General features: G+C 48.8%; 34 protein-coding genes (2 of these 34 only partly in view). 19 read left to right on the top strand and 15 right to left on the bottom strand.

Going from position 1 to position 57671, the window contains the following annotated elements; all coding sequences use genetic code 11:
* From GO003_RS18180 to GO003_RS18150, 7 genes are all read left to right on the top strand, one after another.
* A protein-coding gene (locus GO003_RS18180; protein WP_159656878.1) for an LEPR-XLL domain-containing protein crosses the window boundary here: on the top strand, nt 1–16477 show its 3' portion. Its footprint begins 12836 nt before the window's first position; the window shows 16477 of its 29313 coding nt (coding positions 12837–29313); its start codon lies beyond the left edge, outside the window; its stop codon occupies nt 16475–16477.
* Nucleotides 16478–16490: 13 nt separating this feature from the next.
* A complete protein-coding gene (locus GO003_RS18175; protein WP_159656880.1) occupies nt 16491–17168 on the top strand; it encodes a hypothetical protein in 678 nt (225 codons plus the stop codon).
* A 207-nt stretch (nt 17169–17375) separates the two neighbouring features.
* Nucleotides 17376–18170 carry a SapC family protein gene (locus tag GO003_RS18170; protein WP_159656882.1) on the top strand — a complete coding sequence of 265 codons (795 nt, stop codon included), beginning with the start codon at nt 17376–17378 and terminating at the stop codon, nt 18168–18170.
* Between the two features lie 440 nt (nt 18171–18610).
* Nucleotides 18611–20764 carry an HlyD family efflux transporter periplasmic adaptor subunit gene (locus tag GO003_RS18165; protein WP_159656884.1) on the top strand — a complete coding sequence of 718 codons (2154 nt, stop codon included), beginning with the start codon at nt 18611–18613 and terminating at the stop codon, nt 20762–20764.
* Between the two features lie 12 nt (nt 20765–20776).
* On the top strand, nt 20777–22924 hold the full coding sequence (locus GO003_RS18160) for a biotin/lipoyl-binding protein (RefSeq protein WP_231089069.1): 2148 nt from the start codon (nt 20777–20779) through the stop codon (nt 22922–22924).
* Between the two features lie 35 nt (nt 22925–22959).
* The gene (locus GO003_RS18155) at nt 22960–24957 is read left to right on the top strand and encodes a preprotein translocase subunit SecA (RefSeq protein WP_159658780.1); all 1998 of its coding nucleotides are present in this window, start codon (nt 22960–22962) and stop codon (nt 24955–24957) included.
* 19 nt (nt 24958–24976) lie between these two features.
* The gene (locus GO003_RS18150; RefSeq protein WP_159658779.1) at nt 24977–25807 is read left to right on the top strand and encodes an efflux RND transporter periplasmic adaptor subunit; all 831 of its coding nucleotides are present in this window, start codon (nt 24977–24979) and stop codon (nt 25805–25807) included.
* 247 nt (nt 25808–26054) lie between these two features.
* On the opposite strand, the gene ltrA is transcribed toward GO003_RS18150, so the two are convergent.
* The 9 genes from ltrA to atpD form a co-directional block, all read right to left on the bottom strand.
* Nucleotides 26055–27383, bottom strand: a complete 1329-nt coding sequence (gene ltrA, locus GO003_RS18145) for a group II intron reverse transcriptase/maturase (protein WP_231089068.1) — start codon at nt 27381–27383, stop codon at nt 26055–26057.
* 630 nt (nt 27384–28013) lie between these two features.
* Entirely contained in the window at nt 28014–28865 is an 852-nt protein-coding gene (locus GO003_RS18140; RefSeq protein WP_159654953.1) for a F0F1 ATP synthase subunit gamma, read from the bottom strand.
* Nucleotides 28862–30343 carry a F0F1 ATP synthase subunit alpha gene (locus GO003_RS18135; protein WP_159654951.1) on the bottom strand — a complete coding sequence of 494 codons (1482 nt, stop codon included), beginning with the start codon at nt 30341–30343 and terminating at the stop codon, nt 28862–28864. The genes GO003_RS18140 and GO003_RS18135 overlap by 4 nt, the downstream gene beginning before the upstream one ends.
* A 21-nt stretch (nt 30344–30364) precedes the next feature.
* Entirely contained in the window at nt 30365–31114 is a 750-nt protein-coding gene (locus GO003_RS18130; RefSeq protein WP_159654949.1) for a F0F1 ATP synthase subunit delta, read from the bottom strand.
* A 72-nt stretch (nt 31115–31186) separates the two neighbouring features.
* Nucleotides 31187–31456 carry an ATP synthase subunit c family protein gene (locus GO003_RS18125; protein WP_159654947.1) on the bottom strand — a complete coding sequence of 90 codons (270 nt, stop codon included), beginning with the start codon at nt 31454–31456 and terminating at the stop codon, nt 31187–31189.
* Nucleotides 31457–31465: 9 nt separating this feature from the next.
* Nucleotides 31466–32125, bottom strand: coding sequence for a F0F1 ATP synthase subunit A (locus GO003_RS18120; protein WP_159654945.1), 660 nt, complete (start codon nt 32123–32125; stop codon nt 31466–31468).
* Between the two features lie 8 nt (nt 32126–32133).
* Nucleotides 32134–32406 (bottom strand): AtpZ/AtpI family protein, encoded by a 273-nt coding sequence (locus GO003_RS18115; protein ID WP_159654943.1) that lies wholly within the window; start codon nt 32404–32406, stop codon nt 32134–32136.
* Complete coding sequence (locus GO003_RS18110) at nt 32403–32813, bottom strand: F0F1 ATP synthase subunit epsilon (RefSeq protein ID WP_159654941.1); 411 nt, start codon at nt 32811–32813, stop codon at nt 32403–32405. The genes GO003_RS18115 and GO003_RS18110 overlap by 4 nt, the downstream gene beginning before the upstream one ends.
* On the bottom strand, nt 32806–34191 hold the full coding sequence (gene atpD / locus GO003_RS18105; protein WP_159654939.1) for a F0F1 ATP synthase subunit beta: 1386 nt from the start codon (nt 34189–34191) through the stop codon (nt 32806–32808). Before atpD ends, GO003_RS18110 begins: the two co-directional genes overlap by 8 nt.
* An 866-nt stretch (nt 34192–35057) precedes the next feature.
* Here atpD and GO003_RS18100 point away from each other — a divergent pair.
* The gene (locus tag GO003_RS18100; protein ID WP_159654937.1) at nt 35058–36395 is read left to right on the top strand and encodes a glycoside hydrolase family 5 protein; all 1338 of its coding nucleotides are present in this window, start codon (nt 35058–35060) and stop codon (nt 36393–36395) included.
* A 134-nt stretch (nt 36396–36529) separates the two neighbouring features.
* Here GO003_RS18100 and GO003_RS18095 read toward each other — a convergent pair whose 3' ends face one another.
* The 4 genes from GO003_RS18095 to GO003_RS18080 all read right to left on the bottom strand — a co-directional run bounded on the left by GO003_RS18095 (nt 36530) and on the right by GO003_RS18080 (nt 41283).
* The gene (locus GO003_RS18095) at nt 36530–37780 is read right to left on the bottom strand and encodes a chloride channel protein (protein ID WP_231089067.1); all 1251 of its coding nucleotides are present in this window, start codon (nt 37778–37780) and stop codon (nt 36530–36532) included.
* 96 nt (nt 37781–37876) lie between these two features.
* Nucleotides 37877–39052: a cation:proton antiporter gene (locus tag GO003_RS18090; protein WP_159654935.1), complete on the bottom strand. Its 1176-nt coding sequence runs from the start codon at nt 39050–39052 to the stop codon at nt 37877–37879.
* Nucleotides 39053–39187: 135 nt separating this feature from the next.
* The gene (locus tag GO003_RS18085) at nt 39188–40477 is read right to left on the bottom strand and encodes an ISNCY family transposase (protein WP_407942112.1); all 1290 of its coding nucleotides are present in this window, start codon (nt 40475–40477) and stop codon (nt 39188–39190) included.
* Nucleotides 40478–40998: 521 nt separating this feature from the next.
* Complete coding sequence (locus GO003_RS18080) at nt 40999–41283, bottom strand: hypothetical protein (RefSeq protein ID WP_159658355.1); 285 nt, start codon at nt 41281–41283, stop codon at nt 40999–41001.
* A gap of 332 nt (nt 41284–41615) precedes the next feature.
* Between GO003_RS18080 and GO003_RS18075 the strand changes: the two genes are divergently transcribed.
* A complete protein-coding gene (locus GO003_RS18075) occupies nt 41616–43151 on the top strand; it encodes a hypothetical protein (RefSeq protein WP_159658354.1) in 1536 nt (511 codons plus the stop codon).
* An 85-nt stretch (nt 43152–43236) separates the two neighbouring features.
* On the opposite strand, the gene GO003_RS18070 is transcribed toward GO003_RS18075, so the two are convergent.
* A complete protein-coding gene (locus tag GO003_RS18070; protein WP_159658353.1) occupies nt 43237–44157 on the bottom strand; it encodes a PilZ domain-containing protein in 921 nt (306 codons plus the stop codon).
* A gap of 358 nt (nt 44158–44515) precedes the next feature.
* On the opposite strand from GO003_RS18070, the gene GO003_RS18065 reads away from it, so the two are divergent.
* From GO003_RS18065 to GO003_RS18020, 10 genes are all read left to right on the top strand, one after another.
* The gene (locus GO003_RS18065; protein WP_159658352.1) at nt 44516–45937 is read left to right on the top strand and encodes an undecaprenyl-phosphate glucose phosphotransferase; all 1422 of its coding nucleotides are present in this window, start codon (nt 44516–44518) and stop codon (nt 45935–45937) included.
* Nucleotides 45938–45949: 12 nt separating this feature from the next.
* Complete coding sequence (locus GO003_RS18060; protein ID WP_159658351.1) at nt 45950–47050, top strand: polysaccharide biosynthesis/export family protein; 1101 nt, start codon at nt 45950–45952, stop codon at nt 47048–47050.
* A 110-nt stretch (nt 47051–47160) separates the two neighbouring features.
* A complete protein-coding gene (locus GO003_RS18055) occupies nt 47161–49533 on the top strand; it encodes a polysaccharide biosynthesis tyrosine autokinase (protein WP_159658350.1) in 2373 nt (790 codons plus the stop codon).
* A 3-nt stretch (nt 49534–49536) separates the two neighbouring features.
* The gene (locus GO003_RS18050) at nt 49537–50778 is read left to right on the top strand and encodes an O-antigen ligase family protein (RefSeq protein ID WP_159658349.1); all 1242 of its coding nucleotides are present in this window, start codon (nt 49537–49539) and stop codon (nt 50776–50778) included.
* Between the two features lie 17 nt (nt 50779–50795).
* Nucleotides 50796–52133 (top strand): lipopolysaccharide biosynthesis protein, encoded by a 1338-nt coding sequence (locus tag GO003_RS18045; RefSeq protein ID WP_231089066.1) that lies wholly within the window; start codon nt 50796–50798, stop codon nt 52131–52133.
* A gap of 116 nt (nt 52134–52249) precedes the next feature.
* A complete protein-coding gene (locus tag GO003_RS18040; RefSeq protein ID WP_159658348.1) occupies nt 52250–53194 on the top strand; it encodes a class I SAM-dependent methyltransferase in 945 nt (314 codons plus the stop codon).
* A gap of 4 nt (nt 53195–53198) precedes the next feature.
* Entirely contained in the window at nt 53199–53981 is a 783-nt protein-coding gene (locus tag GO003_RS18035; protein WP_159658347.1) for a glycosyltransferase family 2 protein, read from the top strand.
* A 5-nt stretch (nt 53982–53986) separates the two neighbouring features.
* Entirely contained in the window at nt 53987–54841 is an 855-nt protein-coding gene (locus tag GO003_RS18030; protein ID WP_159658346.1) for a glycosyltransferase family 2 protein, read from the top strand.
* 225 nt (nt 54842–55066) lie between these two features.
* Nucleotides 55067–56269: a glycosyltransferase family 4 protein gene (locus tag GO003_RS18025; RefSeq protein WP_159658345.1), complete on the top strand. Its 1203-nt coding sequence runs from the start codon at nt 55067–55069 to the stop codon at nt 56267–56269.
* Nucleotides 56262–57185: a glycosyltransferase family 2 protein gene (locus GO003_RS18020; protein ID WP_159658344.1), complete on the top strand. Its 924-nt coding sequence runs from the start codon at nt 56262–56264 to the stop codon at nt 57183–57185. The genes GO003_RS18025 and GO003_RS18020 overlap by 8 nt, the downstream gene beginning before the upstream one ends.
* A 37-nt stretch (nt 57186–57222) precedes the next feature.
* Here GO003_RS18020 and GO003_RS18015 read toward each other — a convergent pair whose 3' ends face one another.
* A protein-coding gene (locus tag GO003_RS18015) for a SulP family inorganic anion transporter (RefSeq protein WP_159658343.1) crosses the window boundary here: on the bottom strand, nt 57223–57671 show its final stretch. It continues 1216 nt past the right edge of the window; the window shows 449 of its 1665 coding nt (coding positions 1217–1665); its start codon lies off the right edge, out of view — the gene reads right to left on this strand; it ends in the stop codon at nt 57223–57225.

Here is a 57671-nt window from a genome sequence, read left to right as displayed (position 1 = left end):
CGGTACCAATGCCAATCCGGGTGTGTTCCGTGTTGGCGCAGCAACTGACATACGCGCTGTGGATCGAAGCAAGTTGGAAAGTGTCTCCGGCTTCAACATATCGGCGATCGAGTCCAGAGTCGATACCGTCGCCAATGCTACGATCAACGTAACCGGGGCTACCCTGGAGAACAAATCTGGCGATCTGCAACTGACGACCCGTTCGGCCGGAGACGTCTCGGCTGGCGCCAATCTGATGATTATTTCGTTGGTCAGCGGCGCCGGTGCCGGTGCCTACAGTACCCAAAACGTCAATAACAGCATTAATGTCACCGACTCCACGCTGAAAGGGTCAGATGTGCAGCTTTACGCCGGTCGTAACAATATTGGTGTGCCAAATGTATTGTTGGGCTATGCCAATTCGCAAGTGCTTGCCATCTCGCTGGGCAGCATTGCGGTGCCGGTGGTAGCCGCCGACATTTATGAGAACAACACCATCAATCTGGCCGGCACCACGCAGCTGAAAGCGCTGGAGGATGTCAGTCTGTTGGCAGTCGAAGGCGTGGGTGAAGATAATCGCGCCAAAACCGATGCTGATGTATTGTCGTTGTCCTTCATTCCCTATGCGGTTAGCGTGCCCGATGGCGGTAATGTCACCAGCACCAATAAAGTGATTGTCGGTTCCGATGTATCGATTGAAGCCGGTATCAACAGTAGTGCGGTGATGCTGATTCGCGCGGTAAACGACACCCAAGCCAGCGCGCCGTTTGATGTCAGCCGGATAGGCACCTTACTGACGGCACAGGAAAAAACCGATCTAAATTTGCCAAACGACGTGACCTACGAGTATGGCGCCGTCAATCTGGATGAAATTCGCTTTACCGTGACTACCGGCACCATCGTCAAGGTCTTGACCGGCCATACCGCCGGTGGCGTGGTGGACAACTACTATCAATTCAAAAAGCAAACCAGCGGCGAAAACATCTTACTGGAGAAGGAAAACTACGCCGATACCAGCCGTTGGGAGGTGTTGACTACCGTTAAGCGCGATGCCAATTTGTTAACCGGTGCGCCCTACCGGCCAACCATCGCCGAAGTTGAAGCGAATGGATCGCCGTATTTCTTCTACACCACGGAAACGACTACTGCCTTGGCAGATCAGTTGGCAAATCAACTGTATGTCATCAAGCCAGTAACTGTAGATGCACCGCGCTTGTCCTATCGCAACCTGGGCACACTGTTATTCCAACAACGCGAAACCATTTTGGGCTGGATTGCCAGCCACTCCAGCAATGCAGAGGCCGTCGCCCGCTATGAAGTGCAACTGGCGGCATTGGATGACACGCTGAGAGATTTGGGTTTGCTTGAGGATGCCACCAACCCGGATAACGGGGTTACCCAACAAGTGGTAAACAAAAACCTAGATGCGCTGTTCATTGATTTGCCGTCCATCTATGCCGCGCCCGGCTCGGTATTTGTGGAAGGTGACGGCGTATACCGGACCGCGACCGACACAGTTGCGCTGCTGCCTTCGACGTTGATCGGCAGTCAAATCAAAGCTAACGGTGGAGCCAAAATCGAGATTGACAACCGTACCCCGTTTGCAATGACTTTGGCCGATACGGTGATTCGTGATAACAAACGTGTCGCCGTTGTCGATGGTGAGTACGTCACTCAACAAGCCGGCAATGTCTATCTCAATAATGTCTCGTTGACCACTGTCAACAATGCCAGCGCTAAAACCATTGAAATCAAGCAGAAAGCGCTCGATCCGTTGTCACGATATGACTTTAACGGTTTAGCCGTGCCCGATGTCGATCGCGGCCTGTATGTGGTCGGCGATGTGATCAACGAAGCGGGTAATGTCTCTATCAAGAATTTTGATGGCAGTATTAGCGTGTCAGGCGAAATTCGTGCGGCGTCGGTCACGATCGATGCCAAAACCGATTTTGCCTTGAATACCGAAGACTGGCTGCATACTAATCGCGACCCGCGCCAGTATATTGATTACGACAAGTTGGTTGCCGATACACAGACTCTGGGCAGTGGTTCCAAACTCCAATTTGCAAGCAGTGCTAACGTCACTTATCTGAATGATGCGTTTATTCCTGTCAATTTGAATCTGGATGATGCCATCAACGTCAATGAGTCGCGAATATTGGCCCAAGGCCGGATCAGCATCACCGCCCGTTATCTGAATGTCAATGGCCTGATTCAAAGCGGCGTGCAGACAGTCACGCTGCATGTTGCCGACACTTTTACCGCCAACCGAACCCAGTCCTTCCTGGACGATGACGGCAATGTGCTGGCGGGGATTAGCTTTGGCACCGACCGTGTGCCGGTCGACGGTTATTTTGACTACGAAAAACAAGCCATCGTGGTCGACGACATCATACCTACCGGCGGCGAAATCACTATCGCCGGCAAAATTCTCAGCACCGGGAACGGTCAGTTGAAGGTCGCCCACGGCTACACCAGCGTCGATATCGATAACGACAGCAAATACAAACTGATTCTTAACCGTATCGATACCTCCAAACCCCGCGATGGCATTATCACCATCATCGATTCGGTGGCGCAGACCAAAACCGAATACAAGATTGACGCTAATAAACTGGTCACCGAACGCGTCTATGAAGGCGAGTTGACGACAACACCTGATGATAATCAGGTATCACGCATCGTCTATACCTTGCAGGCCACGGCGACTTATAACCTGGGCGACAGCAATACTGCCGATGACTTGATTCAATATGGCAATCCTGCCAGCCCGGTTGCTTATGCCTTGGTCAATGGTGCAACCATGCCGGCTTTACTTTATAAGGGGCAGTTGTATGTCTGGGTAGAAGGCCAGGAATCTACCCGCACCGAGGTACGGGTTTATGAACAAAAAAGCTTCAACTTATTGGGCTTTGATTGGGACGGTTTGGTCAAGGACGACAGCTGGATTGATAGGGATATTTTCTACACCGACAAAACCCGGCTGTTGGAATCTGAAGTGGTTGGTGGTGCTAGCGGTTTGGCGCAAGTGCCTGGCTACGCAGTCGGTGACGCTTACACCCTGGCGTATGTGCAGGTCAACGACGAAGCGGTTAAAGTCACCCCTGGAATAACCACCGTAAAATATGTGGGTACAGATACTACTAAGGGCGTAACCGGAAATCGCTATCAACTGGATGCAACCAAGGTAACCGGCACCTTGGATTTGAAATTACCGGATCAGAATTTCCTGGATACCAATCTTTGGAAGAATGTAACCAGTGATACTTCAGCTGCTGATGTTGATTTTGACAGTGACTTTTTAAATTACACCTACACCTCCAACACCGAAACTTTTGGCGGCGGCTGGCTACGGGAAAAAACCGTCCGTACCACAACTACTACCGTGCAAGGCATCAAGGATTACTATACGCATACCTTGAAGGCCGATTATCCGATCAACATCGTGTTTGCCGAAGGCCCGGCCGAACCGTCTATCGTGATTCACAGTGTCAACGATGTGTTCATGCAGGGCAACATCATTTCACCCGATATAGACGATGTGCAAAACAGCATCAGCATCACGTCGGATAAAGGCTCCGTGTCCTCGGTGCCGGAAGTGGCAATTTTGGGTGTCAGCCCGACGATTCGCGCCGGTGACTTCGTGAATGTCAACATCGAAGGTAACAAGGGTGCGCTGGATGTGATAGCGGGTCTCGATACTGCCGATACCAAATCCGGCAAGTACATTGTTCTGAATGCGGTCAAGGACGCGTTCGAAGCCGATAGCATCAGCAGTTTTGTAATCAAGCAGGTGCTGACCGAAAAAGGCGATGTGCTGATCAATGCGCCGGAGGGTATCCGTGCCCAAAATGCCAGTGCGCTGGTCAAAGGCAATCTGGTGGAATTGAAAGCCAGCAAAGGCGCAATCGGCGCCGCCAACCTGGCGTTGACCATCGATTCCGATGTCTTGAAAAAAGGCGGCTTGGCGGCACTGGCCGAAGACAATATCCATATCAGCGAGAAAACCGGCGATCTGAAACTGGCACTTGCCAAGTCCTGGGAAGCCCAGGGCGCCGTGCATTCCACCACGGGCGATGTCAAACTCAGTACCCAAAGCGGTTCCATTCTCGATGCGGTGTACGAGCAGTTAAAACCCAAAACCGCTGAAGAAGTGGCAGCGTTAGCCGCAGCTGCGGATGCGACAGGTGCGGAAGCCTTGGCTGCAGCCGAAGCTGCGATCCGCTCGGAAGAATACGCCATTACCCAAAATTACCACAATTATTGGCTGTACTACCGTGGCGCCGTTCCTGGTGCTACACCCAGTGCCACGCTATCCATCGCCAGTATCGACGCGCAAACCAACCAAATTAATTTAGCCAGCGCTCACGGTCTGCAAACTGGCGACCGGGTGATCTTTAAAATGGGCCAAAATCCGACCATCACCAACTTGCTGGATGATTTTGCCTACTACGTGATCGTGGTGGATGCCAATACGATTCGATTGGCTGATAACCGCTACGATGCGGCGATTGCAGCGACGCCTAAGGCGTTTGATATAACCGTCAACAGCTTGAATGGGGTGGGCTCTGTATCGGTCACTGATCTGCAATTATTGCAATTCAGCTACACCGCAACCCGGCCTTATTCACCGGCGACTGTCGACGAGGCAGCGCGCTTCGATGAAATCGATGATGCCTACGGCAGCGGCAATTATGATGCGGATTTTGTCTATAAATATAGTCAGACCGAACGTGATGCCAAAATCGCTGCGCGTACTTTCAATGCGGCATCGCTGCAATACCCGCTGTCGGTGTCATTGATCAAATATCTGTATCCCGACCTGGAAATTCCAGCCGGTGTCAGCAGCGCGCCAATTACCACGGAGAGCGCCAATATCATCGGTCACCGAGTGACACTGTCTACCGTGGGTAGCAATACCCAAGTGGGCCGAATTTCAGGTGTCGTCACCATAGACATTCCAGTTAACGGTTTTGCCGGTATGACTACCGAACACCAAGAACTGTTGTCGCGGGCGACAGTGAGCGACATTATCTCGGTGCAACGAGATACCAACGGTCAGCCTGTCAAAGTTGTCGTGCGCTTGGTTGACGACATTGATATCGCCGCAGATGCCGATGTGAACAGCAACACCGCCGTGACGGTTGAAATCGACGCAGTTGCCGGCGTGGCTTTGCAAACCGATGCGGATTTGGATATTGATCATATCCGTTCCGGCGTCGGTGGTGATGTGCTGTTGCAGGTGGGTGGTGCGGTTACCGACATCAACACCTCAGCGGTTGCGGCGATTACCAGCTTCGGCGATTTAGGCATCCGGAGCGGTGGCAACGTCAGCGGACAGGGCACGCCAAAAAGTACGCTGCGTGTGCAAATTGCAGCGGATAAAGAGGTTAGTGCCGATGTCGGCGGCGAGTTGCGCTTGCGGCAAGTCGATGGCAGCGTCACTTTGTACGGTGTCACCAAAAACATCAGCGACTTGAATATCGACAATGTCCTGACCAGCACCGACGCCTTTATCGAAGTCATCCAGGGCAATCTGAATGTCGGATTGATCGAAGCTGGCGACGATATCGTGTTACAAGCCTATGTCGGTTCGATTCTGGACCGTGATACCGATGCGGCTGACTTGATAGCCGCAGGTGACGCGCTGCTTAAAGCCAGCTTGAATGTCGGTGCATCCGACAATTTCCTGGATGTGGACATTGCTGGCGTATTCAGTGCTCAAGTCGGTGGCAGCGTTTATCTGCATAGCTTGGATAAACATGATCTGACCATCGGCACCATCACCGCGGGCACGCTGGTGCATATCAATGCCGAACTGGCGATTGTCGACCAGCCTGAAGTGGGCGTACCGGATACCGACATTACTGCGGCAGATGCCATTGTGAATGCAGTTAATTCGGTCGGTAGCGCGGTCAATCCATTGGAAACCCAAATCAACCGTCTGGAAGCCGAGATCAGTGCCGGCGGTATCTGGCTGGATAACACTGGCAACCTGCAAATCGGCGGAATCAGTAGCCAAGTGGGTATTAAAGCCCTCACTACTGTCGACATTTCTGCCCTAGGTTCGATTACGGTAGCTGAAGCGATCGACACCGCCAATGGACCGGTGTTTTTGGATGCGTCTATTGATATTCTGGTCAATTCGGCAATCACCAGCGGCGGCGGTGCAGTGACACTCAAAGCCAAAGGCAACATCACGTTTAATGCCAGCGGTTCGATCGACACCGAAACCGGTTCGGCAACGGTAAGATTGCTGGCCGACTGGGATGGTAGCTCCGCCGATGGCAAAGCTAATGATGGCGGTGCCATCGCGATGACCGACGGCTCCTTTGTTGATGCCACCGACGGCCTGATCGATGTGGACGCAACCGGCAATATTGAGATCAGTTTGTTACGCACCACTACCGATGTGGCGGTTGATTCCAGCGCGGGTGCCATTTTGGATGCCTTCGAAGCGGTCAGCAATACGGACATCATGGCCAAAAACGCCTTCTTGAATGCTGCGCAGGGCATTGGAACAGACAGCAATCCGCTGGAAACCCTCCTGGCCCATTTGGAAGGAGATGGCGGGGCAGGCGGCATCTTTATTGAGAATGCCCAAGGGTTGGTGATCGGCGCCATCGTCAGTCAAGCCTTGCCTGGTGCCAGCACAAACAATGGTCTGCGTGCCAACCGCATGATTCGCGTCAGATCGGCTGGTTTCATGACGGTTGTTGAAAATATCGCTTCCGTCAATGATGACGTAATTCTGCAAGCCATCGATTCGGCGATTGTGACCGAATTGACGGCGCCGGATTTAAGCAAATATGTCACAGCTCTTGACGGTTCCCTTGAAGACGAAGACCTGATCGTCACCGACGGTGCGGATATCAGTGCCGGCCAAGTGGTTCGTTTGCTGGCTGGTGACGATATGCTGATTGATAGCAACAGCGTCGTCAGCGCCGGTATTCGTATCGAATTAAGCAGTGATTTTGAGGATGCCGATCCCGGTGTTGGCAGCCGTATCGATGTCTTGGGCAGTCTGGATTCTGTTACCAACGTGATCAGTGGTGGTCGGGATAACGATACCGTGTACCTGCAGCCGCTTGCTTTGCGTGGGCATACCCAGGTTTTGGGTGACCGCGATGGTTTGGCCGGTGGTGAAGATACCTTCATTCTTGACCAATTGCCTTCTATTGATACTACCCATGATCGCCCCAATCATGTCAAAGCCGACGGCAGTGATGGCGCGGTGCGCGACACCGTGGATCTCGATGGTCGTGGCGGCACCGACGTGTATGTCGTCAATATCACCAACGCGTTGAGCAGTTATCTGGTCAATGTGCACGATAGCGGTGCACCTGATGATGGTGTCGATACCCTGACCATCAACGGCACCGTGAATGGCGATGTGTTCTTGTTGCGTGAACGTTTCGTAGCGCTGCTCAGCAAAGACGGCAGTTTCGATAACGATGGCCGTCCTGGTTTCAAATCCGAACTGCAACGCATCAACTATGATCGCACCGTTAACGGACGCTTGACCGTCAACGGCGGCTTGGGTGATGACGAATTCTACATGGACGACAACAGCGCGATTACCACGTTGGATGGCGGCCAAGGCAAGGATTTGTTCCAGATTGGCCAGGTGTTCGGTACCAATCCGAACGGCTATGACTATGCCGATCCGAACCGCATCGATGATGTGCGCGTTGTGGCCAACGATGTGGACAACATCGACTTGACCGCAAATAGCGACGACATTGCCTTGACTCAAATCACTCGCGGCTGGTTGTCTCGCGGCGCCAGTTATGCGACGACAGTGTTTGGCGGCGAGCAGGGTGATACGTTCAACGTTTACAGCAACAAAGCCGTGTTGCGGCTGGAAGGCGAGGCCGGCAACGACAACTTCGTCATCCGCGCCTTCATCGCCGAGGACGACATCATCGCCAATGGCGGCAACGACGACGACCATTTTGAGTACAACATCAATGCCCCGCTCAGCATCAACGGCGGTGCCGGGTTTGATACAGTGACCGTACTGGGTACCGAACGCGACGACAGCTTCATTGTCACCGCTGACGGCATCTTCGGTGCCGGTTTGTCGGTGCGTCTGGATGGGGTGGAAGAGTCGGTGGAAGTCGATGGCCTGGAAGGCAACGATCAATTCTTCATCCTCAGCACCCGCGACAATGTGGTCACTACGGTGATTGGCGGTTTGGGAAGTGATACCTTCAATGTTGCTGGCGATGTTACCGCTCAGGTGATCAGTCAGGATTTGAACGGTCGCAGCTCTGTGATTAATCATGGCGCGGCCAGTGTTGATAACAACTACAACCAGTTGTTGGTGGATGGTATTGCGGTGACCATCGCCGATCAGACCCAGGGTAAAGTGGTCATCGACGAAACTGGCGGTGCGACTTCCGGCTATACCGAGTTGCTGGAAGATGTCGCCGGCTTTATTGATAGCTACAGTATTTCGCTGATTGCGCCTCTTACTGGCTTGGATAACAGCACTATCGGTTATTTGACCGTATCGGCGGCGTTGTCTTCATCGGCCGATCGCCGTTTGAACACACGTAATGCAATTAACGATCCGTTGCCTGCTGATGCACCGCATGAAGCTGAATCGGTGTTGATTTCGCTGGACGGCGTCAATTACAGCAGTGCTGCAGTGATCAAGTTTACCCAGGCTGATTGGGAATCGGCCCGGACTGTGTTCGTCAAAGCCGCGCATGACGACGCCATCGAAGGCGAGCGCAAAGTCATGATCAGCCATAGCCTACAAATCGTCAGCAACAACGCCGGCGATATTGCCGCTTACGATAACGTGGCGATACGCAATGTCGAAGCCAAGGTGGTGGATGACGATCTGGGCAGTTTGATCGTACTGGAAAGCGGCGGTTCGACGCGCGTATTGGAAGGCGGTAACGTCACCGATACCTCGGGTAATAGCATTGGCAACAGCGCCATCGATGACACCTATACCGTGCAGTTATCGGTTCAGCCGCAACCCGGCGAACTGGTGACGGTCAGTTTGGCGTTCGACAGCAACCAAATCCAGGTTTTCGAGGGCAATACCCAGGTTACCAGTCTGACCTTCGATGCGAATAACTGGAACAGCTCACGCACACTGACAGTGAAAGCGGTCAATGACGCGGTACGCGAGAACAGTATCATAACCCGCATCACTCATGGTTTTAGCAGCACTGATGTTAACTCGGTCTATGCCAATGCGCCCAGTGCTGAAGTCGCGGTCAGCGTGGTCGATAACGACACGGCCAAAGTGCTGGTCACCGAAACCGACGGCAGTACTCGTCTGGTGCAAGGCCAAGCCGGCGACAGTTACAGCTTGCGGTTGGTCAGTCAACCGGCAGGCGAAGTGACTGTGAACTTGTATGGCGACGGCCAAACCCGATTTGTCAGTAACCCGCGCGTATTCCTTAACAATTTGGGTGGCGCGCAAAGGCTGGCTGTCTATTTTGTGGACGGCGGCACGGCTGCGGACAGCATCCAACGCAGCGATGGCGGCAGTTGGTTAGCCGACGGATTCCGGGTAGGCAGTTTGTTCCAAATCAATGGCGCAGGGGATGTATATAAAGTCAATTCACTGACGGCGTCGACTTTGACTTTAACCACCAACGCGCAATTAAGTACTGGCAATCAAGCTAGCGTCAGCATTCAACGCAAAACACCGGCCGTCAATTTCGACGCCAGCAATTGGTTCCATGAATTATCCATTGGCGTTGAAATTGACGACTACTTCGTCCCCGATCCTGAACAGCAGTTCGTAAGACAGGAGCCGGTGCGCGAGCACACCGTGAACAGCATCGCAGGTCCGTTGATCATTGAAGGCGGCGTAACCGAAGGTAAAGACCGTTCTATCAAGCCGGCGGTCATGTTACCGACAGAATCAACCGCAATGCCTAAAACGATTGAATTGGATATTGATGAAACCAAGCAGGCCGATCGTTTGAATGTGTTCAACGATTCCAGTCGGGCTGACGACATCGGTAAAATGCAGGCGGTGACTTTGGATGCGAACGCCCAAACCATCGTCAAGCTGGGCAATGCCATTAATATTTCCGGGCTGGGCATGCGTCCGGGTAGCGATGGCTACAGCACCTCATTGACTCTGGATATCAGCGAAGCGCAAGACGGTTCGCAGCCAGCGGAGTTTTTCGGCGGTATTACCTTCGACGATATTGAAGTCACCGACATTATGCTCGGCCAAGGTAATGATACGTTCAATATATCCGCAACCAGTGCCGGCACACCGGGCGCCAGCGACAAGGTGGTGACTGTTGTGCATGGCGGCGGCAATACCTTGCTGGCCAACAATGGCCAAATGGGTGGCGATAACATCGTTATCACGGGCGGTGGCGGTGTCAATTCACCGCTGGTGATCTTCGGCGATACCAGCCAGGACGGCACTCGTTACGATTCGCGTCCCGATCTGGGCGCCTTTACCGGTAACGCCGTATCCTTCCTCAATGCCGGTCACGACATCATCGATGCACGTGCCGCACAGGGCGGGGTAACCATCTACGGCGGCGCGGGCGACGACGTGATTTGGGGCAGCCAGGGTGATGATCATCTGGCCGGTGGCTCAGGTGATGACGAAATTCACGGCCAAGGCGGCCTGGATCATATCTACGGGGACTCCGGCTTCAATCTGGATTATGCCGTGGTCGGTGAGAGCAACGGACCGCACACCGTGGCGCGTCTGTTGACGGTACCGACTGTCGATATCAGCCGCAATTACACTCGAGACAGTTTGCTGGCTGGCAGCGATACTTTGTATGGCGATGACGGCGATGACATCATCTTCGGCGATCACGGCGTGATCGAACAAACCGCTGGTACCTTGCGTCTTCTAACCACCGGAAATGTCACCCGCATCGCTACAGATCAACCCAAAAATGGCCAAGCCGACATCATCGGCGGCGGTAGCGGTTATAACCGTATCCTCGGCGGTTTGGGGGGCGACATCATTTCAGGCGGTAACGACGGCAACCTGATCTTTGGCGATCATGGCTTCATCGATTACATCGAATTCGACGGTGATTTGACCGATATCGATGTCATCGAAAGTATCGATTTCGATAACGGCGGCATTGATAGCATTACGACCGGAAGCGGTAACGATATTATTTTGGGTGGAACTTCCGGTGATCTGATCGATGCAGGCCAAGGACATAACATCGTCTTCGGCGACCACGGTCGAATTCTGTCCGCTTTTGCGGTCAATGGCTCGGATGATTTAGATGATTTAGTGGCGAGACTGGACAATCATCCGGTTTCATTGGGCAGAATCGAAACGATTGCACCAATAATGGGTGGCGATGACACGATCATCACCAGCCAAGGCCGCGACATCATTCTCGGCGGTTTCGGCGACGATTTGATCTTTGCTTATGGCGCAGTAATGAGCGCAGTCGGTTTGAGCCCGAATTCGTCTGCAAAAGACTTGGATAAGAATAATCTGGTCATTGGCGACAACGGTTACATCGATTATGTCAAAGCAGACAATGATGCTCGCGACATCGATGAAATCGCTTCGACCGAAGTCGATAAAGGCGGCCAGGATACGATCTACGTCGGCGATGCCAACGACATCGTGATCGGCGGTGCCGATGCCGATGAGATAGACGACGGCAACGGTTTTGCGGTCATCATCGCCGATAGCGGTATCTTGACTTCGATGGATGGCTACGATGCCGCTTCGGCATTCTCCGCGCATCCTTTCATGTTGGGCTGTTTCAAAACCCTCGTTTCGCTGAACGACGGCAGTGACACCATCGTCTCCGGTGCCGGCGGCTCTGTGATCTTCGGAGGCTTGGGCAATGATGTCATCTATGCAGGTGAAGGTAACGATCTGGTCTTCGGTGAATACGGTGAGGTGTGTACGGACCTAGTCAAAGAAGGCTGTGCATGTGAGCCGTTCGTGTTTACCGATCAAAATGACAATTCTTATGGCGCTTTCGGATTCAGAACGATCGATACGAATGTAACCGGTGAGTTCAACGATACGATATTTGGCGAAGGCGGTAACGATATCATTCTCGGCCAACAAGGCGACGATCTGGTCTACGGCGGTCACGGTGATGACATCTTGATCGGCGGTCACAATGTGGCGGGCGGTTTGGATGGCAACGACCGCATCGACGGCGGAGCCGGCAATGACGCAATCGCGGGTGACAATGCCGAAATCTGTTACCGTGAAGATCATCTGGATCCCCGTATGCGCGCGCTGTTGGGTACCGCGATGTATAGCATCACCGGCCAAAACGACGGACGGGCGCTGGTCGTCCCTCTGGAAACCGGACATAACGGCGCACCGATACCGCTTTATGCCGATCCACGCAGCACCAGTCAATACAAAATCGTGTTGCTCGATCATGCCGATACGACGTCGAATCTGTTTTACGGAAATGACTACATCGCCGGCGGAGCAGGCGAGGACGAGATATTCGGTCAACTCGGCAATGACGTGATTCAGGGCGATGGCACCATCGGCATGGCGGTGGACAGCAGCGCAGAGCAGCTCGCGGCGGCACAGTTGAGCCTGGTGCGCAGCAACGGCAGCTTCTATGAGCTGCCCGAGGACTTCACTAATTTCGGCGGCGGACGTTCCGCGCCGCTCGGCCTCGATGGCATCGGCGAGCTGAGCGTGCGCGCCAGCTTCGAGGGCTTGTACGACGGTGATGACTACATCGAAGGCAACGGCGGAAACGACGTGATCTTCGGCAACCGGGGTCAGGATGACCTGATTGGCGGAAGTTCCAATTTATTCGGTTTGTTTGACGCGTCACAACGTTCCGACGGCAGCGATCTGATATTCGGCGGTGCCGGAACCCGGATCGATCGAAACGACATTGGTGATGCGACCAGCGCGAAAACACCAGGGCTGCCTTCCGCTTATGCGAATGACCTGATCGTGACCAATGCCGGAGCCCATGCTCATGACGCGGATGTAATCATCGGCGACAACGGTCTGATCTTCCGTTTGGTGGGTATCAACGGCGCTCAACGCGGTAACGGCAATGTCTTTGAATCCGGCGTGCGCAGCACCGGCGGTTATCTCAACTTCAACTACGACTCTTACGGTTCTGCCGCACAGGGTTATGGCAGCGACGGAAATAATGCCACCTATGACTACATTGTGGTCAGAACGGTCGAGTTCCTGGACTACCATGAAGGCGGTATCGATATTCACTCAGATGCCGTCAATGACCGCGGCGCCGGTGACGAAATTCACGGTGAAGCCGGAGATGACACGATTTACGGCATGAAAGGCAATGACCTGTTGTACGGCCATGGTCAGGACGATGATCTGATCGGTGGCTACGGTAACGATTGGATCTCGGGCGGAACCGGTGACGATGGCGTGATCGGCGACGACGGTCGTTTCATCGTGAGCCGCAACGCCACGACTTATGGGGAACCCTTGTACGGTGTCGTTGCTTTGTTGCCCGATAACGGCGACACCAGGACCTTCAACGGCAATATGATGAACGAAGCCATTGCGACGCCGGGAAGCATTCAACAGGCAGTCGTCAATGTCGCTGGCGAACTGAAAAAGGCCGTCAATTTAACTCCGTTCAGTTTCGATCCCAACTTTAACGGTGATTGGGACGAGTTTACGACCGTCAATCGCAAAACCGTCGATGACCAGGGACTTCCCGGAGCTCCTAATGCCAACGACATCATTTTTGGCGGATTGGGTAATGATTGGCTGCATGGCGGTTCGGGCGATGATGCGATTCTGGGGGGGGAGGCGTTAAGTCTGGCCTACACGCAAGTTTATAATGAACAGGGGCAACTGACAGGCGTCACGCGCAGTGATTTCTTCCGTCCTTATAATCAGGGTGATGTTTTGGCTTACAATCCAGAGGATCCGGATGGCTGGCACTTCGATAGTACCCGCCGCGCCGGCGAGTTCGCCCTGTACGACGAGTATGATCCGTTGCGTAAAATTACGCTCAATGCGGACGGCACCGCCAATAAAACCAACCAAGGCGGATTGGAATGGTTCCTTAACTTCTCCGCCACCGAAGGTAGCTATGTTCCAGCCGGTACGATCAATACCAACGGCAATCAGGCGACCAGCTATGTGCAAGCTTGGAATGACGGAAACGACAAGATCTTCGGCGACACCGGTAATGATTGGTTGGTCGGCGGCACCGGCAAAGACAATCTGTATGGCGGTTTCGGCAACGATCTACTCAATGCTGACGATGATCATCGGACCAATGAAGGACTGAATAACCAACCCGATACGCAACCCAGTTATGAGGACCGTGCTTTCGGTGGCGCCGGCCGCGACGTACTGATCGGTAACACCGGCGGGGACCGCTTGATCGATTGGGTCGGCGAGTTCAATAGCTACCTGGTGCCGTTTGCACCGTTCGGCATGGCGACTGTCAGTCGAACGCTGCAACCGCAATTGGCTGAATTCCTGTACACCTTGAGTGCCAGCGACGGCGCCGATCCGACACGCGCTGCCGATACCGGAGCCGATGCGGCACGCAATGGTGAGCCGGAAGGTGAACTGGGTTTGATTCGTCAGAAAGATTTTGCCTGGCAGTCTCAAACCGGTGCGCCAGCCGATCCTCAAGCCGGCAATATTCCCGGCGGCAAACGCGATGTTTTACGTACCGCTAATTTCAATGACGGACAGTTGCAAGGGTTGGCAGCCGATAGCGGTACTTGGGAAGTCAACGGCGGTGTGTTGCGTATCGCTGCTACGTCGAATCAGAACGATGCGGTATCGGTCTATCATGTGGGTGACGCGCTACCCATCTACTACGAATTACAGGCAAGGATTCAGGTTATCAAGCCTACTGGTGGGTGGAAAGCGAACAGCTATGTGATCTTCGATTACCAAAGTCCGACCGATTTCAAGTTTGCCGGTTTGAACGTATCGACCAACAAGCTGGAGATCGGCCAACGCACGGCGGCAGGATGGCAAGTGTTGAGTCAATCCTCTGTGCAGGGCGGTGTCAAGGACAATACCTGGTATAACCTGACATTGTCGGTCAACGGGCTTACTGCCACGCTGGTCGTCGACAACAAAACCACGTTTAGTCATACCTTCCAACCAACCGTCATCGATGGCTGGAGCTATGCGTTGAACTGGGGATTGGTAGGCTTTGGCTCCGACCGGTCGCGTGGCGCCATGGATAACATTTCGGTACAAGTCTTGCCGCCGGCCGTCACGGCCGTTCGAACAGAGGACTTTGCAACCGGAGTCGGTGAAATGGTAACAGGCGATGCGGATTCGCGTCTGGGAACCTGGAACGCAACGGCCGGACGTCTCATAGGTGCGCCGTTGACCGCGAATGCTACTGCCATTCAATTGTTGAACTTGTCTGGCGTCACGCAGATGTCAGCCACTTCTCTACTTGAGTTGAACACGACATTCAATACGACAGGTCGGTCCGGTATCGTGTTCGATCGCTACAGCGACACCGACTTCAAGTTTGCTGCGGTCGATGTCATATCGAAGCAAGTGATGATCGGTCACCGTTCGGCTTCGGGCTGGAAGATCGATGCCGCTGTCAGCAACCTTAGCCTGACTGCGGGTACCGATTACAAACTCGGTATCTCGATCAAGGGGGCGACGGTCAGCCTGTCGCTGAACGATCAGGCGGCAGTTGGATTTGTGTTCAATGCGGTGGGTACTGATGGTCGATTCGGTCTGTTTACACACAGCGTCACATCGAGTTTCGACTCAGTGATGGTCAAAACCAATGATCCAAGAGTGCCGGCAAACAATCTGCAAGCGACCGTTGCGCCCGATTTTGTTTCGCAAAATACGGTTTCTTCGATTGCACAGGATGATATCGCACCCATTCTGGCCGAGGCTAAACGTCGCTGGGCGGCATCGGGATTGCTTGATGACGAATTACTGGCTCGTTTGAATACGATTACCGTTCGACTGGAAGACTTTGGCGGATTGATTTTGGCTCAACAAGACGTTAACACGCTTCATATTGACCTTGATGCCGCCGGCTGGGGCTGGTTTGTCGATCCGACGGCTGATAAAAATGAAGAGTATCGCCGGAATTCCGACGGAACCTTGTCTGCCAAAAAGAATAACGATGCATCCGGAAAAATGGACTTGCTGACGGTTGTGATGCATGAAATGGGTCACATATTGGGTTATGATCATGGAACGGAAATCAAGGGTCAAATCGAGCTGATGGATTCCACATTGTCGGTAGGTGTGCGTGAGTTGCTCAACTCAACCAGCATCAGTTATTTCGATGAGGATGCCGGCTCGTTCGTCAAGGCTGAAAAGCAAAACGATCAGGTTGAAAACAATAGGCAGCGTGGAGATTTTCTAATCATTACTGATGCGAATTCCAAAAAACCACGGCAAATGTTATACGATTTCACGATGGCTGATGACGATCAGGATCATGCATCAGATTCTGAAAAACAGGCTGATGAAACGAAAAGTCTGAAAGCCAAATTGAAGAAAATGGCCGGACGGATGAGTTGGAAAAAATAGTGTACTGAGCGATATGTATAACAAAGATTTTATATTCAAGGACTGTGGGTTTGACTGGCTTCCGGATTACCTTATCAAGGATAATTTATTTAACGTTTCCTACGATATTGACACGGAAGTCATCAAGCTTTATATATTGGATGAGACAAAAAGTTTCTTATATAAAATCAGTCACGAAGAGATCAGCAAGCAATATGAAGCCCTAAAATATAAGGCGGATCCTTCCAGATTGTCGGCCTTTTTAGGAACGGAATTTGATGATCGGACAATTCAGATTGATACGGTTGAAGACAATGTTTACTACCTGTACATAGAAGAAGCCCCGCATGCCGATTACACCGGTTTTCTCGATGCGGTCTGCTCTAAATTCGGGATCAGCAAACCCTGGTTTGTGGCTACCGTCAATAGAATCAACAAACGGCAGATTACGAACATGTTCGAGTGTTTTAAATACCGGGCTGTTTCCGGTGTTAAAGTGCCATTTGAGTCTGATAACTGCAAACTGTATTCAAGACCTTTCAAGCTTGGCAATTCTTATGAATTGGGCAATAAAGCCAGGCAATTTATGACCCGGTTATATGGCTGTGATGAAAGATGTCTGGAAGCTCGTCTTCGCTATTTATGGGTTTCCACGGAAATGTTGACGGATCGGATAGTTCTGACTACGCAATACCACGAATTGGTCCATTAGGCATTGGCTAAAAGTTTGTAAATCAAGGTGATACACCGTGCAGGTTGTGGTTGGCGATAGCCAAACCAACATTTCAAGACCATGGCATTAATTGTTGAGTTGCGATTAGCCTAACCTACGCCGAATAATTTCGATCAGGTTGGTATAAAAATACAAGGAGACGGATAGTATGGATTCAGTAATTATAATTAATGAGGAAATGATTTAATGAGCACACAGTTATTAATCTATGAACGAGCAGTACCCTTATCGAGCCAACGCCACAAAGGCTGGTCGGTGAAAACCGGCGCCGATTATGCTTTTGCCCGGCAGGTTAACTCGGTGCCCTTGGTGGCCGTGGAATTCCCTCACGCCGCAGCAGAATACAGTATTGTGTTTGCCGGCAATGATGAAGCAATGATGCCCGTCGTCATTCTGGGAATGCGGGAAAATGAAAATCTTTACCTTAATGAATCAAATGCCTGGACTGCAAAGTATATCCCTGCATTTATCAGACGTTATCCTTTTGTTTTTTCCAGTAACGAAGATCAGTCGACTTTCACGTTGTGCATAGACGAGGAGTTTGCCGGGTATAACCAGGAAGGACGCGGTGAGCATCTGTTTGATGCAGATGGCGAACGCACGCAGTATCTGGAAAACGTATTGCGCTTTGTTAACGACTATCAAGGTCAGTACCGCCGGACACAATTGTTTTGTAAGAAATTACAGGAACTGGATTTATTGGAACCGATGCAAGCCCAGTTTACGCTGAACTCCGGGCAGCAATTACGTTTGGCGGGATTCAAGGCTGTCAACCGTGAGCGATTGAAAAATCTGTCAGATGAACAAGTAGCCGCACTTTTTAAGACGGATGAGCTGGAATTGATTTATCTGCATTTACAGTCCATGAAAAATTTCAGTGCAATGGTGGAAAAAACGGCTGCACATATTGCCGATCATCAGGAAGCTGCAAAACCGGCTGTCGATGAAGCCGCTGCACCCTCGAAAGAAGAATTGCATTAAGTTTGACTGGGTGAGGAAATAAATCGATAGGCCATAGTGTAGTAGCGGGCCATGCCCGCTCCTACAAATAACGGTTAACTTAGAGGCATTGGAGCTACAGGGAGCGTTTCATGCGTCCTTTGAAATCAAGCACCGACACCCAATAAAATGGCAGGGGTAAGCAAATAAGGCGTTCTCCAAACGAATCAATGAATGTTCCCTTGCGTCACTTCTTGAATAAAGCCGATCAAAGACAGGTTTATTTCAAAGGTTTGCTTTCTTTAACCTGAGCTAAAAATCCCCCGCTTGTTTTTACAACAGAAGTCACTTACCTTTTTCAGTTAACCGGCCTGCAACATGATTGATGAAAATTACACCCTGTTTAGCCATCAGTTTGATCAGTGCCAGTTGCTTGTTATTTCAAGCGGCTTACTGATAAATGTTTTAACTTGAACGCAGGCATGGATATCAATCAGCAATCACAAAGTAAGGAGCTTCGCAATGAAGCGCGTCTGCCTGTTGAACCCGGTTGTACGGTCATCATTCATTGCGATGATCATGAAGTCATCGGCACGATAGAAAATAAGTCCGGATCTGGATTGCAGGTCCGTGTTGCAGAAGCGTCAAAATCCCATCTTGAAAAGTCCAATTTTCTGACCATGACTTACAGCATGCCGTTTGGTCTGGTAAGTCAACGGGCACAAGTTTGCTGGATCAAAGCAGGGCAAGGCGGCGGACTGTTGTCCGGTGTCGCATTTCTTGAATCCGATACGGATTTTCAAACGAATTATCAAAAATTATGGAAGCAGTTTAACGAAGCAACCCGCTTGGAAACAGCGGCCGGTTACTGGTTAAGGTTGCAATGTGCAATGCTGAGCGGGGTTACTCGCGGAGTCGTGATTCTCGGAAAACCGGAAAGCGGTTCGTTTGTTCCCATTTCTTTTTGGCCGGAAGGGCAAAGAGGCTGTTTGGGTTTGACTGATGCCGCCGAACTTGCGTTGCATGAAAGGCGCGGGGTTTTGAGAAACCAAGGTCAGCGCGATCCGGGATTAAACATACCGGTCTGTCATATCGGCTTCCCGTTAATGCTGAGTGAACAGCTTTACGGTGTGGTGGCCTTTGAAATCGTGGCACGTTCCGAGCCTTTAATGCGTGCCAGTATGCGCCATTTGCAATGGGGGATAAGTTGGCTGGAATTGTTTATCCGGCGCGAGGAAGGAAAAAAATATACCCCTGAAAATCAGCAGTTAGTCACTGTTCTAGAGTTAATAACCGCCAGTCTGGAACATGAAAAATTTCAGGCATCGGCCACTTCCGTAGCAACAGAACTCGCCACTTTACTAAAATGCGACAGAGTCAGTATTGGTTTTCTGAAAGGTAAATTCATCCAGGTGAATGCACTTTCGCACAGCGTCGATTTCGCCAAAAAATCCAGTTTGATTCAAAGCATAGGCTTGGCTATGGATGAGGCGCTGGAGCAAATGGCGTCTGTGGTTTATCCGTCACTGGATGAAAATAGCGTCCAGATCAGCCGCTGCCACGAAAAGCTGTTGCGTGATCAGGGTAGTGGCAGTGTTTGCACCATTCCATTTTGCAGTGCCGGTGAGGTCTTTGGTGCGCTTACGCTGGAACGGCCTCCGGGCAGTTCTTTTGAAAGGCACACAGTGGAATTATGTGAAACCATCGCATCCTTAGTCGGACCTATTCTGGAAACCAAAAGAAAGGAAGATTTATGGCTGGGGCAAAAAGTATGGGTTTCCATCAAGCGCGTTTATGGCCAATTAGTGGGACCCGCGCATGGTGGACTGAAGCTGGGCGCCGTTATCGCGCTGGGAACCCTGTTGTTTTGTCTGTTCGCTACCGGTGATTACCGAATATCGGCCGATACGCAACTGGAAGGTGCTATTCAACGGGTCGTTGTGACACCTTTCGACAGTTATATCAAGGAAGCCTATGTGAGGCCCGGTGATCTGGTCAAAAAGGACACCTTATTGGCCAAACTGGATGACACCGACCTGATTCTGGAAAGAACCAAATGGGAAAGTCAAAAAGAACAGTATCTCAAAGAATACCGGGATGCATTGGGTCAATCCGAGCGCAGTAAAATCAGTGTGCTGAATGCTCAAATTGGACAAGTGCAGGCTCAGCTGGCGATCACTGAAGCACAACTGGCAAGAGTGCAATTGAAAGCGCCGTTTGATGGCGTGATTGTCTCCGGCGACTTGAGTCAATCATTGGGTGCGCCATCGCAGCGGGGAGACATCCTGTTTGAAATTGCGCCGCTGGAGGATTACCGGGTCGTTTTGAAAGTGGATGAGCGCGATATTACCGATATTGTGGTCGCCCAAAAAGGTGAGCTGGTTTTAACAGGGCTTTCGGAAAAAGTCATTCCTTTCGTGGTCAATAAAATAACACCGGTTTCAGAGACCCAGGAGGGGCGCAATTATTTTCGTGTTGAAGCGCAACTGGAAAATAAGCTGGATTTTTTAAGGCCGGGCATGGAGGGCGTGGGTAAAATTCGTATCGGTGAACGTAAAATAATCTGGATATGGACAAAAAATCTGCTGGATTGGTTGCGCTTGTCATTATGGACCTGGTGGCCGGAAGGCTTATAACGGAGAAGCACCATGTCTGAATCGATGTTTAGTTCTTCCTGGTATCGAATTTCCGGTTTGCAGCCCCGGTTAAAAGGACATGTTCAAATTCATCGGCATCACTACCGGGGGCAGCTCTGGTATGTCTTGCAGGATTTTTCCAGCAGTCTTAATCATCGTTTTTCTCCGCAGGCGCACTACATCATATCGTTGATGAACGGGCGGCGACATTTTCAGGAGATATGGGAAATAGCGCTTGAACAGTTGGGCGATGATGCGCCGACCCAGGATGAAATGGTCAAGCTGTTGGGGCAATTACACAGCAGTGATTTGTTGTTATGCGATGTTCCGCCCGACACGCTGGATCTGTTTCAGCGGTATGAGCGGAAACAGCGCAGCAAATGGCTGCAAAAGATCAAAAGCCCTTTATCTATCAGGTTTCCGTTGTGGGACCCGGATGCTTTTCTCGATCGCTGGCTTTTTTTGGTTAGACCCTTGTTTGGCTGGTTCGGTGCCTTGTTGTGGCTGAGCGTCGTCATTACCGCTTTAATATTGGCAGGTGCTCATTGGGTTGATCTGTCCATGAATGTGTCCGACCGGGTATGGGAGCCCGGCAATCTGGTGCTGTTGTTTTTTGTTTATCCAGTGGTAAAGCTGCTGCATGAATTGGGTCACGCCTTTGCTGCCAAGGTATGGGGAGGCGAAGTTCATGAAATGGGCGTTATGCTGCTGGTTTTTATGCCCATTCCTTATGTTGATGCCTCCAGTTCGTGGGGTTTCCGGGATAAAAAAAAACGGGCCGTTGTCGGTGCGGCAGGGATGGCGGTCGAATTATTTCTGGCTGCTTTAGCGTTATTTGTATGGCTAAATGTGGAGCCGGGCGTGGTCCGGGCCATTGCCTATAACGTGATGTTATTAGGCGGTGTTTCGACCCTGTTTTTTAATGGTAATCCGCTCTTGCGCTTCGATGGCTATTATATTTTTGCCGATCTGATTGAAATTCCCAATTTAGGCAGCCGCGCCAGCAATTATATCGGCTATCTGTTTCAGCGTTATGTCTTCGGATTAAAGAATCTGACCTCTCCGGTGAGCGCTAAAGGCGAGCGCTTGTGGTTTCTGATTTACGGCTCGGTGTCCTTTTGTTACAGGATGTTGATTACGTTTTCGATCACCTTTTTTGTCGCCAGCAAATTTTTTCTGATAGGCATTATCCTCGCTCTATGGGCGGTTGGAACCATGATTTTGGTGCCATTGGGAAAAAGCCTGCGGTTTATTTTCAATAATCCGATGGTTCAGCAAAACAGGGTCAGAGTCATCGCCACCAGTGCGTCTCTGGTGCTGACGGTTTCAGGCTTTCTGCTGTTATTTCCTATGCCTCTAAATACCTATGCGCAAGGTATTGTCTGGTTGCCGGAACAGGCGAAAGTGCGCGCCGGAGCTGAAGGTTTTGTGGTTCAACTGAAAGCGCGGTCCAATACCGTTGTTCAAGCGGGTGACGTACTTGTAGAGATGGATGATCCTCTGTTGAAACTGAAGAAAAATATTCTTCATTACCAGAGGGAAGAATTGCAATCAAAACTGAATGAGTTCCGGGTCGAAGACAGGGTTAAAGCACAGATCATTGAAGAGCAGATTAAATCGATCGATGCTGAAATGGCGGATTTGACCGAACGCATCGATCGTTTGACGGTAAAAAGCGAGAGTCACGGTGTTTTTATCGTCCCCAATGCCGAAGATTTGAAAGACCGTTTTTTGCATAAGGGCGATTTGGTGGGCTATGTTGTCAATTACCCCATTACTACTGTTCGTGCGGTGGTCACGCAAGACAATATCGGTTTGGTCAGAGCACACACCGGCAAGGTCGAAATGCGTTTGGCGGGGAACATCAGGCAACTGTCCTCGGCCGCGATACTGCGTGAGATCCCTGCAGCCTCGGATGTTCTGCCCAGCGCTGCACTGGGTTTAACCGGGGGTGGGACCATCCCTGTCAAGCCGGCGGATGAAAAAGGCGAAAAGGCCTTCGAGCCTGTTTTTCATCTCGAACTGGCTTTTCCGCCCGGTACTGAGGTTAAAAACATCGGTGAACGGGTTTATATCCGCTTTGATCACGGTCTGGAACCGTTGGCCTTGCAATGGTACCGCTTAGGCCGCCAGTTATTTTTAAGAACGTTTAGTGTTTAGTAAAACTGTTTTCAAAGAACAAGGGCAAATCTTTTATGGCAAGCCGATCCGTATTTAAGCCCGGTATTTTGCAGGGCTTGTACCCTGAAAAAACCAGTCGGCAGGTCAATTTTCTTGACAATGCCTTGTTACGGGCGGGTAATTTTGCCAATCAAACGTTTAAACATAATCAAAAATCCTTATCATCAATTGCCGTAAAAATAAAAAAACAGGGTGAACAATTCGAAAAGCTCAACGACAGTGAGCTTCAAAGCCGCATCAAACAGATTAAGTCGGCCTTGCATCTGAAAGGTTTCGAGGATGACACAATGATCGACGCTTTTGCCATGATTCGGGAAATTGCAGGGCGTCATTTGTCCATGCGTCATTTTGATGTTCAGCTGATAGGCGGCTGGGTCATGGTGAAAGGCATGATCGCTGAAATGGACACCGGTGAAGGCAAAACCTTAACGGCGACGCTGCCTGCCTGCACAGCCGCTATGGCCGGTGTTCCGGTGCATGTGGTTACCGTCAATGATTATCTGGTGAAACGTGATGCCGAGTTGATGGGGCCGGTTTATCAGGCGCTTGGCTTGAGCGTGGGAACCATTACCGAAAATATGGATTTTGCAGCCCGTCGGGCGGCTTATGCCTGTGATATTACCTATTGCAGTAACAAGCAGTTGACCTTTGATTATTTAAAAGACCGCCTGGTTTTGGGTCGAAATAGTAGCCGTCTGCACCTGCAATTGAATAATTTATATGCAGAGCAGCACGTTAAATCAGCTCGTTTATTACTGCGAGGATTGTGTTTTGCCATAGTGGATGAAGCCGATAGCGTGCTGGTCGACGAGTCGCGAACACCGCTGATACTCTCCAGAGAAAAACAATCGCTTCAACAGCTTTTGGTGTATCAGCAAGCTTTGCAGATAGCCGAACAACTTAAAGCCGGTAAGGACTTTTTGATCAATCATCGTAATCACGCCCTGGAATTGACTGAATCGGGCATTCTGCGCGTCGAGCAGATGGTTGAACCGTTATCGGGCATTTGGTCCTCGGGCAGACGCAGCCGCGAACTGGTAGTGCAGGGTTTATCCGCGCTGCATTTGTTTTTGAAAGATATTCATTATCTGGTGAAAGACGGCAAAGTGCTTATTATCGATGAATTTACCGGGCGGGTTATGGCGGATCGCTCCTGGGAAAAAGGGCTGCATCAAATGATAGAAACCAAGGAAGGGTGCGCGATGAGCGATCAAAAGGAAACCATTGCCCGGATAAGCTATCAGACTTTTTTTCAGCGTTACCTGCATTTGGCGGGTATGACCGGTACAGCCCAGGAGGTGAGGCAAGAACTTTTCTCGGTTTATCGGATTCCGGTCATCAGAATACCGCCCAATAAAGCGATTAAAAAAAAGCAACTGCCGACACAATACTATGTGACGGCTCAAAAAAAATGGGAAGGAATCGTGCAACGCATCTGTGAAATTCATCAACAGGGCAGGCCTGTATTGGTAGGGACCCGTTCGGTGGAAGCGTCAGAATATTTGGGTCAGTTATTGTATGCGCGAGGTTTACCGCATCATGTTTTGAATGCCAGACAAGATGCTGATGAAGCCAGTATTGTTCAGAACGCCGGAACCCGGGGAGGCATTACGGTCGCCACCAATATGGCGGGGCGAGGGACCGATATCAAGCTGGCGCCGGGAATCAATGAATTGGGCGGTTTGCACGTTATCGTTTCGGAGTGTCATGAAGCCCGGCGAATTGACCGGCAATTATTCGGCCGTTGCGGCCGTCAGGGTGATCAAGGCAGTTATGAAATGGTATTGTCTCTGGAGGATGAAATTGTGAAAAAATACGGTTCCTCCTGGCTAGTTAAGGCTTTGAAAAAAATGGGCCAACGCAACAGGTCAGGTTATCGATGGTTGGCTCACGCCTTATTCAAAAGAACACAATCCCGGGCAGAGCGTCATCATGCGGCGATCCGTGCCGCATTATTGCAAATGGATTTAAATCTACAGAATCTATTGGCTTTTTCAGGTAAGGCGGAATAGGGATTTCACTGTGAACAAAATGCATCAAAATTTATTGATTATTTCTTTTTTGATAGTAACCAGCACGTCTATTCAGGCTGATGAGCAAAACGCTCTGGATTGCCTGATCGAACCGCATGATGTGGTTGAAATCAGCAGTCCGGTACAAGGCATTCTCGAGACGGTATCCGTTGAGCGCGGCGATACGGTCAAAAAAGGGCAGATTGTCGCTAAATTGAAATCGGGTGTGGAAGAGTCTAATGTTCGACTCATGAAAGCACGAGCCAAAATGGAGGGTGATATTCATGCGCGTAAAGCCGATCTTGAGTTAAAAAAACATAATTCTGAACAGTTGGAATCGTTATATAACAAAAAGCTCGCTTCTCTTCATGAGTTTGAAGATGCCAAAACGATGAGCGTGATAGCCGATTATGAACATAAAAAAGCGCTGGAACTCTATCATGTCGCGCAGCTGGAATTGGATCATGCTCAGGAAATTCTTGATCAACGCCATTTAAAGAGCACGGTCGACGGCGTGGTGGTCGAACGGTTGAAATCTCCCGGTGAATACGTGGAAGATCAACCCGTGCTAAAAATCGCGCAAATCGATCCGCTTAACGTCGAGGTGATTGCCCCCATCCATATGCTGGGGAGTATTCAGGTGGGAATGGACGCTGAAGTGACAGCGGAACAGTCGGCAGATGCTGTTTTTCATGCCCGCGTGATTGTTGTCGACCCGGTCATTCACGCATCCAGCGGTACCTTCGGTATCCGATTGAATCTACCCAATTCGGATCATAAGATTCTTGCAGGTCTTAGATGCAAGGTTTATTTTAACAAAGGGAACGGATCGGCTTTACCCAAAACCTGATTTTGACAGGCTGACTTATCTTAATATCTGCAGGAGCGGCCAAGAGGCCGCTACTAAAAACTTACCTGATTAGCAAGATGTTTCAAGCGCCCGTCATGCCCGTCGGGAAACGGGCATCCAGTGCCATGGATGGTAAGCTTCGAGCTATCCATGTGACCTGATAGGGGTAGGGAAGGCTATTAACCTCCCCTCCCTCCGAACCGTGCGTGCGGTTTTCCCGCACACGGCTCTCCAGTCGAGAATTTCCTCATCGGGATTGACAAGCTATACGATGAGCCTCTTTCATGGTGAAAAGCCCAAGGTTAGCAAAATACGCATTTGGCATCAGTTGACTTAGGTGTATTGAACGTCCAAAACCTGATTGTCCGGTTCTTTGTTTATTTCTTAGGCTTCGCAAGCGCCGCCTTATGAATCGGTCAAGCTTTGGAAACGTCCATTCATGAGCGTGTTTAAAGTAGTTGAACCAGCCTATAAGCATCGCATTAAGGTCTTTTATAATCGTTGCCATGCTGTCACCACGTGTCCTTTTGGTCTTCCTTCTGATTTTGTCTTTTAACGCTTTTAGGCTTTTCTTTCTGACCCAGCGCTTACCCGCCTCAAACCTATACCCCAAAAACTCAAAGCCTTGACCTTCTTCCAAGCAATCCCCCACATGGGTTTTGTCTGGATGCAAGGCCAAACCCTTAGCATTGACCCATTGCTGAATCAACACCAGAGCACTGTGAGCTTCTTCCTGGCTTTGACAGAGAATCACAAAATCATCTGCGTATCTGACCATCGTGTAACCGGCTTGAACCATCCGTTGGTCTAATGAATGCAAATACAGGTTAGCCAACAACGGACTAATGACCGCCCCTTGGGGCGTGCCCGCGTTGGGTGTCCAGCGTTCCAGTCCAGCCATGATGTCTTGTTTCAAATACGCGTGTATCAGTTGCAGAACTTTACCATCGCTAATGAGCTTTTCAACTTCAGCCATTAGCGGGGCATGAGGAATGGTATCGAAGAAACTTTTCATATCCGCATCCACTACCCAGGTTTGACCTGCTTTCAGGCCTTTATGGACTATCCTTAGCGCATCTTTACAGCCTCTTTGTGGCCTGAACCCGTAACTGTGTTCGACAAACTCGTTCTCGAAAATGGGTTCAATCATCATTTTCAGAGCTGTTTGCACAATTCGGTCTTTAACTGCTGGAATTCCAAGTGGTCGCTCGCCACCTCCTGCTTTTGGGATAAACACCCGTTTGACCGGAAGTGGTTGATAACTACCCGCCTTTAACGCTTGTTGTAGCTCTTGCAAATAATGCTCCTGCTTCAGTGCAAAACGTTCCACACTCATCCCGTCTACACCATGGCTGCCCTTGTTTCTTTGCACTTGTTGCCAAGCCGCTTGTAGCGTTGCCATCGCATAGACTTTATCCATCAAACTAAACCATTTGCCGCCTTTTACGCCGTTTTCCAGCGCTGTCAACATAGGTTTCGTCCATAGTGATGCTTCTACCCACGACCAACGGTCGTAGCTGTCTGTTTCTTGTTTAGTTGTTGCCAACACTGACGAAATAGCTTGTCTCAGCTGCATTCTATGTAGTCCTCCTCTTTCTCTTCCTGCCCCCCTTCGCTCGTCACGGCTTTGCTTACCGTGATTTCTTCAGTCTATTGGACGTGTAACAGAGAGGCGTTTCACACAACGTCTTGTTGTTGGAGATTTCTTTTCCGCTTCTCCAGGGAGCGACTTCTTTTTCTCTCTCTGTCAATCTACTGAGTCACTACTATGAGGGCTCTGACTCCTGCCACCGTCACCTCAGCGGCAGGTCTCCCCACTTACTTCAACTTACCTTCCTGACATTCCGCTCCCAACCACTTGGTAGGCCCAGTTATCGTTTCGTTCGCCATGTCAACGTAACTGATGATTTTCAGGCTTCGTCATGAAATCGCAGACTCGCCGCCTTGCCCTGCCGAATCGGATTCGTTATCCTACGGACTGCCTTTTCGCTTCCAGTTGCTCTCCACCCCATTTCGCAATGACGCAGTTACTTTCAGCTACGGCGTTATGGCTTACGCCGACAGGGACTTCCACCCTGTTGATAAATTGCCCTCGTGGGCGCACGATTCCGGCAATCCCTGCCGGAATGACGCGTCAGAATAGTTAGCTGAAACATCTTTATAATCAGGAAAACTTATAGACGACCATTGATGCTGTTTGGGGCCATTAATCTGATGTCTTGCTCAAACCCTCATGCAAACCACTTTCTGTATTGAGCAGGATGACCTCAATCTCTTCAGTGATTTCTTCCTGACGGTAAATTTGTGATTTACGATGCAACTTGAACGTTTCTGTATCTACGTGCCTGACGGCTCCTTCCAGGTGCTGAAGGCGCAGGTGATTTTCTGCTATGAGAGAAATATAAAAGATTTCGTGTAATACAGCGAATAAGTAGTGGTCTATCAAACCCAGGAAAAATGCGTCAGGATCAAGCGTCAATAACGGCCGATTATTGGCCAGGGGTTTACGTTTAAGTTGGGGATAAAAAGGGGGGATAAGTTGCCGCTGTCTGATGCTTCGGAATTCGTTTTCATGGTAGATGACTGTCAAAGCCAGAGTGCTGTAATTTTTTTGCAGTGAATTAATCGCCGCAATCAACCGATTGAGAGCAGCCGGTACTTCTTCAACTACCGTTGCGCCTTCAATAGAGGCAAGCAGATTCAGCTCATGCTCAGAAAATTTACTGAGCAAGCGGGTGCCAATAGCAATGATACCCCGGTTTGCCTGCACTGGAATCGCGCGTATCAATTGTTCATTAAAATCGCCGCAAAACCCCCGCTCTGTCCCTATCAAAACGTAAATATGCGTCATATCCGTTTCATCCGCTTTAAGCCCCGGATAATGATCCAGAAAATCAAGCGCTGCCTGTTCAATATTTGCAACCGCACAGCCTTGAATGATCTGGAAGCGGGCTAATTTATGGATTTCGATCAACGCGAGATTTTTCATCGAATTTAAAATACTGCGTATTTCGTTCATTTGCCCAATATGCAGTTGCAGTTCGCGGCTTTGGCTCATGTGGCTTGGGCCTCCGCAATTGGTTTAAACCACTCATCAAGAGCTCCTCGCCATTGCTCTTCGCTGCTGTCAAGAGTCAGGCCCGATGTGTGCGAGAACTGTTCAATTTTGCTGAGCCTTGGCCCAATTTCAGACAGGTCAACGGCATCGAAATAACCGCCATTGAAGCTTTTTAGCCAGGCAAGCTGAAAGAGATTGCTCAGCGGTGACAGCCGATCTTGCTTGAGTATTTCCCGCAAAATTCTGCCGCGTTTGATGCGCTCCTCCATCGAGGCTTCTAGACGTTGCCCGAAACGGGTGAAGGTTTCCAATTCCAGAAACTGCAGGTAATCCAATTTCATTTTACCGGCTTGATCACGAATTGCTTGGTGTTGAGCTTTGCCGCCAATCCGCGAAACCGATTTGGTAATATCAATCGCCGGACGAAACCCTGAAACGAAGAGGTTGCTGTCCAGATAGATTTGGCCGTCGGTAATTGAAATCAGATTGGTGGGAATATAAGCCGAAATTTCCCCTTGTTGAGTTTCGACAATAGGCAACGCGGTCATGCTGCCGCCGCCGTTTTTAGCATTTAAGCGCGTCGATCGTTCCAGTAATCTGGAATGGACAAAGAAAATATCCCCCGGATAAGCCTCTCTACCCGGCGGACGACGCAATAATAACGAAAGTTCCCGGTAGGTTTTGGCGTGGGTGGATAAATCATCGTAAATAATCAGCGTATCTCTGCCTTGAGACATCCAATAATCGGCCAACGCGCAACCGGCAAACGGCGCGATATATTGCAGGCCCGGCAATGCCGTAGCCTCTGCAACAACGCAGACCGTATAATCAAGCGCGCCTTGTTTCCTTAAAATGTCTATGGTGTTGACCACGGCTGAACGTTTTTGACCGATCAACACGTAAATGCAGATAACATTCTGATTTTTTTGATTGATCACCGCGTCAATGGCAATCGAGCTTCTGCCTAGGCCTTCATCGCCTATGATTAACTGACGCTGACCTTTTCCTATGGGTATCAAGGTGTCAATAATTTTGATGCCGGTGTACAAGGGCTTTTCAACAAAATCTCGCGCCGTAATGGCTGGAGAGGCCTTTTCAAGATTTTCTCGCATTAATGAGGTGGGGGCAGCCAAACCATCGAGCGGCATACCCATAGGATCAACAATCCGGCCGATAAATTCGTTGCCGACGGGAATACTGAGCGAATGTTTGGCCAGGCGAACAGACGTCGCGGCCGTTAGATATTCTGTTTCATAGAGTAAGATTGCACCTATCCTGTCACGGTTAAGGTCAAAAACCATACCTCGGCTGCCGTCGGCAAAAATCAAAACATCTTCAATTGCGGCGGAAGGCAAGCCTCTGATCCAGCTGATGCCGTCGCCAATGGAAACGACGCTGCCTTTTTCTCTGACCCGCAGGCCCGGCTGATAACTGGCTAACCATTCAGATTGTTGATCAAGAACACGGGTTACAGGCATGTGCGGATACCGCTGTTTGACTTACACGATTTCATCAGCAAGCTCTGCAAATGCGCTTAATTCGTGTTGAAGATTCGCATTTAACTCCCACGAGCCGATATCGATACGCACGCCTGCAATTAATTCCTCAGCTTGAAAATATTGAATGTTGATAGTGCCATCGATCAATGCGTTAAGTTTTAGTTCGAGTTGTTCGCGAAGCTCATTAGGCAGGGGGTAAGCACTGCTTATTTTTATGGGTATGGATTTTTCGGTTTTCAGCAGATGAAGTGAAGAACTGCATTCATCCGGTAAAGTTGATAGCTTATCGATTAACAGGCTTGTTAATTTTGCTTCCAATTCTTCAGAAGCCGTTTGTTGCAGCAATAATGCGGCAAATCGGGCGCCGTTTTTTAAAGCCTGTTTTTCTGCCAGCATTTTGAATTCTTCTTGCTGGCGGGATACCGTTACCTGTAATTTCTGCTTTTCATCCTCAAGATCAGTAACCAGTTTATTCAATTGCAGGGTTCTTTCCGCTTCAATTTGTTGATTAAAACTGTCTAAAGCAGCCTGCTTTTCCTGCTCCCACTGCTGTTGCCGGTTTTGATACTGGTCGCGAAGCGCTTCGGCCTGTTGCCGGGTCGTATTGGCTTCGGAGACGGTCTGGTCGATAAAGCGCTTGCGCTTGGCGATAACCTCCAATAAAGGTTTATAAAACAGCCTTTGCAGCACCCACAGCAATATCAGGAAATTGAATATTTCAAGAAAAAAGGTCGAGACGTTAAAATCCATAAGCATTTGATGACGGGTGAATCGTTAAAAAGCATTAACGTGCAGTTCCGTGATGTTGGAATTTTCGGCTTTTCACTTATTAATAATGTACTCAAGCAGCGGATTTTTGAATAACACAATCAAAATGATCACTAAACAATAGATGGCCAGCGATTCAATCATCGCCAGGCCTATAAATAAGGTGCGCATAATCGAACGTTCCGCTTCCGGTTGTCGGGAAATAGCTTCCAATGCTCTGCTGATCGCATTTCCCATGGCCAGCGCCGGCAACATGACACCTAATGCAATACCGATGATTGCCGCAACACTTGATCCAAGTACGATAATAGAAATGTCTGACACGATAGTTTCCTATGAGTTAGGTTGTTGAGACTGCATGGCACCGGCCAGATAGATCAAAGCCAGCATGCCGAAAATATAGGCTTGCACCAAGGCTTCGATGATGTGCAGCATCAAAATCGGAATAGGGGCCAGAAAACCGGCCACCAATAAAATTAACATAGCAGCCATTTCCAGGCTCATGATATTGCCGAACAGGCGAATGGCCAGTGCCAGCGTTCGGGACAATTCACTGATCAAATGAAACGGTAATAAAATCGGGCTGGGTGATAAATAATGACGCAGATAGTTTTTCAAGCCCAGATTTTTGATGCCAAACCAGTGTGCTGAAAAAAACACCAGCACAGCCAAGGCGCAAGTCACTGACAGATCACGGGTGGGGGAATGCAAGCCGGGGATCAAGCCAACCAAATTGGCAATCAGTAAAAACAACCAGAGAGTTGCAATGAAAGGCAAAATCTGCCGGCCGTGTTGTGGTGCAACGGCAAGAATGGCTTCATCAATGGCCGACACGATAGTTTCTACAGTGGTTTGCACAGAATCCGGCAGCCTTTCCAGATGTCGCGTCGAAATCCAGGCCAGACAGGCAATGACCAGCATGATACCCCATGTGGTTATGATAGAACCACTTATCATCAGCAGACCTAAGGCAACATAAAACTCGTTTTCCATGGGTATGCCTATAATTCTTTAATTAAAAAATAGACATTGGCAATTCCTATCAGGACACCCAGAAACAAAAGGCTCAGTGTCCAGCGCATCGAATAACCGGGTACGCCGCTATCCAGCCAATGCCCTAAATAGGTTCCGGCCACAATGGGCAGCACCATGACTAAACCCAGCGTGCCGATGTAAATAGTCTGCGACAATAAATTGGGTCGGTCTTTATCCGCTTGTTTTATCCGTTTTATCTGACTCTCAATCTTTTTTTTCAAATGCAGTCGACTGTTCATAGCAACTCCATCGATTTCCGGTTTAGTGCCATCATCCGCTTGATCATGGCTTGCTCAAGGTTTTTTATTGATTGCCGTGTTGCCTGAAGATTCTCTTCTTCCTTGAGCAACTGTTCTTCCAGTAAGGCACTGATTTTTTCCAGATCGCTGTCAATTATAAAATGTCGGGTGCTCACCGTTAATTCATTATTGTGAAAATAAAGCACGCCTCCGGGTAAACCCAGGTATTGCCAATCACTTTGCGTCTGTCGGAAACGCGCCAAACCAAACACCAGGACAGTCATAAAGCGGTCATGATTGGGCAGAATGCCGAAACTACCGGAGGCATCTTCGCCCATGAAGGAAGTGACGCCGGCTATCCTTTGCTCATGCGCAGCATCATAAAGTTGAAGTACGAAATCAGTCATGAGGCACCTCCATTCCTCCGCGCATATAACATTGCTCTTCGGAAAGATCATCGTATTTTCCGGAAAGGAAGGCGTCGCAATCGTCAAGTGTTTTGCTCAAGGGTACCGACATACCCGCCTGTTTGGTGTGATCAGCTAGCACCGAGAAAGGTTGGGTCAAATAGCGTTGTAATTTACGGGCACGCAGGATGATTTTTCGATCATATTCGGACAATTCCTCAATGCCCAGCATCGCAATGATATCTTCCATTTCCCTGTACTTGGCCAAGTGTTCTCTTACTCCCTCCGCCACCGCATAATGGCGCTCACCCAACGTCGTTCTGTCCATTAATTTACTGCCTGATCGTAAGGGATCGACGGCAGGGTATATGCCTTTGCTCGCCTGGTCTCTGGATAGCACTACAGTGGTATCCAGATGACTGAGTATCGCACTTACGGCAGGATCGGTCATATCGTCGGCCGGCACATAAACCGCTTGTACCGAGGTGATTGCACCTTGCCGGCTGGAAAGGATACGGTCCTGCAACTCAGCTACTTCGGTTGTCAATGTAGGCTGATACCCTACCGTAGCCGGCATTCGTCCTAATAAACTGGAGATTTCACTTCCGGCTTGTACGAAGCGAAAGACATTATCGATCACAAAAAGTACTTCTTTATGTAAGGTATCACGCAGATACTCGGCATAGGTCAAGGCCGAAAGACCCACCCTGAATCGAACGCCGGGTGATTCATCCATTTGTCCGAAAACCATTAGCGTATCGTCCATAACTCCGGCACGCTGCAACTCTTGCCATAATTCATGGGCTTCACGGATGCGTTCGCCTATTCCGGCAAAGACTGAAACACCTTTATGAATTGACGATATCGCATGAATAAACTCCATCACCAGGACGGTCTTGCCCACCCCGGCTCCGCCGAATAAACCGGTTTTACCGCCTCTGACAAAGGGGCAGAGTAAATCAATGACTTTGATTCCGGTTTCCAGAATACCGGAGATGCCGATTGATTCGGAAAGCGGCAAAGGTTTTGCGTGAATATTTCTGAAATTTTGCTGAGGCAGGTCAGGCCCCCCATCCAAAGGTTCACCAAACACATTTAATAAGCGGCCCAAACAAGACTCGGAAACAGGCACATGCAAGGGTGAGCCGGTATCAAAGACGATCATGCCTCGGCGTAATCCGGCAGTGCCATGAAGTGTAATCGCACGCACCAGTTTTTCGTCCAGGTGTTGATGAACTTCAAAAAGATAAAGCGTATGGTCGAAGCGTGTGCATAACGCTTGCTTCAGTGGCGGTAAGCGGTTGCAATCGATAACAACCACGGGCCCATGGACTTCGATAATAACCCCAATGGGTTGGTTGTCATTTTTAAAGTGCATGTTTAAGCCTGTTGATAATAAGTTACTGACTTAAAGTATGTTTATGATTGCCCCAGAGTTAATGCTTCATCGATCAAATCATCAATGGCAAAAATTGAAGTCATGGCAGGCCCTCTGTTAAATGGTTGTTGTTCCGACCTTTCTACTCTCATCGTAACACACTCGGGATTTTAAGCACGTCATAGCCTTTTTGATGGCAGCAATTCGCAGTTTGAACTTTTATGTGGCTTTGAGGATTGGCGTAAGCCTTGCGAGGTACGCCGGAGACCCATCCGTGTGGGCTTGGCGGCAGCATCCCTGTTGCCGACATCCTCGCAAATCTTAAGCCTCCCCTTTTTTATCGTCAAACGCGAATTGCTACTTTGATGTCTCCTGGCGCATAAACAAATTAGCCTCTAAGCCCTGATGGCCAGTTAGCCCAATCAGAATATACCCATCCCCGTTGCCTCCTTGGGCACTGCCGAAATTTGAAGTGCGAAAGGTATATAACCCTATTCGCATACCCAAGCACGAGAGAGATATGAATTGATGAGTTTGTTAAGGTACCTTTTCGCGTTAGTATTTGAAAGGACATCAACGCCGTACCGGGTCCACACCAACTATTATCGCAAACATAGCTTTTGATAAAGGGCAAACCACCTTTAAGCGGTTCATTGATTGGCCCTTTTGAAGGGCTAACAAAAATAAGCCCCTGGCATCGGCGTGAGTGATTAAACTGTCGCCTAATAGGTGCCATTCCGTTAGACTCTTTAGTTTTAACAAAACTCTTGTCGAATAAAAGTTCATACCTTCATTGATTTGACATATTAGTGAAATGGAAAATTTGCCATTTTGGACTTTTGGCAAAAATAGCCATAGTGATATTTATGAAACTAAAATCTGATTTCCTCTCAATTTTACCTAGAATCCCCGTTTTACTCTCGACCTTGATAATATTGTCCCCTTTATGTTGTTTCGCTTCCGATTTTCTTAAAGTCGATGGCCCGGATATCAGAGACAATTATGGTGAAGGTAAAAATGTTCATCTTTACGGCACCAATCTGGGAGGTTGGAGGGGGCACGAACCCTGGATGTCGCCTTTAACCGGTGCATCAAATGAATGGGATGCGCGAAATATTCTTACCGATCGTTTTGGTAAAGATGCTGTCTGGGAGTTATATAACGCTTACTGGGATTCATGGATCACAGAAATTGATTTCAAGAACATCGCCGAAGCCGGCCTCAACTGTATCCGTTTGCCAGTCTATGCGTTTAATCATATGGATGATGAGGGCAACTGGAGACTGGACGATACAGGCGCCATTGATTTATCCAGGATTGAATGGACTGTAAACAAAGCGCTTGAGTATGGGCTCTACACCATACTTGATCTGCATGGCGCGCCGGGTTCACAAAACGGAGCCCATCATTCAGGACGGCAAAACGGTCCGCTGCTTTATTCCACCCCGCTTTATCAGAATCAACTGATAGAATTTTGGGAAACCCTTGCCACGCGTTTTAAAGACAATGCCGCTGTGGCCGGTTATGACCTGATAAATGAACCCTCCGAAACCTTTCCAGGGAGGATGGGGTCTGAGGTAGTTAACCTTTATGACTCCTTGTATCAGGCTATCCGAGCGATTGATCCCGACCACATCATATTTATGGAAGCAATTTGGTGGTGGGATACGCTTCCGAATCCCCAAGAGAAAAATTGGGAGAATGTCGTCTATTCTTTGCACTACTACCAATGGCAAAACAATGAAGATTTTACAGTGATGAAAAATGCTGTGGATGGGTGGATACAGGAAGCTCAAAATTGGGGTTCAAAATATAACGTACCGCATTTTATAGGGGAGTTTACATTGTTCGCTAATGCCGATTCCTGGGATTACGGACTTCAGCAATTTACAGAAACCGGCAGCCACTGGACAACGTGGACTTATAAGGTGATGGGACGCAATAACTGGGGCATGTATAACACAGAAGCGCAAAACAGCAATGTTGCCGATATTGCTTCGGATGATTTAAACACGATAAAAAACAAATGGAGTCAATGGAATACACCCGAATATTTTTCTCCCAACCCTACCGTCATCAACGCCATGCGAAAAGCAACCTTAGGCCGAGACTTGAAACGGCCTACTGAAGCTTTTACTGCTAAATCTGAAAAACTGGCGGAAAACAGCGGTGACGTCGCTGAGCCAATCGCCGCTTTTGATTAATTAAGTCCATGCTGATTCTTGAGGGGGTAGAGCCTATTAGTTCGGCTAACGCCATGGCCTTGAATATTGGGTTGGCTATCGACAACCGCAACCTAGACGCTGTGTTTTGTTGCTCCGCTGAAACCAGATCAAGGTCAGCTTTCATTGATCTTAACTTGCTTGTTTAATTGGTATTTAGAGGCGTTAAATAATGCAAGATACAAAGGTACAGGATTAATAAGTTTCGATGTCCCATTCGCTAAAAACGCGGCTGCCATTAAAGGAATGAGTATTTCATGACTATTGGTCATTTCCATGACAATAACAAATGACGTCAGTGGAGACTGAAGCATGCCCGAAAAATAAGCAGTCATGGTCAACAAAATCATAGCTGATAGGGGCGCGATGGGAAACCAGTTAGCCAAATTGACGCCAATTCCTGCGCCTGTTGCAAGTGAAGGAACAAAAATTCCGCTGGGTATTCCGCTAAAAAAAGTGGCACAGGTTGCTATCATCTTTAGGAACGGATAAGAAGGCTCCATTGGCTGAATACCCTTTAAAATCAATTTGATTTGTTGATAGCCGGTTCCTGCTGTCACATCACCCGATAAATAATTGACAACAGCAATCAAACCGCCGCAGATTACGGCTAATAAAATAATTGAAATGTGGAATTGATTAAAGAATCGAATGCCAAGAATAATAATTTTGCTGAAAAGCCCTCCCAGAAACCCACCTACGACCCCACACAGCGGAACCGCTAACCAGCTTCTTCCCCAAGGCATATTGAGCATAGATTCATCCCCGAAATAAATGTAACGGTTTATTAAAGCGTAAGCCGTAACACCGGAAAAAATAATCGCAGTCAATACCAGACTGCTCAAGCGCTCTTCCATGTTTCGCCCCATTTCTTCAATGGCAAAAATAATACCCGCCAGAGGAGTACTAAACATCGCCGCGAAACCGGCCGCGCTCCCGGCAAGAATTAAACCTTTTTCCATGTAATGAGATGGGAATTGAGTTACCCTGCCCAAGGATAACATTATAGAAGCACCCACATGAATAGCGGGACCACCCAAGCCAACCGATGCACCGCAAAGTAACCCCATCATAGTTAAAAGTATTTTCCCGAAAGAAATTCTTAACGAAACCAATTTGGCTCTGTCTGCAAGAGTATTTGATATTTCGAGTGCCGCTTTAATCTGAGGTATACCGCTACGTTCGCTGCCTGGAAAGAAACGAAACGTGATCCATGCTGTCAATCCCATGCCAAAAGGCGGAATGATAAAATGAAACCAAGGATAATGGAGGGAAAACGAAAGATAAGTATGTGTGGTCCATTCACTGAGCCATGTCAACAACACAATAACCAGGCCGACTACGATAGCGCCTATCCAGAAAACCAACCGTTGTTTCCAGGCAATCAATGACAGGAATGAAAGGTGCTTCTCCAAAATTATAGTTTCATCGCTCAATTGCCCTGCTGGCTATGACTTTGAGCCTTACCACGGCAGAATTGCTTTTCCACGCAATTTAATAGCCAAGATAGGGAATAACAAGATCGAAACCATACCCGCGCTTACCAGGATGGCCGCCCTGTCAGGAGGCATTAGTCCGGAAGAAACGCCGATTTCACTGATAATGACGATTAATGGTAAACCTGTGGCCGAATAAAATGCGAATGATAGCTGGTCTTCGGGAACGAGAATCTTTCGATAAAAGAAGACGGGCAAGCCTCTAACCAAGACCAAAAGGCCTGATAAAAGAACTACTTGTAAAGGTGCTAAAGGGACTGACCATAAGGCACTGACTTCGAACCTCATGCCGGCGACAATAAAAAATATAGGTATCAGAAAGCCATAACCAATAGCGTCCAGTTTATGTCGCAACATGTCGCCACCGTCTCCTTTAATGGCAAGCCCAACGACTATTCCAGCTGTAAATGCTCCGATGACGATATTTAAACCAAATTTGGCAGCGAGAGCGACGAACAGGATCTGCACCAAAATACAAATTCTCACCGGCAACTGACCACTGCTTTGCATAGTCTTCGTCAGTATTTCAATGAACCGGGATGAGCGCATATTTAGGGCAACATAGGCGGCTATTAGAGCGATGATAATAAAGGTCACCATAAACAACGTATGTACAATGGTGCTGTGAGTTGGTATCAACAGCATTGAAATGATGACTAAGGGTCCGAATTCACCGACCGCTGCGGCAGCAATCAAATACGTCCCAAAGTCCGTATCCAGCAGTCCGCGATCTCGCAGAATGGGAGCCAGTATACCCAGTGCGGTAGTTGACATGGCGACCGCTGCTAAAAAAGGAGGCGTTTGAATGAGGCCGATGGAATTAAAGAAATACATGCAAATCATGGCTACCGATAACGAAACAAACCAACCGCCGACTGCCAAAGAGAAAGGTCTGCCGTGAATCTTTTCGAAATCGATCTCAAGTCCAACCATGAATAGCAGAAAGGTCAACCCCAGATCTCCTAATAACCCGATCAGTCCGGTTGGACTAGAAAAGTTGAAGACATGAGGACCAATCAGTACCCCCAAAATGACTTCAAGAACGACAACAGGTAAACGGAACCCCTTAGGCAGTTCGGTAATGAGAGGAGCCATCATTGCAATAAATGCAATCAACAGAAGTTCAGTAGGATAGGTTTCCATAGAAAATCGACTCCATTATTTGATTGACGCGTTTGTTAGGGGCTCGAGTTTAAATCAATTATCAAACGTATACCATCGTTAGTTAAAAGGGATGAGCAAATGAGCTCATACTCCAGCAATTCCCATTTTAAAACCTTACGTTTTTCTAGGTATTTGATTTTCTCCATAGAGCATGAACCGCATCAAATGCTGCCAATTATCAAAAGGCATAAATTGAAGTAAGGTTCGGAATTGTTCGAAGAATGTCCGCCTGGAAGGTGCGGCATTGCGGACGGCACGGTAAGCCTCGTCGAGCCATTCAAGCACCGTATGAGTGAGGAAAGCCAATAAGTTGAGGGTTGCCAAGAAGTTGGACAACTGCTGTTTGCCGTGGGCAAAGTTATGCTCGAAATGATAGCCATGGTTCTTGAGGACATTGTTGTTTTCGTTCTCTATTTTCCAACGAGCGCGGCCCGCGGCGACCATCTCGATCACATTGTGTTCGTCGAGAGTGTGTGACGTTGCCCAGGCATTGCGGTAGACCACTTCTTGTTTGGCATTGAGGATCGTCACTTCGCACCAATTAACCATTAATGCATCGTCGCTATTGCGGAGAGGGACTTGATTGAAATACCGATAGCGTTCGGTCAATCGTTGTTTTCCGTTCCAACGGCTTTTCTCGAGCGTTTGAATCTCACCGATTCGGGTAAAATCGTCGAGCCATTCGTACAATAGCTCATGCGAATCAGGCTTGCAGACAAACAGAAAAGCCATGTTCTGCGCCCGCACGGCCTCACAAAACGGCTGGTGACAATATAAATCGTCACCCAGCACCGTAATGCCGCGGGGCGCGTAATGAGGCCCCCAATTCGTCAGCCAGCGCTTGGCCGCCGCCAGTTCGCAATCCTGTTTGTCCACGCCATCTTGGACGCGAACAAATTCCGGCGGCAAAGGCACTACCTGGCTTTGTCCGGGAGCCACAATGACCGGTGTCACCAACGTGTGACGGTATAAGGTCTGACCGTTTTTCAGCGTTTGTTGGGTACAGCATGGACAGGAAATTTTTTCCGAACTGAAGGAATCGGTGCCGTCCAGCGCCACCAACAAAGTACTGCCAACACTCACGAACGGCTTCAGGCAACCTTGTGTGTACAATCTGTCACCCACTTCGGCCAACACCGGATAGAGTGTTTCCGGTGCAATGGGATCCAGCAAGTTGCCGATTTGGCTGGTCGAAGGAATTTGATGAACACCAAAAATCGATTGTGCGTTATTTCGATTGTGGAGTTTTTCCATCCGTCGCTGATAATCCAGAAAAGACGGGCTTTGCGTGAAAAACACCGAGAAGGCACTCAGAACGGCATCTTCTATCCTGTATTTCTGATTGTTGCCGGGTTTACGGGAGTCCGGTAAGTCTTCGAAGGTGCGGCGTATCAGGTCAATTATTTCCAAGTCCATTTGTATCTACCGATGGCTTTATTAATGTTGCGATTGATTGATTTTAAGTGCCCCTTATTTTATCAGGGTTTTAAATTGGGAATTGCTGGCTCATACTCAATTGATCTTACAGACGTAGCGCATTATTGATCGTTTATTGATGCGAGTAAGTTTGGCCGGACCCGTCTCAGTCTTCACTAGCTTTAATGTGGAGCAGGATTTTCGACGATAAACTTCTTTCGTATTCGGCGCCAATTAGCCCTAAAGCGCGGTTTATTGATAAAACAATTGAGATTTTATGTTCCCAATAAAACATGTGGAATGCGCAATGACTTTACCATTCATTAACCTGCGTTTTGTAAAAAAGCGCATGGATGAACAGTAGTCAGACAATTTAGTTTTGACGGGAAACTGAAAAACGTTCATGGTGTGCTCTCAGGTTTTGCTCAGAACATGCATATTTAATCCCTTCGACATACTCAGGGTCAATGGATCACCTTGATTACCCGGCAAAATGAGCATGACTGACGTTAGTGTCCGTTTTTAAGTTCTTGGTTTTTTAAGCCTTTTTCGGTAATTTCATGATAAAGGCTGGTTATTCTCCCTATTAACTCTTGGTATTCGGGGTGTTTGTGAACCGTCGGCATAATATCTTGGGCATCTGCAAAGACTTCTTTCAAATAATCGATATCATAGTCTTCAAGACATTCGCCTCTATCTACTTTTTCTTTAATTGACAAAGCGCGGGGTAGTCTTTGCTTTTCAAAACGCTCGAGAAGAACCGAAATAACGCCTAAATCATCTGATGTTTTCATAAAGTTATCTTTGGGTATTAGTAGTTGTGAATGTAATGATAATAAATGCAACGCATTAAATAAAGTTAAGATGTTATAGTTTCCCGCTAAAAATAAAAGAGTTGTCCATTAGGTAAATTGATCCTATTAATTTGATAGAAAATACACCGTTTTCTGGTGCGCTTAAGCAAAAGAAAGTTCTCATGAACATTATGACTCCGACTCCGCGGCATTATGTGTCAGAGCCTTAAAAAACGACCGGAATTATTTGATAAGCCAGTATATAATCACGCGAGACTTGATTTTTACCACAACTCGAAATTTTGTGAAAAGGATGTAGGAGCAGCCGCACAATGACTATCGAATTCTTGATTAACTTTGTTTTACAGTTTCTTGGAGCCGGGGCGGTATTTTTACTCGCCTATCGGTCATTTCAGAAACGCCGGATTCAGTTAGGTGCAGAACCAACACTTCCACAATACTTTATTCGCAGGAGTACTTACTGGGCGGGGATGGCTTCTTACTGCCTGTTTATGACAGCGCTTTATTTGTTGCTTACCTGGCGTTGGCTGCCCCTTGAACCACTGGTCACACATACCGTGGAGAACCTTCGTTCCGGAGAATTGCTGAATCTTCTGAATGGACTGGATGGCAGCACGATCATGCCTTTGATAGCCGCCGGTCTGTTTCTTTTTTTTATCGCCTGGGAAAACAAATTTAACCCTTTGTTGATTTTAAGAGACAGTATCCATGACGCTTTTGCAATTCCTACCAAGGCGGTAGAGGTCTACAATGCTTTAATCTCATCCAGATTATCGGCGATCGACGATAAATTAAAAGCGCAAATAGCGAATCGCTTACTGGTACAGAGTATCGATCCGGGCGATTTTGACAAATCCAGTGCCACGGTCGAATACAAATGGGCACATAACTGTCTTCTTTTTGACCAGATACAAAACTACGCCAACCAGTCATCCTACCGTCGTTTTTTCAATGAGCCGTCGTTGAAATGGGGGGAAATCTGTATTTCCTACAATGCAATGTCGGAAAAAGTGATCGTCTGGAAAGAAGCGGAACCGCACTACACCAAAACCTTAAACCTGATCAAGGAACTGGATAATCTCACCGGTCTGCTCTGCCGCTTACTGGCCTCTCTGGTTGTGTTCGGTAGCGCCAGCGAGAATGATATCTGGGCATCCGTAAAGCAGCTTGGCGGAAGGGTTCATGAGGCCCGTCTGAAACATACTTATAAGTACGTTCTGTTGTTTACGGCCGCCACCACAATCGGGGTGATGTTAGGCCGGGAGATTTCTGTTTCATTGCATAATGCGTTTCTGTTTCCCGATAATCCATTGCCGCATTTTGATGGTAATACCTTGCGCTGGATTGCGTACGTCATCCCGATCTATGTCCTGCCGATAACACTGGTGTTTATTTCTCGGACACTGGCTTTGAAATACCAACAGAACGAATCCGATCGAAACTATGGATTTTATTTGGCAATGATGATACTCGGATTCATTGTCAGTACCACGTCCTCAGTGCTTGTGCTTGAACTCACGCATTACCGTAAAGAATATTTCAATTTTCTGGAAAGCTTCATGGAACATATGCGGTGGGGAATTTTACCGGCACTGATGTCCTGTTTTGTCGCTTATCGAATGGATACTCCTGCAAGTGAAAAGGAAGATCTGGGCAAACTGATTTTGGAGGCATTCTTGCGTTTTCTTGCCTGGGGGTCAATTGCTGTGATTATCATGCTTTATGCTACTGACGACATGATCATCGAAGAGATCAATCTGCGTTTTACGCTTGTTGGCACGTCTTTCTTCGTGCTGGGTCTGTTGGGAGCCTCTGCTCGGTTCAAAACGACGATGCGGCTAGATTAGTTCGTTTTGTAAAAACAGCAATATTGGGGTGCGCCGAACGAACAGTGAGGCGCGCCTCTTTCCACATAAACCTGCTGCAGCTTTTTCAGATCGCAAAGTAGCCGTAACAGGTGATCGCGACAATGCCCATTCCGGCGATTTTGACTTTATTCAACAAGGATTGCTCTCCCCAAAAGTAAAGAAGACTTGCTTTCTTGCGAAACCAGAATTCACGCTGTTTATCAATTAAGTGCAAGCATAATCGGGGTAAATGACGCCACAATTCATACAACAAGACAAGTCCGAAAACGGTCATGGTGTAAAATTCAATGACTTGAGTTTGGTGCCGGTCAGTATCGAATAGATGTTCAATAACATAATCCAGGCCCATACTTGCGTAATCGTAGGCTATGGATAGCGCTTCCAGAAACAGGTCAATCGCCTGATCGCAAAGATCCAGGAATAAATCAGTTAATACATCAGGCACCGCAAGAATTGTAATTAGAAGACTGAGTAGCAACCCGCTCGCAATCATCTGCTGTTTTTTTCTCCTGGCAACAAACCGTTCCAATAATTCACTGTCTTCCGCAGTCATGTTGACAAAATGTGCGCCAATCAGATGCGGGTAGCGATTTTTTTCATAAGGGTTGCTGGGTTTGCAATAAACCACTTTGCAACACGTCATAATAACCGTCAGGCTGGATAACAAAAATAGTCTGATTACCAGATAATCACCGGGATTTAATTCCTCTTTACTGGTAAATGCGATGCCGCTGGAACTGATGTTGACATTGAGCGTGTCATTTTCGCGGCTTTGAGAATAGGGTAGTGATTGCTCTGCTGACTGCCCGTTAATTTGTGCAACCGGCTGGGTCGAAAGAGATAGAGTGAGAATGTTATCAAAACCGGGCTGGAATTCATTGATTTGGCTACTGTCGACTTTATGGAAGTAAAGATTTACCTGCTCGTAAATTCGAAAATCAACTCTTCGATTTAGTTTTTTGCCGTTTACCTTCACTGTATTCATAGAAAACCTCAAACGTTTATCATCTAGCTGTGCAGAATAATAGTTGAAGCTATGAATGTTGGGACGGTATACAAAGATTAATATTATTTCTTACCTATACGGGATTAAGTAACTGCGCATTTTATAGGCACGCGGTGCTTTGCTCATCGAGCACGATCCATCGTTTGTCGGTTCTCACCCTCTATTAATTCGATCTTCATCAAATCTTAATCAAACCTAAGGGTTTTCTCTCATCTTGTTTCTGTAATCTATACCTCAATCAAAGCGATTTATGCATTACGCAGCTCGCGATGACTTTGGCGATGAAGGGTTTTAGCTCTTTATCATTGATCATAGACATAATAGGAGTTTAACGAATATGCCACTCGGTTTGAGCAACATTTTCAACGGGCTCTTCAAGCAATATGGCCACACTGTAATCCTCTTGTTGCGTTTCGTCGATCTGGCGATGCTGATGGGGGCGGCTTGGGTGTCTCATTACTTTTGGCTGCGGCAGGTGGTGATCGATCAGGATTACCGGATTGTGATTGCATTAGGGCTTTTGGCGGCCATTATCTTTTTTGAAATGGGTCAGGTTTACCGGCCCTGGCGTAATGATGTCATGCGCGGAGAAATCGCACGTATCGTTAGAGCTTGGGTATTTGCCGTTGTCTCGGTGATTACGATCGTGGCATCGATACGGCTGCATTTTTGGTTCGGCTCCAGTTACCGCTGGATCATCACTTGGTGGTCGCTGGGTCTGCTGTTTATTCTCACGGCTAGAGGACTTCTATCCCAATTACTGCATTGGTTACGTTCTCGAGGCTGGTCTCAGGGCCGTATCCTTTTGGTAGGCTTGAATCAAATGGCGGTTGCCGTCAGTCGTCAATTGAATAATTCCTCCTGGGCAGGATTACAAGTGGTCGGTTATGTCGATGATCGGTCCGAAAACCGGCAATCGGTGGGTGATTTATCGCTGATCAGGCTTGGTGAATTACAGGATCTCAATGCGATTGTCACCCGCGAAGCCATTGACGAAGTCTGGATTGCCTTTCCAGGTGAATCACTTGCCGAACGAGCGCAATATCAGTTGAGGCATTTACCGGTCAGTATTCGTCTGGTTATCGATTGTTTTGCTTTCAAGCACAGTAAATTCCTCAGTTTGAACACGGTGGCCGGTATTCCGACTTTGGATTTTTCGGTATCGCCCCTGGATGGAATTAATCGCTATGTCAAAGAAATCATGGACAGATTGTCGGCATTAATCCTTCTCGTGCTGATCAGTCCATTACTGTTATTCATTGCTATCGGCGTCAAGCTGAGTTCACCAGGGCCGGTGTTTTATCGGCAGGAACGGGTGGGCTGGAATAATCATTCATTTACGATGTTGAAGTTCCGGTCTATGCCGGTGAATGCAGAAGCAGCAACCGGCGCGGTCTGGGCAAAACCCGGCGAAAACCGTGCGACACGATTTGGCGGATTCTTGCGAAAAACCAGTCTTGATGAACTACCGCAACTGATCAATGTGCTCAGGGGGGATATGTCGCTGGTAGGGCCTCGCCCGGAACGTCCTGATTTTGTCGAAGTATTCAAAGACCAAGTGCCCAATTACATGAAGAAACATATGGTCAAAGCAGGTATTACGGGCTGGGCTCAAGTCAATGGCTGGCGCGGTGATACCGATTTGAACCGGCGCATTGAACATGATTTGTATTACATCCAGCATTGGTCGGTGTGGTTTGATCTGGAGATTGCTCTGCGCACCCTGTTGACTGGTTTTATCAATAAGAACGCCTACTAAGGAAACCCAGCCATGACCAGATTACTCCCATTGATGTTGGTTTTACTGTTGCCGGCCTGTTCTCTGACGCCCGGCATGACAATGCAAGCCGATAACAATTTATCGGATCTTGAGGTGCCGGTTATGAAAGATGGCCGGATGCTCAAGGAAAAGACCCGGATTGTGCCTATTACTGCAGATTTGATCATAGAGAGGGAAAACTCCAGGCGCCAGGCGGTCAATAATCTGCCTCCGGTGGACTTGAATCAGGCCACTTACCGGATCGGTCCGCACGACAGATTGCTGATTACCGTCTGGGATCATCCCGAGCTGAATGATCCTGGCGGTGAAAAGATACTTCCCGAATTGGCCGGTAAAGTCGTTGATGACGATGGCCAGCTGTATTATCCCTATGTCGGCACTATGCAGGTTGCAGGAAAAACGGTCAGCGAAGTCAGAAGTCTGCTGACCAGAGAGCTTTCCAACTATTTCAAAAGAGTCAAACTCGATGTCCGGGTGCTTTCTTTCCAGAGTCATCGTGCCGCTGTTGTGGGTGAAGTCAAAATGCCGGGAATACAGCCGTTAACTGAAACGCCTTTGACGGTAGCTGAAGCGATCAGCCGAGCCGGTGGCGTGACGCAAGATGCCGATATGAGCAATGTATCGCTGGCCAGAGATGGCAAGTTATACAAGATCAATGTGCTGGCGCTTTATGAACAGGGCAATACCACCCAAAACCTGCTGCTTAAAGCCGGTGATGTGCTGAATATCCCCGACAGTAAGGATAACAAGGTATTTGTTATGGGCGAAGTCGGCAGACAGCAGGCATTGCCTATCAATAAAGGCAAGATGTCCCTGGCTCAAGCGCTGGCAGAAGCCTATGGGGTTGACTTCAACATGTCCAGGCCGGAAGAAATTTATGTTATTCGTTCGGGAGATATGAATCCTGAAATATTTCAGCTGAATGCCGAATCACCCGACGCGTTGATTCTTGCCGATCAGTTTGCTTTGGAACCGCATGATACCGTTTTCGTAGGTACCGCCGGGGTGACTCAGTGGTCCAGAGTGCTGAACCAGATTTTACCGTCATCCTTCACGGCTATCATGTCCCAAGCCGCAATGATGGGGCTGTAATGGAATTCAACCGCATGAGTCATCACAAAAAGAACGCATCCGGCAGGGTCAGCACTGTAGCGTTTGACTCGCCAGTTGCAGCTTTTCAAACGAGTGAGGCATGAAAGACTATGTATTATAAAAATCAAGCCAGTACTGAATTACCACCGCTTAATGCGTCCAGATTAGAAGAGCAGGGTGTCAGTATCAGAGACTATGTCGATTTATTGCTGGAAGGTAAAAAGACCATTCTCAAGACTTTATTCACCGTGCTGATCATCACCCTGATCTATTTAGTTCTGGCGCCTCGCACGTATAAAGCCGATGGCTTGTTGAGGATAGACAAGAACAAGGCTTTATTGGCGGCGCCACTGCGAAGCGACACGAACGGAGCGTCGGCTGAAACTGAAAGTCCCAGAGCGCAGCGCGAAGTGGAAATTCTCAGATCCCGCTCGGTGCTCGGCAAGGTAGTGGATGATTTGAATCTGGTGGTTGAATATACTCCTGCTTACTTTCCGGTTATCGGTGAGACGCTGGCCAGGTTGCATAACGCCGATGACGGCATTGCCGAGCCATGGTGGGGTTTCAGTCGTTGGGCCTGGGGCGGGGAAAAGTTAAAAATAGCAACCTTTACCGTGCCGGATCGGTTTTTGAATAAAGAGTTTACGCTGGTTGCTCTGGAATCAGGTCGTTTTCGCTTGCTGGGTCCCAAAGATGAAACGCTGGTTGATGGATCTGTAGGCGACACTGTTTCAATCAACATCGGCGAGACTGAGCCTGTCGTCATCAAGATTATTGAGCTTGAAGCCAATCACGGTACCCATTTTGAATTGAGTAGAACCACCACATTGGCTGCCATAGAAACATTGCAGAAAGCCTTTACCGTTAGAGAGGTTTCCAAGGATACCGATATTCTCAGTGTAGAACTGAAGGGCCGGGATCCCGAGCAATTGGCCAAGTCGGTTAACGACATCGCCTCTTTCTATGTCAACGCAACGGTGAATTGGGAGTCTGCGGAAGCCGGTCAAAAGCTGGCTTTTCTGGAAAGTCAGTTACCGGTTGTCAAAGAACGGCTGGAAAAGGCGGAGCAAAGTTTGAGCGCCTACAGGCAAACACACGGCGCCGTCGATATTCCGGCCGAAGCTGAAATATTGTTGAAACAGGCTGCCGAGATGGAGACGCTGAATATTCAGCTCAAACAAAAGTACGAACAGCAAAATCAGCATCTGGAAGCGGCTCATCCGGACATGATTGCAACGAAGGCGCAGATCAGACGGATTGACGGCAAGTTGGGCAATCTGGAAAAAAGGATCAAAAATTTACCGCGTACTCAGCAGCACATGGTCAGCTTATCGCGGGATGTTCAGGTCAACACCGAACTCTATACCTCGTTGTTGAACAGCGCTCAGGAACAGCGTATAGCGGCGGCAGGTTCCTTGGGTAACTCACGAATCATCGATTACGCTGTGACTCCTGAAAAACCGTATTGGCCAAAACCCGGACTGATGCTGGCTATTGCCGGTTTACTGGGATTGACAGCCGGTTCGGCGCTGGTGTTTCTGCGTTATTCGTTGCAACGCCACGATAATTATCCGGCTTTGCTGGAATATCAGGTGGGGTTGCCGTTATATGCCGCCATTCCGCACAGCAAGAAGCAACACCGTCTGGCTAGACTCATTGATCAGGGCAAGGACCGTCAGTCCGGTATTCTGGTCAGCCAGGATCCGCTTGATATTTCTGTCGAGTCTTTGCGCAGTTTCCGGACCAATTTGGAGGCAACACTGGCCAGTAGTGAAAGCAAAGTCATTATGGTCGGCAGTCCCGCACCGGGTATGGGCAAGTCTTTTGTCTCCAGTAATTTGGCGGCACTCCTGGCCAGCATCAAAAAGCGTGTGTTGATCATTGACGCCGATATGCGTAACGGTCGTCTGCATGAGACTTTTTCAATAAAAAACCAGCCTGGACTGTCAGATCTTTTGGCCGGTAAGGCTTCGCTGGGCGACATTATCGTCAGTTTGCCGGACGTTGGCGTGGATTTTATTCCCAGGGGCAATATGGTCATGAACCCCGCAGAACTGCTGGTGATGGGGAATCTGGAAGAAACGCTGGATCAGCTGAAAAGTTTTTACAACCATATTGTTATTGATTCACCGCCCATTCTGGCGGCTACCGATGCGGCCATTATCAGCAAGCTCGCCGACGCCACATTTTTAGTTGTCAAGGAAGGCCGTTATACGGCGCAGGAATTGGAAGTCAGTTTTAGACGATTCCAGCAGGTCGGTGTCAAACCGAACGGATTTATTATCAATGATCTGAAAGAAGGCTCGTCATACTATCCCTACTACGGCTACGCTTATAACCGCGCCGGTGAAGAGTCTAAAAGCGTGCCATTATGGACGGCCGGCTATCAGGCGATGGGCGGCTGGTTCGGTAGAAATAAGGATCCTGATTTTCTGTTGGCTTCAGGGATCGATCAAAACCCCGATGAGATAGCAGAGGCCTAAGCGATGAGAATAAGCTTTGAAAAAGATTTACCGGTTCTGTTGTTTGCTCTGGTCAGTGCGTCGACCCTGGCTTCGTTACCTCAGGTCGAGTCTGCCTGGAATGGGGTGAAGGAAGTGTATGGAGAACAGGATTTTGGTTTGCGTATTCTTCGCGAACTGATGCTGGTTGTTTTGATCGGCTATGCGTTTGTTGAGCCCCGGTTGCGCAATGGCATCCTGACAGGACCGGTATTTGCGTTTTTGGGAATCATGATCACTTATGTCCTGTTTGAAGTGGCTTATGCGCTGTACCTGGACCTGCCGCTGGTAGTGCCCATGGCCGGACTGAGAGTTTTTGAATACCTGCCGGTTGCTTTGATCGGTTTTGCGGTCAGCCGCTTGGGGGCGGGTGAAACCGTGATCTTCCGCTTTGCATATTATCTGCGCTATTACCTGGTTCTTCAGGCAGTTCTGGCGATAGCGCAGGCTTTGTGGGCGCCGCCTTTATTTGGCGTGTCAATTCTGGGGGGCGGGCGTCCGTTTGGGACTTTTGTCAGTCCCAACCTTTTTGGCGCAACCATGGCGACTTGTGCGCTGCTGTTTTCTCTGGTTCCGTCCATGCGTAAATGGATGGCGGTCAGTGTGTTTTTGGCCTTGTTGAGCGGTTCCCGCACGGCTTTAATCAGTTCTTTGCTGGTCATCTATTTTCAGATTTATACGGCACTTCGCCCTCGCGACCGCTGGGCCATGATCATGCCTGCGCCACTGCTGGCCGTCGGCGCGCTGATCCTGGCGTCCAGTCCTTTGCTCAGCGGCCGTGATGATGCCGATCCCACCCAAGACGGACGTATCGATCTTTGGCAGCGGGTGTTTTCCGAGCAAATCCATGGGCCTGCGGATTTATTGTTCGGCTGGGGCTTGGGTTTGAGTTCCAATACCATCAACATTCTTTTTGGTGCCGAGCATTTTCATGGTCAATTCGATTCGGACAGCCTTTATCTATTTCTATTGAACGGTTACGGGTTACTGGGTCTGCTGGCGTATCTGGCATTTCTTTGGGCAACGGCAAAGCTGTCGGTTCATCCCAACAAATTCTTGGTCGTGATGTTCATTTTTGTTGCCGGGCTTACTTTTAACATGTGGGAATATTTTCCTCAAAACGCAATGTTGATGTTTCTGTGGGGAGCGGTATTAGGTACCGGATACCGGTCGAAAACTCCGGCTTGGCAGGCTGCCTCCGGTTCTTATTACTCAAGACTGTCCTGACTACGGTATTTTAGAAAATGACTCTGTTTCGGTTTTTAAGAGAAAAACAACTATTCGGTGATGCCTTCTGGGTCATTCTGGGCCAAATAGTGTCGGCAATGGCTTTACTGGCCGGCACCCGGATGTTGACCGAGTTGGTAAGTCCTGAAATATACGGACAGGTTGCTTTGTTGAATGGTTTTGTTGCGCTGGGTGTTGCTTTGTTTTCTTACCCCTTTATTTGCGCGGGCATGAGGATAATGCCTGAATGTCAGAATGAATGGGAACGTGCCGATTTGCACCAGGTTGTAGCAGGCTATGCGGCCCGATCAACAGCTTTGGCGGTAGCGCTGCTGCTCGTCGGAGGCCTGATCTACCGTCATTTTTACCACAGCGATTTTAGTCTTTATCTTCTTGCCGGTTTACTTTTGATCGTGACAGTCAGGCGGGAATTAGGCATTCAGTTACTTATAGGAGGCCGCAAACAACGCAGCGCAAGTTTGTGGCAGACCAGTGACAGTCTTTTACGCCCTTTATTGGCGGTTTCGCTGGTCGTGTGGGGCGGCCAAAAACCGGAATGGGTATTGTTGGGATATATCCTGGCCAGCTTCATTGCCAATCAGGTCTGGTCATTTGTTCATCGCACTAAAATCGTCAAGCACAAGCGCCCGGCCAGGGTCCGCAATTTCAAGGCCGACGTTTGGACTTATGCGTTGCCACTGGTTCCTATGGAATTGATAGCCTGGGTTAACGGCATGGGTGATCGCTATGTGATCGGTTATTTATTGTCGGCGGCGGAAGTCGGTTTATATGCAGCGACTTACCTGATCATCAACGAAGCGTTCAATCGCAGCGCTATGGTTTTGTTACGTATCTTTCAGCCGGTTTATTTTCAGTGCTTTTCCCGTAATCAGGCCAGGGAAGGCTTCAGGATTTTATGGATCTGGATAGGGTGCGTCGTGATCTTAGGGATCACCGGCGTGACCTTATTGGTGTTGTCCAAAGGCTGGGTGACCACCTGGTTGCTCGCCAAATCGTATCATTCTTCAGTCGAGTTAATACCCGCCATTGCAGTTGGATGCGCGCTGCACGCTTTGGGGATGGTACTGTCCCAACCGCTGTTGGCAAACAAACAGACACGGTGGTTATTGTCCGGACGTTTATGCGGGGCCTTGACGGCGGCAGTCAGTATTCCGTTGATGGTAATGCATTATGGTTTGCCGGGCGCCGCATTCGCCAATTGCATTTATTTTGGTGTTGAAGCGATAGTGTTGGCGATGCTTGCCAAACCCTGGCGGATGACTGGCGGTTTTGAAAATGGCGATGACCAAGACCCGGTGGGAGAGGCGGTGACTGGGTGCAAAGTTTCAGCGTAGGTAAAGGTTACAGCTATTGCTATACCCATGATGAGAGGCTTATCGGATAGGCAAAGCAGACACATTTTTAATTCATTTCTGAGTGAACACGTTTTAGAGGAATCAAGGGGATCAACATGACGACTGTATCAGCCGTTTCAGCACAGTATGGAGATGTTTTGCATGAATGCGTGGCCTGTAAGGCTGAGGAAATCAGCTATTGGCGAAGGAAAAACTTTCAGTATACGGAAAACGCCAATAACGAAGAATTTCATATCTACCGTTGTAATTCCTGCGGAACCGGTTTCTTGAATCGACCTCCGCACCTGGCATGGTTACAGTCCATTTATCAGTATTCGGGTCAGGCCTTGACCCAGTCCATTACGCTTGAAGACGTATTGGCAAGAGAAGCCGAATTTCCTAACTGCACAGTTGATGCAGCAAGAATGAGCCGGCAGGCCGACAGTTTCAACCATTCGGGTAATGTTCTGGCGCTTGATATAGGTTCCGGATTCGGTTTTTATACACAGGCACTCAGACAGCTGAGTTACCGCACCGCCAGCATTAATCCCGGTACTTATGAAAACGAGGTATTCAGAGAATTGAACGGTGATGTTCCCCTGCCGGTGATGCTTGAAAACTACGAAGCGTCCGGGCAGTTTGGCATCGTGATGATGTCTCAGGTGCTGGAGCATCTTCTCGAACCGGATAAAGCGATCAACAAGGTATCCAGGATGATGGTGCCGGGAGGTGTATTGGCCTGCGCGGTGCCCAATTACCATTCGTTTTTGGTCAAATTGTTGGGAACAAAAGATAACGCCTGTTTGTGGGTCCCTGAGCATGTGAATTACTTTTCAGTGAAAGGCTTAAAAGCCCTGGTCGAAAGTAATGGCTTCCGGGTTATCAAGGTCGAACAAATCACCCGCATCCCCTTCAATGCCCTATCCAAACGACTGAGGCTTAAGGGAAGGACGGCGTCTGTCATTGATGGGCTGGTCAACTCTGTGCAAAAGCCGTTTGCCGCATTAATGCATTGCTTCGGTTTAGGCATTTACATCAATTTATATGCGGTCAAGCAGTAATCCTATGCTGACCCTTGTAATTTTGACTAAAAACGAACAAAGCAATCTGCCTGCATGTCTTGCGGCTATTCCGGCAGGCTATCCGATTGTCATTGTCGATTCAGGAAGCACCGATGATACGCTTGCTATCGCGCAAAACCGGGGTTGCCGCATCTTCAGTAATCCATGGCCGGGTTTTGCCGAACAGCGCAACTTTGCCATCAGGCAATGCGCGATCAGCACGCCCTGGATTTTGTTTGTTGATGCGGATGAAATCTATCCACAGACTTTTTACGACTGGTTTGAAGCAGAAATGAGCCGTAACGATGAACTGGATGTGATTATGGTGCCTTCAGTTCTTTATCTCAGGGGCAAGCGGCTCAATTACGCACCCGGTTATCCCATTTATCATCCCAGACTGGTGCGCAGGGCAACAACCTGCTTCGTTCGTAATCATACCGGGCATGGGGAAGCCGTCATTGATTCCTGCCGGATCGGTTTTACCAAGATTGCCTATGAACATTATTTTTATCATGGCGAAATCATTGAATGGATGCACAAGCACGTTGATAAGGCGGCGCAAGAGGTCGTTCTTCAACCGGCAGCAGGCGCAGTGATGACGCATCGCGGACGCTTAAGCGTATTACTGGGTCGTTCCTGGTTAAGAGTTATGGCCCGTTTTTTATACCACTTTGTATTTAGGGGTGGCTTTTTGGATGGCTTTGCGGGCTTGGAGTTTGCGTTGATGTTTACCTGGTATGAGGCAACCATCTATGTGCAGGCCAAAGCCAAAACTCAGGAAAGGTGATTGATATGAAAGTTTCACTGGTTTTAGCAACATTGGGCAGAGATCGCGAGCTCAAGGATTTTCTGGAATCTGTCCGTGAGCAGACATATAAAGACTTTGAGCTGATCATCATCGATCAGAACACGGATGGCAAAATTGATGCAATCGTCGAATCCTTTAAACACAGTCTTACTATCAAGCACGTCAAAGTTAATTTTACCGGGATTGCCAGAGCCAGGGATTATGGAATAGGCCAGGCTCAAGGCAGAATTATCGCCTTTCCTGATGACGATTGTGCTTACGACAAAGAGGTGCTTTCAAAAGTGGTCAATGAGTTTTCAACCAACGAGAGCCTCGCCATTCTGGTTGCCGGATCTTATCAGTTTTCATCCAGCCGTTTCAGTATCGGCGTTAACAGCCCCAAAGCCTGTTACTTTTCCCGGTTCAGAATGATGGGCGTAGAGTTTACGCAGTTTTTTGATCTGAACCGGATCGATCGTAAACAGTTTTATTTTGATCACGACTTTGGCATCGGTTCCAAGTACTCAGGCGCAGAAGGTTTTGAACTGTTATATCGCTTGCTCAGGTCTGGCAGTTCGGCTTTTTATAATCCCGACATTAAAATCTATCACCCGGATAAAGATCACTACAAGCTGGGAACCGGAAGAATGTTGATCTATTCCACGGGTATTGGGGCTTACATAAGAAAATTCACCAATCAACGGGATGTCTTCATTCTTTATTACATCGTCCGCAAGATGTTTGTCGCACCGCTGTTAAAAATGATGCTGGCCTTGCTGTTATTGAACCCCAAAAAGCTGGCTTATTCTTTTTACAATCTTATCGGTATCTGGCGCGGGTTCCTGGCTTATGGGCGTTAGCTTGACCAAGCCGCTTATGTACCGGTTTTTGTAACTACTCGCCCGGTTTGAATTAAGGTTATAGGTGCTTGATTTCAAAGGACGCATCAATACGTTCCTGTAGCTTTCTGCAACATCCCTGTTGCAGAAGCCTTTTCAATCAACCACTTACACCCACTAAAATTGGAGGGGGGTGAGCGGATATCGATTATTTATTTATTCACAGTCAGATTCAGGAGAATTATTATGGATGTGGGAGTAGTAGCTACACATATACCACCGGCTAAAGGGTACGGCGGTGTTTCAGTTACCGCAGCTGTTTTAAGCAAAGCATGGTCCGTGGCCGGTCATAAAATGTTGCTGGTTGCGTCCGATGAATCCATTGATGGGCGATTGCGGCCTGAACAGGTTCAATTGGGTGAACATGCGGATGTGAAACTTTACAGGTGTTACGGATTCAGGCGGTGGGGCTTTGGCTTGGGCGCGATGACTGCATTATTCAAATTATGTCTGAAGGCACCGGTAGTTTATGTTCATGGCATTGCAACCTGGCCGTCCACCCTTGCGGCTGTTTTTTGTGTTTTGCTGCGCCGACCTTTCATGGTGGCCGTTCATGGCGGATTGATGCCCGAACACGTTGACCTGATTCGTAGAAAAAAGCCTCATAAATGGCTGTTCTATAAAGGGTTGACCTTCCCCACCTTAAGCCGTGCCATCGCTGTGCATTGCACCAGCGAAACAGAGGCGGAAGGTGTTCGGAATGTACTTGGAGAAAATGCCCGAATACTGTTGGTTCCAAACGGCATCGACAGTCGTGATTTCATGGTAAGCGGCTATCCTGAAGGAGAAGGCTTGAATTTATGCTTTCTGGGTCATGTACAGCAGGAAAAAGGCATTAACGCCTTTATCAAAGCCTGGCTGAAAGTGCGCAGACCGGCTGATCGGTTGGTGATCGCAGGAAGAAGCGTTGATGGTGAATATTTCGAAGAGTTTCAGGATTTGGTTAAAAAGTCTCAAGGTGCCATCAGTTATCGCGGTTATCTGGAGCGCGAAGAGGTTAAAGAATTGCTGTCCTCCAGTCATTTTTTGGTATTGCCGTCCGGATTGGAAGAGGCAGGAGGTATGCGGGAAAACTTCGGCAACGTGGTGGCAGAATCAATGGCTGCAGGGCGGCCGGTATTGGTGGCCAGAGGCCTGGCCTGGGACCATCTGGAAGCAATGAACGCCGGTTTGGTTTTTGAAAGAAGCGAAGCTTCGGTAGCTGAAATACTTCGTAATGCACAGTCCATGACGCGACCGGAGTGGGAGCGGCTATCGCTGAATGGCCGCCGGTTTGTTGAGCAGCAACTCGATCCGGTTAAACTCGGAGAGCAGGTCTGGCAGGTATTGACCCAAAAGGCCCCCGCTCATCTACAGCAGCCTGCAGCCGAGAGATCCTCTTATGAATAAGGTCGGATTGATTGTGCCCACGCTTAATGCGGGCCATCTCTGGGAGTCCTGGCTTATCGCTTTTGAACAACAGACCCGTAAGCCGGATTACTTGCTAGTGATCGACTCATCATCGCGCGACAATACGGTTGCCATGGCGCTTGCTCGCGGTTTTGCCGTAAAAATCATTGCCAAGGCCGAGTTTAACCATGGCGGTACCCGGCAAGCAGGGGTCAGTATGCTGCCTGATCCGGATATTATCGTATTTCTGACTCAGGATGCTCTATTAGCCAGTCCCGAGGCCATTGACCGGTTGTTGGCTGCATTCGATGATGACCGTGTCGGAGCAGCCTATGGACGCCAGCTTCCGCACCAGAACGCAGGCCCCATTGCCGCTCACGCCCGGTTTTTCAACTATCCGCCTGAAAGTCAGCTGAGAAGTATGGATGATAAAAAAAAGTACGGATTAAAAACTGTTTTTATATCCAATTCATTTGCCGCCTACCGGCTAAACGCACTGATGATGGCTGGCGGATTTCCCGTTGATACGATCATGAATGAAGACACCTTTGTTGCCGGAAAAATGCTGACTTCAGGTTGGAAGATAGCCTATTGTGCGGATGCTCAAGTATTCCACTCTCACGATTACCGTTTTTGGGACGAATTTAAGCGGTATTTTGATATAGGCGTTTTCCATGCCCGTAGTTCATGGTTGCAGCAGACATTTGGCGGTGCTTCCGGTGAAGGTTTGCGGTACGTGCTTTCGGAAACCCGTTACCTGATCAGGCAGGCACCCTGGCTGATTCCTTCTGCTTTTTTTAGGACAGGCTTGAAATGGCTGGGATTTAAATTGGGCGCGCTCCATTCATCAATACCGCAATCCCTTCGCAGCTGCTTTAGCCTGCATAAAGCCTATTGGCTAGGCAACTTGTCGTAACAGATCTTAAATTTACCGGTCAAAAACCGCTTGTTAATTACGCATCAGATTTTACTGATTGCCGCATCTGGTAGCGTTCTATGGCGGTGCTCGCATTGAACATCATGCGTTCACGGCCCAGGCGATCGGCCAATCCGGAACGTCGAACAACTTCAAGTACACTGGGGTTAAGCCCTGTCAGCCAGAGCGTAGCACCGTTTTCAGTTGCCCGTTTTTCGCGTTCTATCAGCATCTGCAACGCCGAATATTCGATGTCCTGAACACGGCTCATATCCAGCACCAATACATACGGTTTATGTTGCTCGACCAGAGACCGGATCTGATCAGCAATCAACTGCGCATTTACGAAAAAAAGCCGTCCTTCGGGACGCACGATCAACAGACCGTCGAAGGTTTCATCGTCGGGGTGTTCGGGCGACAGCGGCCGAAGCACCGATGTTCCTCGCTTTCGTCCGATGACGTAGATGTGAGGATGGGCCGCCTGAC

This window comes from Methylicorpusculum oleiharenae, assembly GCF_009828925.2.
Lineage (GTDB): Bacteria > Pseudomonadota > Gammaproteobacteria > Methylococcales > Methylomonadaceae > Methylicorpusculum > Methylicorpusculum oleiharenae.
Note: the sequence above shows the minus strand (reverse complement) of the source record. Positions and strands in the feature narration are given on the sequence as shown.

Excerpts from the sequence above, each read along its gene's own strand:
- GO003_RS18175 (WP_159656880.1), top strand. The coding sequence starts at position 16,491 with ATGTATAACAAAGATTTTATATTCAAGGACTGTGGGTTTGACTGGCTT.
- GO003_RS18170 (WP_159656882.1), top strand. The coding sequence starts at position 17,376 with ATGAGCACACAGTTATTAATCTATGAACGAGCAGTACCCTTATCGAGC.
- GO003_RS18165 (WP_159656884.1), top strand. The coding sequence starts at position 18,611 with ATGGATATCAATCAGCAATCACAAAGTAAGGAGCTTCGCAATGAAGCG.
- GO003_RS18160 (WP_231089069.1), top strand. The coding sequence starts at position 20,777 with ATGTCTGAATCGATGTTTAGTTCTTCCTGGTATCGAATTTCCGGTTTG.
- GO003_RS18155 (WP_159658780.1), top strand. The coding sequence starts at position 22,960 with ATGGCAAGCCGATCCGTATTTAAGCCCGGTATTTTGCAGGGCTTGTAC.
- GO003_RS18150 (WP_159658779.1), top strand. The coding sequence starts at position 24,977 with ATGCATCAAAATTTATTGATTATTTCTTTTTTGATAGTAACCAGCACG.
- ltrA (WP_231089068.1), bottom strand. The coding sequence starts at position 27,383 with ATGCAGCTGAGACAAGCTATTTCGTCAGTGTTGGCAACAACTAAACAA.
- GO003_RS18140 (WP_159654953.1), bottom strand. The coding sequence starts at position 28,865 with ATGAGCCAAAGCCGCGAACTGCAACTGCATATTGGGCAAATGAACGAA.
- GO003_RS18135 (WP_159654951.1), bottom strand. The coding sequence starts at position 30,343 with ATGCCTGTAACCCGTGTTCTTGATCAACAATCTGAATGGTTAGCCAGT.
- GO003_RS18130 (WP_159654949.1), bottom strand. The coding sequence starts at position 31,114 with ATGGATTTTAACGTCTCGACCTTTTTTCTTGAAATATTCAATTTCCTG.
- GO003_RS18120 (WP_159654945.1), bottom strand. The coding sequence starts at position 32,125 with ATGGAAAACGAGTTTTATGTTGCCTTAGGTCTGCTGATGATAAGTGGT.
- GO003_RS18115 (WP_159654943.1), bottom strand. The coding sequence starts at position 32,406 with ATGAACAGTCGACTGCATTTGAAAAAAAAGATTGAGAGTCAGATAAAA.
- GO003_RS18110 (WP_159654941.1), bottom strand. The coding sequence starts at position 32,813 with ATGACTGATTTCGTACTTCAACTTTATGATGCTGCGCATGAGCAAAGG.
- atpD (WP_159654939.1), bottom strand. The coding sequence starts at position 34,191 with ATGCACTTTAAAAATGACAACCAACCCATTGGGGTTATTATCGAAGTC.
- GO003_RS18100 (WP_159654937.1), top strand. The coding sequence starts at position 35,058 with ATGAAACTAAAATCTGATTTCCTCTCAATTTTACCTAGAATCCCCGTT.
- GO003_RS18090 (WP_159654935.1), bottom strand. The coding sequence starts at position 39,052 with ATGGAAACCTATCCTACTGAACTTCTGTTGATTGCATTTATTGCAATG.
- GO003_RS18080 (WP_159658355.1), bottom strand. The coding sequence starts at position 41,283 with ATGAAAACATCAGATGATTTAGGCGTTATTTCGGTTCTTCTCGAGCGT.
- GO003_RS18075 (WP_159658354.1), top strand. The coding sequence starts at position 41,616 with ATGACTATCGAATTCTTGATTAACTTTGTTTTACAGTTTCTTGGAGCC.
- GO003_RS18070 (WP_159658353.1), bottom strand. The coding sequence starts at position 44,157 with ATGAATACAGTGAAGGTAAACGGCAAAAAACTAAATCGAAGAGTTGAT.
- GO003_RS18065 (WP_159658352.1), top strand. The coding sequence starts at position 44,516 with ATGCCACTCGGTTTGAGCAACATTTTCAACGGGCTCTTCAAGCAATAT.
- GO003_RS18060 (WP_159658351.1), top strand. The coding sequence starts at position 45,950 with ATGACCAGATTACTCCCATTGATGTTGGTTTTACTGTTGCCGGCCTGT.
- GO003_RS18055 (WP_159658350.1), top strand. The coding sequence starts at position 47,161 with ATGTATTATAAAAATCAAGCCAGTACTGAATTACCACCGCTTAATGCG.
- GO003_RS18050 (WP_159658349.1), top strand. The coding sequence starts at position 49,537 with ATGAGAATAAGCTTTGAAAAAGATTTACCGGTTCTGTTGTTTGCTCTG.
- GO003_RS18045 (WP_231089066.1), top strand. The coding sequence starts at position 50,796 with ATGACTCTGTTTCGGTTTTTAAGAGAAAAACAACTATTCGGTGATGCC.
- GO003_RS18040 (WP_159658348.1), top strand. The coding sequence starts at position 52,250 with ATGACGACTGTATCAGCCGTTTCAGCACAGTATGGAGATGTTTTGCAT.
- GO003_RS18035 (WP_159658347.1), top strand. The coding sequence starts at position 53,199 with ATGCTGACCCTTGTAATTTTGACTAAAAACGAACAAAGCAATCTGCCT.
- GO003_RS18030 (WP_159658346.1), top strand. The coding sequence starts at position 53,987 with ATGAAAGTTTCACTGGTTTTAGCAACATTGGGCAGAGATCGCGAGCTC.
- GO003_RS18025 (WP_159658345.1), top strand. The coding sequence starts at position 55,067 with ATGGATGTGGGAGTAGTAGCTACACATATACCACCGGCTAAAGGGTAC.
- GO003_RS18020 (WP_159658344.1), top strand. The coding sequence starts at position 56,262 with ATGAATAAGGTCGGATTGATTGTGCCCACGCTTAATGCGGGCCATCTC.